Here is a 57,671-nt window from a genome sequence, read left to right on the forward strand (position 1 = left end):
CTTTTGTACACTGATTTCTTTCGCTATTTTGACCATCATTGGTATGGCCATTTACGGATCGTTAGTAACCTTTTGGCCCTGGAATCTCACGTTAAGCTTCAACAACTACAATTTCACCGAGTTCAGTACTTACGGCTGGCAACCCTACTTTAACTCATTAAAACAGGGGAGCTTGGTGGCAATAATAGGCACTGTCGTTATTTTCCTAGGGGCATACTGTATTGAGAAAGGACGTAGTTTTGGGGCGTTACGTGGCCTGCTACAAATGTTTGCCATTATTCCAATGGCGGTTCCAGGTTTGGTGTTGGGATTAGGCTATATCTTCTTCTTTAATCATCAAGCTAATCCGTTATCTATGCTATATGGCACCATGGCGATTTTGGTCATCAATACCATTATTCACTACTACACTGTCGGACACATGACAGCGCTAACAGCCCTTAAACAGCTCCCTGCCGAGGTAGAAGCGATTTCCGCCTCTATCAAAATGCCTCAATACAAAGCGTTTTTTAAGGTCACTGTACCTGTTTGTGCACCTGCTATTTTGGAAATTGCAGTGTATTTATTCGTTAATGCCATGACAACAACGTCCGCCATTGTGTTCTTGTACGCCACTGACACCATGCCAGCATCCGTTTCTGTACTAAACATGGATGATGCAGGTCAAACTGGCCCTGCGGCCGCAATGTCTGTCATGATCCTGTTAACCGCAGCCACAATAAAACTGGCGCATGTTGGCTTAAATAAAGCACTCGATCATTACACCCAAGCATGGCGTAAACGTTAACCGCTTAACCGTAACCTCCTCGCTAATAGCAAGCACTGCGAAGAAATATTCACAGTGCTTCTTTGCCCATTTTATTGACTCCTCGTTAAGCCTCTAGCTCGGGATATCGCTATATTTAACATTCCATTACGCTTCACTCTTTGGCATCATAAAGCTTATCCGATTGATGATTAAACAAGGCTCTTCTCTGAGGTTTGTTACCACATTTTGCTATCGCAGAATGCGTAATCGAATTGGCATTTAACCAGAAGGCAAACTGTGCAATACATTAAAATCATGGAAGCGATCAATGAACAAATTGACGCAGGCCTATTAACGGCAGGCAACAAACTTCCCGCTGAAAGGAAACTCGCAGAATCATTCAATACCACACGAGTCACTCTGCGTGAGTCTTTGGCTTTACTTGAATCAGAAGGAAAGCTATACCGTGAAGATCGCCGTGGCTGGTTTGTATCACCAGAGCCATTACGTTATGACCCAACATTAACAACAAACTTTTCATCGATGGCGACAGATCAAGGCCGTATTGCACGCTCTGAACTCATTGATGCTAAGCGTGTTCCTGCAAGCCGAAGAGCGGCATCTTTACTGAATATATCGCCCTTCACCGAAGTCTATCGCATTGATCGTTTACGCTTTCTTGATGAGCGTCCTGTCATGGTAGTGACCAATTTCATCTTACCTGAGTATTTTCCGAACTTACTGACACATGACGTGACAACGTCACTTACCGATACTTACAGTAAACACTACAACACCCTGTATGCCAAAACACGTTATCGGGTCAGTACCACATCTTTACTGGGTGAAACCGCACAAGCCTTACGCGCAACAGCGGGTAGCCCTGCGATGTTCATTGAGCGTTTAAATTATGATCAGCATGGCAATATGATTGATTGCGATTTGGAGTATTGGCGACACGATGCGTTAAGTATTGAATCTGTCGCAACGCTGTCGCAAGGCTAAATAAGAAATTACATCAGCCAAGGTGTAACAAAAGCAAGAACGGGAACAATTTACCGTTCTTGCTATTAATCGTAAGTCGATCTCAATGTCAACTATACAAGGGATAACCGTGAAGCTACCGCTAATAAATAGCGTAAATTAGATGCTTTTTAATATGGCAAGCACAAAAAGAGATATAGTTACTTCATATTAAGTCATTTTATATAGTCGAACTGCATTTATAGAGTTACATTCATTTTTTTATTGCACGGTTCAGAAAGCAACTGCTGGTCAACTATCTTAACAATCGCATTAAATTCATCGGTTGTTTGTAGTGCATGCATAAACGCGACAGCTCTGGACTGACAAGCACTAAAAAACGCTTCTTCCAATTCAAGATCGTTAAGCTTGTCGTTCATTGAGATAGCAACAATGCTCGCTTTAACTTTCTCATCATTAGCATCTAATCCCATTTCATCACACAGTCTTATCAGCCACTTAACTCGATTTCTAATCATCGAGAGCTCCCCTCTATCACTATAATTATTTTAGGTTTCATAACAGATAGATAACATGACCAAGATAAACGTAATCTTGACGGTTATACCCGTTCGTCTTTGTTAAGAATAAAACCATGGCCCAACTAAGTATTCAATTTAACAATTAACGTCAGGGGGATCTAGTCAATCATTTAAATAGTAAGACATAATTAAATGTAACATCGCATGATTAGAAATAATAAAAGCATACCCATTACTGGATATGCTTTTATTAGGAAGCTTAATTTGACATGGCACGTTTTTAGATAGACTTCATATTATTCCATCACAATGAAGAATAATGTCATAAATCAGATAATAATAACTCAAATGGAAGCCATTACATTAATTTAATAATACCCACTCATCCAATAACACCCATTGGTCCAATAATACCTATTGTCTATTATTTATCGGCTTTACCTGCTGCATTCGCAAACTTGGCAAGTTGCTTATCAAACCAAAACGGCTTTTTATTTTCATCTTCTGCGGCTTCTTTTCGACGAATAGCATTTCGCACCATCATTGCACCAGTCCAGCGAATAGGTTCAGGTGGGAATTGCCCTTTCGGACCAGTAGTAAGCCCACATTGGCTCCATTTATCCTCTTGTTCTAACACCATAGAAGATAATATTTTGCCACCAATCCATGTTTGGCCAACACCGTTACCTGAATATCCCAGGCCATAATATATATTTGGATTTTGCTTCATACGGCCAAAGAAAGGTAACCCTGTCGTAGAGCGATCTGATGCGCCAGTCCAAGTAGCTTCAAAGCCTTGCTGTGATAGCGATGGAAATAGACGATTAAATGACTGGCGTAATATATTGGTGTACTGGCTAGGTAGATCAAAGACTTTGCTTATCTTATTGGCAAACGAGAAGTAGTTGCCTCCTTTGCCTAGCATCAACCGGCCATCCATTGTGGTTCGGTAATAATGCACAAATATACGCGAATCGACGACAGTTTTCCCATCAGCTAGACCTATCGTATTGAGCTTTTCAGGGATGGGGGCTGTGATCGCCATATCTGATGACACTAATACCACACTACGTTTAAATTCTGGGAATTTCTCCATCATCCAAGCATTTAACGCTAATACTACTTTGCCAGCGTAAATATCCGCTTTAGGCGTGGTAATCGTTATAGGCACATCGGTGTTAATATCTTCCATGGGGGTATTTTCATAAATCACCACCCCCATTTTCTCAGCCACACGCTTTAAGCCGCGCACTAATTTAGCAGGTTGAACACTGGCAGCTGCTGGCGAATAGTAGCCTTCACAATGCAACTGTGATCCTGCATCTTGCTGTACACGATCAACTTGCCATTGCTGCCAGCTGCTAATGTCATGCTGACTAAGTGCCCCTAATACTGGGCCCATTCCACCTTGCTGCGCCAAGTTTGTAGCTGTATATAAGGTGCCATCAACGCGTAACTCTGCATCAATATCATGCTGCTGACAAAAGCGTTCAATTTCAAAAACAGCTTGTTCTGATGCTTGAACTAAGCGGATAGCTTCTTGTTCACCGTAGAGTTTTTTCATCGACAAATATTTGGTGGACCATGTCAGCATGCAGCCACCATTTCGGCCGGAAGCCCCACTACCGCACAACTCTTTCTCAATAACAACCACATCCAACTCTGGTTGCTGCTGTTTAATATTAATGGCTGTCCATAAGCCAGTATAACCACCACCAACGATGCAGATGTCAGTTTGTATGTCTTGCGACAACACATTCGGTGTTGATGACGGTTCTTGCTGCATTGCCTGATCAAACCAATATGGCTGAAAACGACTGTCGTTCTCTTTACTTACCTTGTCAGATTCCAATGTCTGTTTTGTTTCTGTATTCGTTTTCATAAACTGAACCGTCCTTTCTATCCAGACTCATAGTGATAACCCACTGGTATAGACCAGCATCCTGATTGCTACTTTACCAAATGGAGTTTTAGGCTCAATACGTGCGGCATCATTGACACAGAAAATTCATTTTGGTCTTTTTTCTGTCATAGAAATTATCTTTATAGCCAAGATCGAAAAAAGCGCTGGCGTGAATACATTTTCAGGAATAGAATCCACTTGTTTGGGGAGTAGTCACACTCTACTGACTGTAATTAGCGATGCTTGCTAAGCACATAAGTGAATGTTCGCCTGTCGTCATCCCGGAGCCTCATGCTCCCGGCAGCCGTAAGTTAATGACCTATCATCAACTTTGACAAGACCAACGCCATTAATGATGTACACCCTAGGTGTACCTGTACGTTATGCGCGGAAGGTCAAAGTCAACCCTCTTTATGAGTGCCCTTGCCTTCCGTGTCATCTGGAAGGAGTAAACCCTATGAGCCTTTTTTCTTACGAAGGCTTCGCCGTTCTAACATTGCTAATGTTAGCGCTCGATTTGTATCAAACCCGTGGTGGTAAAATTACCATCAAAAAAGCGGCTATTTGGAGCTTATTTTGGGTTGCGCTGGCGTTAATCTTTAATGTTGTTATCTACTTTTACTGGCCTGTTATGGCGCCAGACAGTAGTTACACCAGCAATGAAGCGGCAACCGCATTTTTAACTGGTTACTTACTCGAAAAATCACTTAGCGTGGACAACCTCTTTGTTTTCGCATTGATTTTCGGTCAGTTTGCTGTACCTGAACATTTGCGCCCTCGCGTATTGATGCTGGGTGTGGTCGGTGCATTGTTATTGCGTGCTGTCATGATCAGTGTGGGCGCACAGCTATTGGCTGAGTTCCATTGGGTGCTATACATCTTTGCGGCATTCTTACTCTACACAGGCTACAAATTGTGGCGTGAAGATGACGAGGAACAAGAAGACTTCTCAAACAGCTTGCCTGTTCGATTAGTGAAGAAATGTGTTCCAGTCTCAGATGAATACCATGACAACAAAATGTTGTTCAAAGGAAAAACAGGCTGGATTGCGACACCGTTACTGATTGTAGTGGCAGTGATTGCATTAACCGATGTGATGTTTGCGCTAGATTCCATTCCTGCAATCTTTGCGGTCACCCAAGAACCCTTCTTGGTGCTAACGGCAAATGTGTTTGCACTGTTGGGCTTGCGTTCACTGTACTTTGTATTGGAAGGTATGTTGACGCGTTTCTGCTACTTGCGTGTGGCATTAGCGTTCATTCTGAGCTTCATTGGTATCAAGATGCTATTGATGGAAACGGCTTACGCAATTCCAACACCAGTTTCTTTAGCTGTTATTGCACTGACTATTACGATCGCTATTTCAGCCTCGCTATGGAAAACGCGCGACCAAGCCGTTACTGTAAAAGCGGATGTTAAAGCAAACAATGAGTTATAACGCTTTCCGATAACGGTTAACAATCAGCCGCAAAGACTGACCGAACCGAAAATAAGATAATAAAAAACCGCGACATTTCGCGGTTTTTTTATATCTAGATACTTTTACGTCTGGTGCTTATCGCGAGTACGCATGACTAACGAATACCGTGCAGAAACTCGGCGCGAGTCGCAGGGTTCTTTTTGAAGATACCACCCAGTGCTGTGGTGGTTGTTTCACTGGTTGCGTCCATCACACCGCGTGATTTCACACAGTAGTGGGTTGCATCGATAGTAACAGCAACATCATCACTCTCAAGTAACGTTTGCAGTGCCACTAGAATTTGTTGCGTTAAGCGCTCTTGTACTTGTGGGCGTTGGGCGAAGAAACGCACAATGCGGTTAATCTTGGATAAACCAATAATCTTACCACGCGGAATATAGGCCACCGTTGCTTTACCATCGATAGTAACCAAGTGGTGCTCGCAAGTACTGGTTAAAGTAATGTTTTTAACCCGCACCATTTCATCACACTTCATCTTATTTTCGATGACGGTAATTTTAGGAAAGTTGGCGTAATCTAGCCCAGAGAAAACTTCATCAACATACATTTTCGCAATGCGATGCGGAGTTTCCATCAAGCTGTCATCGCTTAAATCAAGCGAGAGTAACTCTAAGATCTCACGCATGTGGAATTCAATTTTCTCTTTTTTCTCTTCTCGACTAACCTTCTTTTCGGTCATCGGAGTTTCAAGGCCACGTGCCGCTAGGGCGTCGCGCACTAACAGTGCGGATTCACTTAATGCTGTCATTCTTTCCCTCCACTTGGCTCAGGCTTGAATGCGAAATAGCCTAATTTACAACGCCAGTGCTTAAATCTGCCCCGAAGGATACCGCCAAATGAGAAGAATTACACCTCGTAATTAGTAGGTGTTTAATTACTCGCAAACGTTTTCCCATCAACTGGCTTAATATATAAGCCTCGCAAGCAAGAGTTTCTACGTTTTAGCCATATTTGGTATAGGGCATAGCCAGATTTTTTGTCATAATTAACGCTAAAGGAATCAATAGAAAAATCATTGTTCTATCTAAGGTTATTTTCCTGATAACGAAATAAGCCAAGACTTATCATTTAGTCCCACCGATTTTGCTCTGTGGGTACATCACTAACGACGGACACGACTGATTATGGGATGTTGCGATACGCCGGGCTTAATGCCTGTTGAAACAGCACTAGAAAAAATTCTTGATCAAGTAACTGCGCTTGAAACCAAAAACACCATTGCCCTACCTGATGCAATGGGCCATGTAATTGCAGACGATATCCGCTCTCCAATTAACGTTCCTCCTTTCGCTAACTCAGCGATGGATGGCTACGCGGTGCGTACAGCTGATCTGGCGAACACAGACACCTTGACCCTTGTAGGTAAGTCGTTTGCGGGCATTCCTTTTGATGGCGAATGGCAAACAGGCCAATGTATTCGCATCATGACTGGCGCGCAAATGCCAGAAGGTGCTGATGCCGTTATCATGCAAGAAGAAACCGAAGTCGATGGCGACAATATTCGTTTCTTGATCAAACCACCAGCTAACGACAACGTTCGCCCTATTGGTGACGATGTCCGATTAAACGACGTGGTTGTGGCGAAAGGTTCACGCGTTACTGCACGCGAAATGCCACTACTTGCTTCACTTGGTATCGCAACCGTTTCTGTGCTTGTTCGTCCTAAAGTGGCTTTCTTCTCGACAGGTGATGAACTTCGCCCACTGGGTGAACCACTAGCAGCTGGTCAAATCTACGACAGTAACCGCTATGGTATTCGCGCCCTACTAGAAAAATTTGGCTGTGATGTGTTGGACCTTGGCATTATTCCTGATAGCCCAGAACAACTTCGCGCGGCTTTCCATAAAGCGTCAACTGAAGCTGACGTGGTGGTTACCTCTGGCGGAGTGAGTGTGGGTGAAGCTGACTACACCAAAGGTATTTTAGATGAACAAGGTGAAATTGGCTTTTGGAAAATCGCCATGAAACCAGGTAAACCTTTTGCATTCGGTACGATTAATAATGCATGGTTCTGTGGCTTACCAGGTAACCCTGTTTCAGCCATGCTGACCTTGTATCAATTAGTACAACCTATGCTGGCGAAACTTGCGGGTCATACCCAATACCAAGCGCCACAACGCCTTACCGCGAAAGCAACCACTATGTTTAAAAAGCGCCCTGGCCGTACTGACTTCCAACGTGGTATTTACAGCATTAATGCTAACGGCCAAGTAGAAGTGGCAACAACAGGCAATCAAGGTTCTGGCGCATTTAACTCTATGCATCATGCGAACTGTTTTGTTGTGCTTGAGCAGGAACGTGGCCGTGTTCAAGCTGGTGAAGACGTGACGATTGAGCTTTTCAATCACACTATGTACTAAGTAATTTGCACTAAGTGTACTTATACCGCTTCACTCTGAATAAGCGCATTGCATCAATGCGCTTTTTCCATGATTTAGAACATTACGTTTAAATAGGATTTACTGTGGTTGAATTAACCGATGCAGAAATGCTTCGCTATAACCGTCAAATTATTCTGCGTCAGTTTGATTTTGATGGTCAAGAAGCACTCAAAGCATCATCTATGCTTATTCTTGGTGCGGGTGGCTTAGGTTGTGCCTCTACGCAGTATCTGGCAGCAGCTGGGGTTGGCAAACTCACACTCATTGACGATGATAACGTTGAAGTATCTAACCTACAGCGTCAGGTATTGCATAACGACAGCACTGTTGGTCAGCTAAAAGTTGATTCAGCAAAACGTGCACTTGAAACGATTAATCCTAACTTGCACGTCGACACTATTGCTAAGCGTTTAGACGATACCGCTTTGTTAGCACTTATTGAGCAGCATAGCTTAGTGCTTGATTGCAGCGATAACGTTGAGACACGTAACCAGCTTAATCGTTTATGTTTCCAAACTAAAACGCCTTTGATTTCTGGTGCAGCCATTCGTATGGAAGGTCAAATCAGCGTGTACACTTATCAAGACGATCAGCCTTGTTATGAGTGCCTAAGTACTTTATTTGGCCAACAAGCATTAACCTGTGTAGAAGCGGGGATCATGTCACCCGTTGTCGGTATTGTCGGTGCCGTTCAAGCAATGGAAGCGATCAAAGTTGCGGCTAATTTAGGTACACCGCTAACAGGTAAAATCCTGATGCTTGATGCCATGACGATGAATTGGCGTGAAATGAAGTTAGGCAAGCAAGCAAACTGTCCAGTTTGTAGCTAATCCCTTTAATGTTAGTCAGCTAACGTTGACGCCATTAATGAAAACACCGCGATAAGTGATACTTCATCACGGTGTTATCTCTCTTGCACTGGTTTCTTTATCGTAATCACACACACAGCCTCAATTACGTTACTTGGTTTGTCTAATCAAACACTCTCTCTGCTGAGAAATCCTCTCCCCTATTTATCCGTGAGCTACAATGACCCCTAATGCCAATGATAAGAAAAAAGCAAAACTCACAAAGTAACTTGCCCAAGTCATTGCCGCATTTGCAGACATTTTTTATATCCCTATAAGTAAAGACTACCTAAATCATACGTTCATAAGTTAAACGCGCATAAATTCAACCGATATGTAGCAAGCTTTCTTAGTTACTCATAACGCGCTTTAGTGAATGTAGCGGCTACATGTTATAGCCGCATGACACCACACCATTAATTAGAACTCATCTAAATTTGGGGTAATGCGAATATCAATACGACGATTTTTCTGGCGACCCGCTGCTGTATCGTTATCAGCAATTGGGCTGACTTCGCCAAAGCCATAGGTATTCACTTGCTCTTTATCAACGCCGCGTAACGTTAGGTAATTTGAAACTGATTTCGCTCGTTTATCTGATAATGAACGGTTGTATTCATCACGACCTAAACTATCGGTATGACCGCCAATGAAAACTTTGGATTTTTCATTTTTTGCAATCAGCGCAGACAAAGCACTCAGTACTTTATGACTATCACTGCGAATGTACGCACTGTTATAGTCAAAACTTCTATCGCCATCTAACAAGATGGTAATTTGATCGCCATTGCGGCTGATCACACCATCTTCGCGTTTAATAATACGTTCTGCTTTTGTATAGAGTTGCGTCATATAGCGATCAGCAGCTGACTCATTGTACGTTTCTTGAGCCTGAGATTGACCATCACCATTTGATTGGCACCCCACCATAACTAAAGATGCAATAGCCAGAGCACCAAGCTTCATCCATTTCATTGTTGTTTTCCTGCTGTGAAATAAGAACAAACAGTATCAAATCAAGCGTTAAACAGCAGTGAGGATGAAAAGTTATATGGATTCACCTCGCAAGATTATTTATTAATTTCATAAACAAAAACCTTTTTAGAGTATGAGTGCACAAATAAAAAAACCGACCATTTCTGATCGGTTTAAAACATTTACCAGATTGTCCACTCAGATAACCAAACCACTGAGCCAAGGCAATTACTGTGTAATGTACATATCACGTGTAAAACGAGCTTCTGCAGCATTCTCTGTTGAATAGCCTCCCACTTTTGTTTGCTTCAACACGGAACGCGTGTAGAAATATAAGGGAATGGCAGGCATTTCTTCTGCAAAAACTTGCTCTGCTTTTTGGTAAAACTGGTTACGCTTACCATCATCTTTTGCTTTAATTGCACTCGACATCGCTGTATCGTAATCAATATTGCTCCAGCCAGAATAGTTCATACCCTGGCTTTCAAAATACGACAAGAACGTTGATGCTTCGTTGTAGTCACCTACCCATGCATAACGCGCCAACTCAAAGTTCTTCGCACTAAGCTTCTCTAGGAAGGTTTTCCACTCTTGGTTGGCTAGCTCAACATTCACACCAAGGTTTTTCTTCCACATTGAAGAAACAACCAAAGCGAGTTTTTTATGGGATTCACTGGTGTTATAAACCAGTTCAAATTCCAGCGGATTATTGGGTCCGTACCCAGCTTCAGTTAGCAGTTCTTTCGCTTTCTTATTACGCTCTTTCTGGCTAATTTCACCCCATGCGAGTTTCGGCGCTTCAAAGCCCGATACGGATGGTGGCGTTACGCCATAAGCGGGAAGCTGGCCTTGACCCAGAATGATGTTGGTCACAACATTACGATCAATAGAGTACGCCAATGCTTTACGCACACGCGCATCATCAAACGGCGCTTTATCCATATTGAATAAATAGTAATAAGTCCCCAACGAAGGCATGGTTAACAATTCATTCGGGCGCTCTTGTTTGATCGCTTTGTATTGCTCAAGTGGGAATGATGAGGTGATATCAATTTCACCTGTGCGGAAGCGGTTATACTCCGCGGTTAGATCTTGAATTGGCAAATAAGTGACTTGGTTGATAACCGTTTTATCGTTGTTCCAGTAGCGCTCATTTCGCTCTAAAATAATACGCTCGTTCAATACCCATTTAGACAGCTTATACGCACTGCTTGTTACTATGTGCTCAGGCTTAGTCCAACTATCGCCATATTTTTCAACGGCCTCTTTGTAAACTGGGTATGTCGATGGGTGGACCATCATTTTTGTAAAGTAAGGAACAGGCTGATCTAAGGTAATTTTCAGTGTGCGAGCATCAACGGCTTCAACACCCAATTCATCAATAGGTTTCTCACCTTTATTAATCGCTTCTGCATTTTTAAATCGCGCCATGGTTAAGTACCATGCATACGGCGCTGCCGTTGCTGGGTTAATGGCACGCTTTAAGCTGTACTCAAAATCTTCTGCGGTGATTGGTTGACCGTTCGACCACAGCGCATCTTTACGAAGGTGGTAAGTGTACACTGTACCTGTGTCATCCACTTCCCAACTTTCAGCTAAAGCAGGAATAACATCGCCATTCATGCCTTCAGAAACTAGCCCTTCAAACATGTCTTGAATGACGCGAGAACTTGCGGTGTCAGACGAGAACGTAGGATCCAGTGTCGGTACTTCGTCACCGTTACCACGTACAATTTCTTGTACTTTCGCCAACGTAACGCCAGCAGGAACATCTGCAGCTTGGACATTTGCAGTACAAGCCATTGCAACTGCTAGTGCAACCACAGAGCTTTTTAACGCATTCATATAAAATCCTTTTATGTTTACGTAGTTGTTTAATTTGTTGTCATAACCACTTGTTTCTATTAATCATGTTGAACAAGCCTAAATACTCGTACATGTATAACTAGAAAAAGCAGACTTGACTAGTTTTTTCCTCAAAAACCCGACTTACATTGGCGTTTTTTTGCACTAAAGCAGCTTAGCCCGCTAACATAACGCTCAACCAGTGAGTTCTACCGTGTAAAGCTGACTACACTCCTAAACAAGATGCTATTTAGCGGTTGAATCTGATAAAACTCAGGCATAAAAAAACGCCATCACAATAAAGTGACAGCGTTTAGAATCTTTACTTTATGCGACTTAATCGTTGTCGTTTAGGCGAATACCTTCGCGCTCAATAACAATCAGACCTTTCTTGTACAAGCCACCAATTGTCTTTTTAAACAATGCTTTACTTGTACGGAACTCTTTAAAGATCTCATCAGGTGATGACTTGTCGCTGAGTGGAATAAAGCCACCTTTCTTACCTAGCGTAGTCAGTACTTTATCTGCTAGATCGTCGACACCTGCTTTGCCCGCTTTTTGTAATGACAGGTTAATTTTGCCATCTTCGCGGATTTCTTTAATGTAAACTTTCAAGCTCTTACCAATGAAAAGCTTACCAAATGCTTCGGTCTTAAATAATAGACCCCAGTGTTGACCTTCAATCACAGCTTTAAAACCAAGATCTGTTACTTCTGCAATCGTTACACGTACTTCCTGACCCACTTTGTAGTTTGCCGGCGTTTTATCAAGGAAGCGGTTGAACTTAGTCGAGCCAACGATACGACCAGATGCTTTATCAGTATAAATGCGAATCATCACATCTTGGCCAACTTCTAAACGACGACGCTGCTCGCTGAACGGTACTAACAAATCTTTCATTAGGCCCCAATCAACAAACGCACCAATTTCGCATGTACCTACAACACGAAGTAACGCGAAATCACCTACTTTTGCTTTAGGTTGTGTGGTTGTTGCAATAATTTCATCGTTCGAGTCAAAGTAGATGAATACTTCGATCTTATCACCAAGTTGAGCGCCCGTGGCAGGGACAGAGGATTTCGGCAGTAAGATATTGCCAAAGTCATCACCACCATCAAGAAAAACGCCAAAATCTACTAATTTGACGACTTCTAATGTGTTGTATTGTCCAATTCTAATCATTCTATGACACTCTCAGGGTAAATAATTTCAATAGTATTGCTGAGCGCATTATACGTGATGTTCAACAACGCTGCCTGACCAATCTAGAATATTTTTGATGAATTTTCATGCTATTGGCATTTAGCACTATAAAATCAACTGCTAAACGCAAGTTAAATCAACTAGAATAAGAAAAACTATCAAGAGGTATATTGTCAGCGTGATCACTGTTGAAAAAAAAGATGGGCATAAACTTAAGATTTCCCATGTTATCCAAGAAACAACCAATCGACAGTTAGATTTCTATATCTTCGTGCCTGGTGAACTAGGGCTCACCGATAAAATCGTGAGTGAAGATGAATTTTATCACAACGCTATTCACGGCAAACGTACCTACTTCAGCGACGTTAATCACCTCCCTCTAGTCCATAGCCGCTTGGCAAGCCGAGGCAAATTATCTACTGAACAATACCGTTTAAGTTTGAGCTTGTACGCCTATCAATATGCTTTGGCGCTAGAAAAAACATCTGAGCAGCTATTAGATGACAAACAAGAACGTACGATTGAAGAAGTAGAAGAAGTCGCACAGCTCACGGTTCGTATCCTTAAACGTTTACGCCGTAGTATTCCGACCGATAAGAAGCTACTAAAATACTACGAAAATATCGATAATTACCTCTCCTGGTTTACCGAACAACGTTGCCTTGCTTTAGTGGCGCACTTACCTCGCGGTAACGACTACAATGAAATCCGCGATATGTTGCTCGATGTATGTAATAAAGAATCCGAGCACCGCACTAAACACAACTATAACTCCAACAAAGCCTTGCAAGACCCGACGCGTATGTCGAACAAAATGCGCTTATTACGCCGTTTGATCGAATACCCAGTCACCATGAACGAGAAAACCATTGAGTTGGGTAATAACACGCGGAAAATCGTGACAGGTTTTGCGGCTGGTTTTGTGATGATCTTCGTCACCATCATGCTAATAAAAGCCCGTGGTGTATTGGGCGATATTACCGCCTCTTTCATCGTGGTACTGTCTTTCATTTATGCCGCACGTGAAGTCTTTAAAGATGATTTAAAACAAGTGCTATGGCGATTAGTTCGTAAAAATAAACCTAAGTGGCGCAAGCAATTTTTTGATGCCAATAGTGGCCATCTAATCGGGCGTCAGTTGGAATGGCTAGAGTATACTCAGTTCAGTAAGCTCGACAGTGAAATACGTAAAGCACGTAAGCACAAAGTGTCTCAACGCGAAGAGGCCGTACTGCACTATAAAAGCACCACGCGAATGTCACCGATCAAATTCCTGAGTGGTTATGAACAGACACGTGAATCTATCATGCTTGATCTTCGTGTGGTTGCGAGCTTAATGGAAAAAGGATCTCAACGTATTTACCAACTCAAAGATGGTCAAGTTACCAAAGAGTCAGTCGAAAAACGTCACTTGATCAATTTGATCACGCAAGAAACAGATGAAGATAACACGACTCGAATTCAACGTTGGAAAATTATCATGAACCGTTCCAAAGTCGTTGATATTGAAGTAATAGACTTGTCACCAAAGAAAAAGTCTATGGTTGATAAAACAGACCCAACCAATAAAGACGAAAGCGCCACGAACAAGGAAGAACAACTGCCCATCTTCTAAGCTCCCCTTCTATTACTGTAAATGGCTACAATGAAAATATGACGCTAAATAGGGTTTTATTCGTAAACCGAAGATAACCCTACTTTTTGTCCCTTGTTAGCCCCTGAAATATTGCTACCTTATAGCTATCGCGACCTTGTTATCTGACACTTACTGGCTAAATATCCCTCGTTAAGTGTCATCGATTTCATCGCATTTTTCAGACTGTAAAAGGATTCGTTGTCATGACTCGTACGCTTGACCAACTTGTTTTTAATAATAGCTTTCGCCAACTACCTCCCTCCTTTTACACCCAGGTAATACCCCAGCCTTTGAGCGAGCCCTTTTTAGTCAGCTTTAATCCTTATGTGTGTCAGTTACTTGAACTCAGCCATAAGGAAGTCACGACAGATCACTTTGCACAGATATTTACTGGTAACGGCTCACACCCTAAATTTGAACCTATCGCAATGAAATATACCGGGCATCAATTTGGGCAATACAACCCTGATTTAGGTGATGGACGTGGCGTATTACTTGGCGAAGTGGTCACTTCTACAGGCACTAAATGGGATCTTCATTTAAAAGGATCAGGGCTGACGCCCTATTCTCGTCAAGGTGATGGGCGGGCTGTCTTACGCTCAAGTATTAGAGAATACCTTGCCAGCGCAGCAATGGCTGGGCTCGGTATAAAAACAACCCACGCTTTGGCTATTTTCAGCAGTACTACGCCTGTATATCGTGAAAAAGTAGAGCAAGGCGCGACATTAATCCGAGTAGCCGAAAGCCATGTGCGGTTTGGCCATTTCGAGTACCTTTTTTACACCCAACAGCATGGCGATTTAAAACAGCTTGCCGATTACATCATTGAACACCACTTCTCTGATTTAAGTGCGCATTCCACTCCCTATGCGGCTATGTACCAACGCATTGTTGAGCTAACCGCTACGTTAATTGCGGATTGGCAAAGTGTCGGTTTTGCCCATGGCGTAATGAATACCGATAATATGTCGGTACTGGGGCTGACTTTTGATTATGGTCCGTATGGCTTCTTAGACGACTACAACCCCAACTATATTTGTAATCATTCCGACTATTCAGGCCGGTATGCGTTTAATCAACAGCCAAGCATCGCGTTATGGAACTTAGCCGCGTTGGGTTACGCGCTTTCGCCGCTCATCGAATCAGACACAGCCAACGCGGTGTTAGATACTTTTGAGCCTTTACTACAGACAGCTTACAGCAAGAAGATGCGGGCTAAATTAGGGTTGGTAACGCACAACGACCAAGATGGGTATTTATTTAAAAACTTATTTAACTGCTTAACGGTACTACAACTAGATTACACCTTGTTTTTCAGAACACTGTCATCGATCCCTGTTACTGACATTGCCTCAAGTGCAGACAGACTATTCGCGGTGGCTTCTGGCAATACATCGCTAAACACTGAAGATACCAGCACCGAGAGTATCCGTAACAAAAATAAAAAAGAAAACCAAAACAGTGAGCACAGAGCACAATTAGCAACATGGCTGAATGAATACCAGCAACGTGTGATTTTGGAACTGATTGATTCTCAAGCTAAGGGTGATAACAAGCATAGCGATCAAGATCGCCAAGACCTAATGCTGGCAAGCAACCCCAAGTATACTTTGCGTAACTACTTAGCCCAACTCGCGATCCAAGAAGCAGAACAAGGCGACTATTCGCGTATAGAATCGTTGATGGAGGTGCTGGCATCCCCGTTTGACGAGCACCCCAAATATCAAGCAATGGCTCAGCTTCCACCAGAATGGGGAAAGACCTTAACGATCAGCTGTAGTTCTTAATCAACGAACCAACTGAACCACCATATACAGCAGCATAATATGACCTTGCTAACATTATGCTGCTGTGCAAAAAAACAGACATACTTCACAACTCAAAAAATCACTTATCAATCATCCCTGACGATGGTCATTTTTACGGTATTTGAGGCTAGCTAAAGCCTCCATTTTGCGGATACTAACGCCATTATTCATACTTATTTCGCTATACCAATTCAAATGATTCATGCGTTATTCTGATGAAAAGTCACACGCAACTATCTCAGCTTTTTAACTCAGAACAATGATGAAACTATTATTGAATAGGTTCGCAACCAAGAAACCATGACAAAAACCATTTTTCCGTCAGAAAGTGATTTAAACAGCCAAACAAACAGTAATCACCACATCCCAAGTTTAGACTGGGCGCGCGTTATTGCATTACTTGCCATTATTACTATTCATGCAAAGCCTTTTTCTGATTATCCACTGATCGCAGGCGAGCCCTGGATCGCACTATTGCTCAACCAATGTAGCCGATTTGCAGTCCCCCTCTTCTTTCTCATCGCAGGTTATTTTATTGCGCCAAAGCTTATCGCCACCCCGCGTGCGACTTTTATTCGTTACAGTTTACCGCTTATGAAGGTGTGGCTGGCATGGAGCCTTATTTATCTATTCATGCCGTTCAATCTAGAAACTGTATTTAGCCAAGGCTATTTGGCTGATCGCCAACCGTATTGGCAGTACTTACTTTCTATACCATTAAATAGTCTATTTGAAGGTGGCCTTGTTCACCTTTGGTATATTCCTGCTTTAGTCTGCGCTATGGGACTGTTAGCACTGCTGCATAACTTCAAATTACAGCATGCACTATTAGCGACCGCTGTTGGCTTGTATATCTATGGTTTAGCGGCTGGTAGCTATCAACCTATCTTTGAGCTTTCGGCGCCTATTTTTACCCGTAACGGGCCTTTTTTAAGTACATTAATGGTAACGATAGGTTTCATCATCCGTCAGCAACAAAGCAACGAAAGATCATGGTTTATTAGCAATACCAAAGCTGTGACAATCGCGGTTATCGGCATGTTGTTACATCTCAGCGAAGCCTATTTCTTACGTCGCTACGACATTCCTTTCAATACCCATGATTTTTTAATTGGCACGCCTTTTTGGGCTTACGGTCTATTTATATTACTTCTTAATAAACCACAGCTAGGGAAAGGCTCTGCACTATTGGCCACAAGCAAAGATGTACTCGGCATTTATCTTGTCCATTTATTAGTTGTTATTTACTTGTTCAACTTAAAGGGGCTGTTAGCTTGGAACGCTGAGGGGATGGGATTATTGTTCGATACGCTTATAGTACCTGTCGCTTTTTTGATTTCATTGCTCGTGGTTCGTCTTATTGAGAAAACACCGATGAAGCGTTTATTACTGAGGTAGTGCTTAGTGTAAAGCCGCTAAATGAAATGATCCCGTAACGTTGGACATTTCTTTTTCAGCGGCTTTCACTAAATCATACCAAAATTAAACCATCACCTTGCTTAACTAAGCTTTAATCACCCCACTAATGCCTTGCTCGTGCAACCAGCGTACTAACTTTGGTGAATCATCTAAATGACGGCTAATTAGCGCACATGGCTTCCCTGCTTTCTCGGTCGCTTTTAGTGCATGGCGCAATAATGTGAGTACCGCTTCGTTTTGCTCATCGTATAAATACGTCAGGGCTTCATGTTCGGGATCGAGTGCCAGCGTAAACTGTGCGAGCACATCAATATCTAGCACCATGCCATCAAAATACTGCAAGAAAGTTTCTGCTAATAGCGCATTTGCAGGCAACTCTGCCAACATATTCACTTTTAATCCTTGTGCACCACGACATAGGCCTTGCTCTGCCAGCAGATCTATGATGGTTGCCGCTTCACTAAAGGTACGTACAAATGGGATCACTAACTCTATGTTCTGACAACTTTCTTCCATTCGCGCCCGTTTTATCGCTTCACAATCTAAGGCGAAGCTTTTTCGGTGCGCACTGTTCGCATAGCGCGACACGCCACGCAGTCCCATTGCAGGGTTAATTTCAGCAGGCTCTAACTCACTGCCCACGCGACCTACGCGTGATGATGATTCGACACCTGAAAGCGCAACACGTAACGGTTGACCATGTTGATGCTTAGCAGCTTGGATCAAAAGATCAGTTAACTTAGTGACATAAAATTCTGCGGGTGGAAGCTCACCACAATCTTGGATAATTGACGCTTGTTCGTCTGCGATTAATGCAGAGGCTTGTGCATAAGCATACGGATGATAAGGAAATTGATGCTTTACTATATCGTCTAACGAAAACAGCCCAATGCTGTCGGATTGAGATAGCTGTTCAGGTTGTGTAAACACAACAGAGGTAGTGATTACGGGTTGGTTGGGGTTGGTCATAAGGCTCTAATTTCACTCCTATCTTCCATGACGAAAACAAAATACATACGTTTGCAACATGACGTATAAGGCTTCTTTTATCAAGAAAAATTGAAAGGTTTTATTTACCTTATCTATTCTTTAGTGAATTAGCTAAATAACGTTTGATTAGCAATGCGTTATAGATTCGTAACAACTCAATGGATATTTTAGGAAAAACTTATGTCATATCACATGTTTGGTTTATTCCTGTTGGCTTTTGGGCTATCTTAACGCGTCGTTAATTTTAGAGATACCAAGGTAGGCGCACGTATTATGCCAATGAAAACCGATGAACTCCGCACAGTTAGCTTGGGGGCTATGCCAGCTCCTGCTGAAGTTGAAGCGGCCTACCCAATTACAGATGATATTGCAGATCACGTTGCGCAATGTCGTCACCAAGTTGAAAACATTCTGACAGGCAAAGATTCACGTCTTTTGGTGATTGTTGGTCCATGTTCTGTCCATGATACTGACGCTGCAATGGATTACGCTCAGCGCCTTGCTGATATTCAAGACCAATACAAAGACGAACTTTGCATTGTCATGCGTACGTATTTTGAAAAACCCCGTACCGTTGTAGGCTGGAAAGGCTTAGTTTCTGACCCTCATTTAGATGGCAGTCTAGATTTAGTTACTGGTCTATATAAAGCACGTAAGCTGCTTGTCGATATCAATAAACTAGGCTTGGCAACTGCTACTGAATTTCTAGATATGATCACAGGCCAATACTTGGCTGATCTTATCTCGTGGGGTGCAATTGGTGCACGTACCACAGAGTCTCAAATTCACCGTGAAATGGCATCTGCCCTTTCATGCCCAGTTGGTTTCAAAAATGGTACCGATGGCAATATTAAAATTGCTGTTGATGCAATCCGCGCCACGCGTGAATCGCACATTTTCTGTTCACCGGCAAAAGATGGTCAAATGACTATCTACCGCACATCAGGTAACCCACACGGCCATATTATTCTTCGTGGTGGTAACGAGCCAAACTATAAAGCATCAGATATTGCAACTGCTTGTCAAACGCTAGAAAGCTTTGAACTACCACCACGTTTAGTGGTTGATTTCAGCCATGGTAATTGCCAGAAGCAACACCGCCTGCAACTCAATGTCGCTGAAGACATTTGTACGCAAATTCGTAATGGCAGTACATCCATCGCTGGTATTATGGCAGAAAGCTTTATTGCTGAAGGCAACCAAGCCGTGAACACCTGTAAACTTGATGAACTCACATACGGTCAGTCAATTACTGATCCATGCATCAACTGGGAAGACACGGTAACTATGCTTGATATGCTTGCAGATGCAATCAAACATAAACAATAAGCATTAAAATTAAGGGTACGCCCTTATTTGTTAACTTAATAAGATTAGGATTATACACATGCCATCTTTTGATATTATTTCTGAAGTTGATCTAGTAGAAGTGAGAAATGCTGTCGACAACTCGGCTCGCGAACTTGAAACTCGTTTCGATTTCCGTGGTGTTGATGCAAGCATCAAACTAGAAAAAGAGGCGGTTAAAATCACAACTGAATCTGACTTTCAACTAAGCCAACTTGTTAGCATCCTTCGCAGTAACCTTGCAAAGCGTTACGTTGACGCACAATCAATGGAACAGCAAGCCACTACGCGTACAGGCAAGTCATTCTCATGTGTGGTTGAATTCAAACAAGGTGTTGATCAGACTATCGCTAAGAAAGTTGTTAAGCTAATTAAAGAAGCCAAACTAAAAGTCCAAGCATCTATCCAAGGCGACAAGGTGCGTGTAACGGGTAAAAAGCGTGACGATCTGCAAGCAACGATGGCTGCTATTCGTGAAGCTGAATTGGGCCAACCACTGCAGTTTGATAACTTCCGCGACTAATAGCAGAAGTAAATTCATTCTTAAAAACGCGTAGGTTTCATGCCTGCGCGTTTTTTTATATCGCAAAGCAAGCTATTAACCTTACCCAGATAATTCCCCATTAGCATGCTCTCAGCAACTCAATACTTCCCACATACACACCATCTACATTGCACTTTTATGTTCTTATTTACCCTTTTCCCACTTTCTTTTATTTGCAGGTAGTACATTTATTATTCAATTACATGATAAAAAGTGAGGTTACATTAAGGTAAAAATTAGGTAACTGAGCGCTAAAATGACATTTTCAGCAATAAATAATTAAAAAGCACATTTCATAATTTTTTATTCACTGTCATTAATTTAATCAAACAAGTCTAAATGACAGACTTATCGCGCAAATATACAGCAAAGGCAAAAATAAAATTTGTTATACAAATGATATTTTTTACCCAAACGATACATAACTTGTCAGAAATCAATAGTTGTACCACAGTTAATCCCCTATACTCCCCACGTCATCAGGGTTTCATTAGTATTTATAAGGTTTTAATTAGAGATACACGCACACATTGGCATTAGCAGTTTTTTTGGCCGTATGGATACGCTCGTTAGACCTAGGAACCGTCGCTTGTTTAGCTTTGTGAATTATCTTAATTCACGCTCGTTACACAATATCACCCATCTGCTTCTCTCTTGCCGGTACAGTATGTACTGCACGGCAATGTTCACTGCTTGTTATCGTTCGTCGTCGACGAAACATGGATGCATTACTTTTTCCTGCCCAACTCATCAACTGGGCTGTAACGAGTATCACTAGCGTAAACCCTTTGAAGGCTATATCAATATACCTATAAAGGAGATGTCCATAATGGACACTGTGAAAAACAATACTGTTGACTCTTCATCTGTAAATAGCGCAGCCAAGCTTGGCTGGAGCAAAAGCGATACTATTTGGGTTCTTGGCCTATTTGGTACAGCTGTAGGTGCAGGTACGCTTTTCTTGCCGATTAACGCTGGTGTGGGTGGTTTGATCCCGCTAATCGTTATGACTTTGCTTGCGTTGCCTATGACCTACTTCGCACACCGTGGCATGACACGTTTTGTACTTTCAAGCTCTAACCCAGGTGCTGATATTACTGAAGTAGTAGAAGAGCACTTTGGTGCTGGTATGGGTAAAGTAATTACTTTGCTTTACTTCTTCGCTATCTACCCAATTCTATTGGTTTACAGCGTTGCACTGACTAATACTGTTGAAAGCTTCATGGTTAACCAGCTTGGTATGGTTCCACCAGCTCGTGCGATTCTTGCACTAGCACTTATCATCGGTCTAATGGCTGTTGTACGTCTTGGCGAGCAACTGATCATCAAAGCGATGAGCGTATTGGTGTTCCCATTCGTAGCTGTTCTACTAATGCTTGCGCTATACCTAGTTCCTTACTGGAATGGTGCTATTTTTGACCAAGTAATGCCAGCTGAAGGCGGCTTCACGACTATCCTTATGGCTGTGTGGTTAATCCTTCCTGTAATGGTATTCTCGTTCAACCACTCTCCTGTGATCTCTTCTTTCGCTGTTGCGAAACAAAAAGAGTACGGTGAGCAAGCCGAGAAACAATGTTCTCGCATCCTTGCTCGCGCTCACATCATGATGGTTGTGGTTGTTATGTTCTTCGTATTCAGTTGTGTACTTAGCCTTTCTCCTGCCAACCTTGCAGAAGCTAAAGCACAGAACGTATCGATCCTAACGTACCTGTCGAACCACTTTGAAGCGCCAACAATTGCTTACGTGGCACCTGTTGTTGCTATCATTGCGATTACGAAGTCTTTCCTAGGTCACTACCTAGGTGCAAGTGAAGGTCTAAATGGTCTAGTGGTTAAACTAGCGCGTGACCGTAACAAAGAAATTGGCCCTAAAAAGCTAAACACTTTCACTGCACTATTTATGCTACTAACGACATGGGCAGTTGCGACTATCAACCCAAGTATTCTTGGTATGATTGAAAGCCTTGGCGGTCCAATCATCGCGATGATCCTATTCATCATGCCGATGTACGCGATCAACAAAGTACCATCTATGCGTAAATACTCTGGCGCACTGAGCAACATCTTTGTGACAGTAATTGGTCTAATCTCTATCTCTGCAATTTTCTACTCTCTTGCACAGTAAGATTTAAGACAAGCGATACTAAGGCCATCATTTGATGGCCTTTTTTATACCTAAATTTCAGTAATCATTATCAGAGGAAAGCACAACTCTGCTAGAGTAATACCTAAGTGACAATGTAGATTGCGATACCGTTTGTAAGCGAATCGATACTAGTCAGAGAGACACAAGAATAAATAAGAAGAACATTTATGCAGATTGATCAGTACTCAGAATATGACAACCCGCTAATTTGGCCGATGATCTCTATCCTTCAGCACCAGCCCAACGGTTGGATGATCCATACGCTGTCAGAGGAATTAAAACAGCAAGGCATTTGGTCTAAGCTAGATGATGACCCTGATAAAGACCTATTCAAGCGCAACTTCCTTCTAATGAATGCGCTCTATCAACTGCAAGAGATGCTGTTACCTAAACAGTGGCTACAAGCTCATGCGATGGACATCTGTTTAATGCCCAACATGCACTCAGCGGATAACACCATTGATATTGATGATCCGCTACGCAGCTACTATTTAGATTGGGCAAATTACAATGCCGACAGTGATACGATAAAATCTCTGCTTTCCTCTTTCTGGCGACGCTACCAAGATCATATCGGCCATCAAGAAGCTGAAATCAGCATCGCAAATGCTCGTCCAGAAGATCTCGCTTTGTTTGAGTTACCTATCGACGCCACGCCACAGCAAATCCGTAAACAATGGCGAAAGCTTGCTCTACGCTGGCACCCAGATAGACCGACTGGCGATGCTATTAAATTTAGAGCGATTTGTGAAGCATGGCAGCGGCTGCAGTAAAGGTCCCCTTTGGCTATCATTCGAATTTTTAGAACAAGCTGTTCGCATCTACCCTCTTTTCGTTGCTAGCTACGACACCTACACTCTCTATAAACTAAATAAAGAGTCAGGGGGAGCAGTTATGGCCTACCGAACAGTTAACCAAATTATTAAATCGCATCCGTCATCGGATGGTGACAAGGTTCGTATTCAGCGCATTCATGGCTTTGATAATCCACATTTCAGCCCTTTTCTTATGATTGATGAACTCAAGTCGTTCTCACCCGATGACTATATAGGTGGTTTTCCTCCTCACCCTCATCGCGGGCTAGAAACCTTAACTTATATGCTCAATGGCCATTTTCAGCATAAAGATCATTTAGGCAATATCGGCGAACTTCGCAGTGGTGGCGCGCAATGGATGTCGGCTGGTAAAGGTATTGTTCATAGCGAAATGCCAATCATGGCAAATGAGCAGCTACATGGCTTTCAGATATGGATTAACTTACCCGCATCGAAGAAAATGCAAGAGCCTCAGTATCACGATTTTCAGGCTGATGTGATTACCGAAAAGCAACTTAGTAACAACGGCCTGATTCGTGTCATTGCCGGTGATCTCACTATTGGGGGGGATACGCTCACAGGGCCATTACAGCAAACAGGTGTGCCTCTCACCGTTGCAGACTGGCAAGCTGGCCATAATGCGCAATTGCAAGCATGTTTAAATCCTGATTTTCAAGCCATGTTGTATGTGTATCAAGGAGAAATCCGTATTGATGATGTTTCCATAGCACAAGGGCAATTAGCCTTGCTATCAACAGGCGAAAGTTTAGCAATAACAGCCAATGAACAAAGTGGTGTTTTAATACTGGCAGGCACCATAATCGATGAACCTGTCGTACATTATGGTCCCTTTGTAATGAACAGCATGGACGAGATTAACCAAGCTGTTGAAGATTATCAAAATGGTGCTTTCATTAAGTAGAAATACCGAATCATCAGCACTCGCGCTCTATTTCACCATCATAAAAAGCCCTCACGTTACTTCATTCAACATGAGGGCTTAGTAATACCAATCTCACTAACTAAGCGTTCTTTCTGGGTAAAGTCACTTCAAGAGAGAAAAGTTAGCAAAAATTAGAACGAGTAGGCGAAATTAAAACCGCCGCCATTGTCTGTTTTTCTAGAGTCGGCATTGAACTCATTCAATTTATTTTGCTTCGCTTCGAACGTTAGGATCGTTTCTGGCGTAAACGAGTAAGCTAAACCTAATGCATACACTTGGCGCTCACCATTAATACCGCGAGCATCTTCTGTGAAGTTTACATTAGATGCATAAGCAAATGGTCGAAAGCCCGATTCAAACACGTAATGTGCATACACATCAGACGCATCAGCATCTGCCCACTCAGCATCACGACCTGAACTAGACCCTAGTAGACCCGCTTTATGAATTTTTTCACCCTTGGTATAAGCTGTCGCCACCTTCAAGCCACCACGCACATATTGGCCGCCAAAAGTTGTCGCGGTTTGCTTATCGCCCGTTTCAAGACCGTTCACAGCGCCACTCTCGACACTGACTTTGTTTTCTAGGTAAGCAACACCTAAGCTCAATCCGAAGTCAAAATCATAACTGCTTGATACCGCCATGTTATGATCTCGCTTAACCTGCTGAGATTTAGGCTCGTTCTGAGCATCTTTATAATCACCAGTCTCACCTGTGCTAGTAAAGCCGTAGTGTGCAGAAACATTCAGGCCATCTTTGCTATAGCGGTATGCCGCTAAGTTATCACCACGACCTGTCGCCGCAAATCCACCATCTGTACCTTCAGAATAAATCGGTGTCGCATCCGGGTCGATGATGACCATATTATCCATGTAACGGGCAACGTCGTGGTACGCCGACCATTGTTTACCAAAGCGTAAGCTACCAAGCGCATCATTTTTGACTGTCACATAACCTAAGCGATTTCGGAAGTTTGAATTTCCTGATGTTGGCGAGTTAAGAAACTGATCCCACTCAAGCTTTGCATCAATGCTAGTGGTCGTGGTTAACTGACGTTCAAAACCAAAATTTAAGATACTACGGGCTGCTGAAAAAATTTCGTCATCCCCCCACTTTGGTTGAAAGGCATCTAAAACAAATACGCCACCAACATCGAATGTCGTCTGATCGTCTTCATAAACGGTGAAAGCAGATGCTTGGCCTGCTAATAAAACGGTTGGAATCAATACTGCTGATAGTTTTAATTTCATTCTATTACAACTTCTTCTGAATGATGGTTCTAATTAAGTTCAAGTAACTTTCTGCTAATTGCATTTATTCGCTAACTGCAACCCGTAACCTAGAAGTAATTAATTGCGACAACTAATTTGGTTATGAACAATATAAGCCACTTAAATAAATAGCTTTAATCTCTAAGGAGAAAACAAGTTAACAGATCTAAATACAGAATGTAATAGCAAACTAGTACAAAATTACCATTCTTCTACAAAACCATAAAAAGAAAAATAAAATCAGAACCTTAAAGCCACCAACTCTTATCCTCTATACATGATAGTGAGTATCTATAAAGCGGTGTGAAATATGACAAATCACATCAAGGGAAGTTAATACGTTCGTAATTATTTATTACGCTCTAATCTCAAATCGATAGAAAAACCGGCATAAGCACATAACAAACGCCAAGCAGCATATGGGATTGTGCTCTTTTCGGAACCTGAATTAATCCAACGATTGAGCGTTGTATTGCCTTTAGGGCTAACACCTAGTACACGTGCGATCTCAGCCTTAGACATACTTAAACTATCGACTACCTTTTTAACGTCACTCCCGGTTGGTGATTCGCGTTCCGGATCTAAAATAGACTTATATATTGGGTTTTGGTTACGGTCATAAATAAAACACATAATCCCAACATGTTTTTCAACCTTAGGCTTAAGATCTAAAAAGCGTTTTTCTGCTTTATTTATACTTTCAGCAGCTTTCTCTAAATCACCTACCGGTTCAACACCAAGAATTTTACTAACATCATAAATCATATATACACAGGGCTGTTACCCATCCTTCGTTAAAATTTATTTGCAAACATCTTAAACATCATCACAAATAATAAATTAAAGTTATTTAACCCTACAATCAACATAGCCATTTCACGTGGTAATAAATCAAGACCTAATTATTATTTCGATATTTATAGTACGACACAGATAGTAATTATTTTTTTAATTATACCCAAACAAACTTTCAAATTAATAGTTAATTTAACATAAAACCTAAGCATTTTGTTTAACCATAACGCAAAACAGCTCAATTAATGCACAATTTCACCATTCCAGATTTTTTGCTTTATGATTAACAAAAGTAGAAAGCGTCACATATCGACACTTGAGAGCGTTGAAAACTACTGGAGCAGTGGTTTTAACCCGTAGACTGATCAGATGCTTATTTCGGTTGGTATCTTTGGTATTTTGCGTTAAAAACAAAAAAACGCCCGATAATAGTTACCAAGCGCCTTATAGTAATAAAAATGTCCCTATAATAGGGTTGATGATAGTTTTTTAACAAGCTGTCGTTTCTGTTGCACCGTGCTCGTATTCAACAATCAATTGATTACCACTGTAACGTACATTGCGTATTTCACCATCTAAAATAAAGCGATTAGTAAGCAATACACTGCTATTGTTAGTGCTTCCGATGTTTTTACGCAACGAAGGAAGTGTTAATAAAGGGTCAACGCCAATAAAATCACAAAATTGATTCACGAACTTATGCTCTAAAGGCAGCTTTCCTCGTAAGATATCGGAAAAAACCAACTGACTCATACCGAGTTTTTTTGCCATTTCAATCTGCGTCACACGCATTTTTGCTTTATAGCTCATCCATGTGTCATGTAATATTTGTTGATCTTCTTCTGTGTATTGCATCCCAAATTCCTGCCGCGCTTAAGCCATTGGCTTCATCTATAGTGACTAATTATTATTAACTCTGTACTTAGTTCATCTTGAACAAATACCGCTGTGTCGGTTAACGCACTTAGGTATTAAAACCGATAGATCACCCGCGAATGTCAGCGTAACGTGAGGCTTGAGGGCTCCTTGCTATTTAACGTGAAATAAATCATGACAAAATGTATCAATGATTACTTTGCAACTCTCCTGCCTCATTTTCGACCAGAAAAACCAATAAGAAAGCAGCTTTAAACTCAGTTTAAAGCTGCTTTGTTTTTCTACTCAATCCTGTGGAAATTATCAGACCGGGTAAGCCTTATTTGCACCCTTCTTCAAGCCAAAACCAATTCGAAGCTGTTGGGGTTTCCCAAACGCCAGGATTGTTTTTAGCAATGAAACATTTACCAGCATTTGCGACTTTTTCGCCATTGGCTACCTGAGTAACGCCAGCTTGCCACTGTACGTACTTGCCCGGTGTGGGATCGGGCGTTGGTTCAGGTTTAGGGTCTGGTGTCGGTTCAGGCTTTGGGTCTGGTGTAGGCTCAGGCGTCGAACCACATGGAATGCTATCCCAGAACCAATTTGGCTGTGTTGGTGTATCCCAAACACCAGGGTTGTTTTTGGCGACAAAACACTTATTTTGATAAATGACTTGATCGCCATTACTCACCTTGGTTGCACCTGGTACCCATGGTGTAAACTCTCCAGGAGTTGGATCTGGACCTGGTTTAGGCGGCTGAGGGTCTAGCTTATCGACAACTCGTACTTCAGGCCAACTTGCATGTGATTCATATAAGTTAGTTACACACTTCTCGTAATCACCTGCGACTAACGCAGAATATGCCGTTTGGAAGCCCACTAATGAACACTCAAACGAGAACCCTTCAGGACGATCCGCATAGTATTTCCAGTTACCGTCCCAGTTGGTGTATAGCACATCTGTTGCACCATTAAGGTTTAAGCTACCATAAGGTGTTTGCTGCCAGCACGTATTAGCTTCATCTGCTTCAATCGGAATTTGGTAATACGACGATAAACCTTCCCAGTAACGAATACGATTAACAGGCTGACCTTTATCTTTGTTTTGTGCACCACATTCGATACCACCATTAATGACATTAATTGTGGTACCAAAACCGTAACCTATACCCGCATCAATTTCACGTTGTGAAGGTGTCCAAGTACGGTCAATGACATGCAACATGGCGGGTTTAGGCGCTTGAGGTGTTAAAAAGAACCAAATGGCTGATGCTAAGTTCAACCAAGAGTCAGCGACTAGTCCAGGATTGTTCAATAGTACACTTGCGTCACCATCGTACATGACTTCAGAAAATGCACCGTAGTTAAAATGATAAGAGAGCTGTTTAGCACCGCGTCCAAAATAACCTTGCCCCGCGGCACATGGCCATTTCTTATTTTGCCAATCATTCTGACCACAGCCCGTGGTATAACCCACTTGACCTTCTGACCACCCCATCTCACGCACGTGTACTAGGGCTTGCTGCCACTCTTCCAGCCCCAATGGGTTATCCCAATGGTTATCTTTCGCTATGTGCCCACCTGTTTCTTGAGCAAAGTGCGCGAAGGCCGTTACGATAGACTTCTTACAAATAGCATCTGCGTTTCGACCATCAGTATAATCACCACAAAATGCGGGAAATTTACCGATTGCTCGTAAGAAACGAGTATAGGTATATTCAGGGGCTGCCATCTTAGTTAGGAAATCCCACTCCGCGTAAGGGAAAACACGTTCTGCGCGCTTCACATTCACAGGGTTGGTTGCTAAGCCAGGCTCAATCGCTTCAACTTGAACATTGGGTAAGGTACGTAATGCTTGTGCCCATACCCCATACATAGGGTTAGACGTTTTTGTCTTTTCGACCGCTTCAACATCGGCGCGCGAAATAATATAGCCAGTTGGGTTAAGGGGATCGGGTTGGATATTCATTGCATGAGCACTTGCGATAAAGCTACTTGCAACGAGGCTACAACCCACTAACAGGGTAAGGTGTTTCAGTTTAGTCATTAGAGTAAATCCTTTTTATATAGACGCTGTATTTAAGTGATACTTAGAATCTATGTCGTTTCTTGCTAAAAAAACAAAGATGTATTGCTAGCTAAGCAGCTATATAAACACTTATATTTTTCTAACATTCACTAAGGATAAATCGCTAACTCGCCACTTGATTATAAACACGAAAAAAGAAATTCATTCTGAGAACGATATCTGATCAATTCGGTCATTGTCTTGCACGTTACAGCAGAGAATGGAAGCTCGGTCTGAGTTAGTCATCGTATCATTTCACTAAAACAGACGAGTAAACTAACGAATAGATAAACTCAATAGTTTTGGCAATTATCAATTCTCATCATAATTACCTTTCTAAACACAAAAACACACGTATAATTCACTGTATCCAATCACCATAACTAACAGGAGCGAAATATGAAACAATTCAACCGTTTCATATCTCAGTGGGTTATCGCAGCCCTGCTGATGACCTTCTTGCCACTATCGGCAAGCGCTTCTGTCATCGTCAATAACACAGCTCAAGTGCATACAATCGATAATTGTTGTAGCGCAGAAATGATGCAGCAATCGCACTGTATGTCGATGAACAGTGATGGTGATTCAAAAACAACTTGCCAAAACAGTGATTGTCATTCGACAACAGCTTCTGCCATTTTGTTCGCACACCAATTAACGGTGTCGACAATGACAGATAGCCACAACTATGGCGATCCTGTCAGTCAACTGTTCAATTATTCAGAGCGTATTTTACGGCCTCCCGTTCTCGTATAAATCAATCTATACCAATACTACTGTGTACTTTTTCCACAATAGACTTTCGCAGCATGCGTAAAACCAGCTGCACTATTACTGATTTATATACCTTCTATTTCACGAAAACGAATAGAAAAATTGAACAATACCAATTCCATTATTTCGCTAAATTAGCATTGTGCAGAAAAAGCAAAGATGGGATCGGGACGATTAGGAGTTACCATGAAATTATCACGTTTAGTTGCCCTATCACTGCTGACTTTCAGCTCTTTCTCTATGGCTAAAGCTATCCAAGGCACGAACTATCAGTCTCCGTACTGTGGTTGTTGTGGCGCATGGGTTGAACACATGGAAGAAAATGGCTTTGACTTAGATGTAGTGAAAACAGCAGAAATGACACCCATTAAAATTAAACTGGGCTTACAGCCTGAACTTGCGTCATGTCATACAGCCCAAATCGACGGTTATACCTTTGAAGGTCATGTCCCAGCTGAAGACATTAAGCGATTTTTAGCAGAAAAACCGCAGCGCATGATTGGTCTAACTGTACCAGGCATGCCAATTGGCTCACCAGGTATGGAGCAAGGCGATACCAAACAAGCATTTGAAGTTTTAGCTTTCGATAAGAATGGTAAAACCATGGTTTGGGCTCGCCACAACCAATAAATAATACACGCAGACCATAAGTAACACTGCGCACAGACAAAAACTAAGACGACAACGCCCAGCAATGCTGGGCGTTTTACTATTCTTCGACTATCCATTAAAACGACATGCTACAAACGCGCAAATAGCTCACGATTTGGATCTTCCTGCTCCGCCCATAACGGATCAGTTTCCCGCTTTTCTAAGTAGATCTGTAAACCATTAAAATACGTGAAAGCGACCATTTCTGAGTCTTTTGCAAAGTGTTCGAAGAATGCATCTTCTTGAATGGCAAGTTTGTGCAAGGTGTCAATCCCTCGCTCCAGTGCCCATTGAATCGCATAAGCTGAAATTTGTGTCCGATACAAAATCAAATCATGAATTTCACTTATCGAAAATTCGCGTGATCGCGTCGGCGCAACAGCAGGCTTATCCACCATTGACTCATTAACGGCTTCTTCTGCTAAAAGCGCTTTTAAGCTATCTAAACTGGCTGCAATTTGTGCATCAGAATACCCATAAGAGGTTTTACAAAATCGCAAGGCATACGCCATTTTACTGCGGCCAACCAGCTCAACAACTTTTTCTAAATAAGGTTGCGGAATGCCATGTTTCAATGCCAACTGCTGCACAGCATGGTTTAGCCCTGTGTAACAAATGCCGTCAAATTCAAACTGAAAAACATTGGTCATGCCTGCAACCGGAATACCATCTATGCTCACAGGCCAACCTTGATAATTAACGCGCTCTTTAGCGATCTCAAACATCGACCACGCACTTTCACGAAAACCTTCTAACGCTTTGCCTTCAAATTCGCAATCTTCGAGTTCTTCTTTTGTCCAATTCACACCGATTTGTAAGTGTTTGGCATAGCGCTTATGAAGCTGCTCTTTCACTTTATCGCGGAATAAATCTAAGCTACTGACCTTGATTGATTTACAACTAGTAAAACACTCCTGACAACATGGCAACATCAGCGGGTGTTCTTGGTGCTCATAGTTAGGCGATGGCATAAACCCAAACGATTCAAAATAAGGTTCACCGCAAAACCAGCAGGTATGGCGATAATTGAAAGGTACATCGATTGACTGATAATGGTCTGTCATAAAAATATCTGCACTTGCGCCATTGGTTATATCTAACGTTATAGACGCATTATGCTCAGCCTTCACGGTTTCCTCAAGCCAATGAACATCACACCTTCCTATTTGACGAAAATTTTCTCTGAAATTTCACGCAAAAACAGTTAAAATACGTCCCCCGTTTTATAGTGAGTGTGATTGAATGTCTGAAAATAAGCGAAAAGCACTGAAAAAAATTGCTAAATGCTTAGAGCTTGGTAACTCTGCCAACGTCAACGAGGCCGCACAGGCCATTCGCATGGCTCACCGCCTGATGTTGAAGTACGGCTTAGACAAAGACGATGTTGAATTCATCAAAATGGGTAAAACCAAAAGTAAAACCCTATTACCTAGTGATGTTAGCCCACAGATTCTTAAAATCATCCGTGGTATTAACCGCCGTTTCGGCGTGGAATGTGTGTTAACAAACTACAAAGGGCTCAAAGAAGCTGAATTTATCGGTGTGGCTGAGCGTGCTATTTTTGCTGCGTTCGCCTTTGATATTGTTTACCGTGAAATGAACCAACAAACGGGGCAATTCCGTAATAGTTTTGCAGGTACTGGCGCAAGTTCGAGTGAAGTCACACGCCGCGTGTCATCTTTCCTTGCAGGTTGGCTAGAGGGGGCATTAGAGAAGCTGCCTGTTTTAAGCTCTAATGATGATCATGAACAACGCCTTACCAACTATATTGATAAAGAATTTGAAAATATCGACCGCGAAACTTTCAAACAGCAGCTTCAAGAAGCGATGAAAGGAATCACGGACGATTACGAAAAAGGCATGAAGAAAGGCCGTAGCATCTCAGTTAACCGTCCTGTCGATGGTAGCCGCCCAACAGAGAAGCTGTTACTCGACTAATCTAACTTCGATAATCACCTGAACTCACTATTTTTCAGGTGATTTTCTCTCATTGACTCTCCTTTTCTCTCTTTTTCTGGGCTATTTTCCTATTCTAGAACGGACAAACTACATCCGTTAAGCTCACACTGTTCCACCGATGAGAAAGAACAAAATTCAATATCATCAGCGCAGTTTGCTCACCTTGAAGCACCATCCTTCGTTCACAAGCTCAATAAATGTGACCCATGTCGATTAAAAAAGAGTCGTAAGGCACCTTTTTGTCATTAGTTTGTGATGAAAACGGTTGTTTATTTTATTTCTGTGATAGAATCGAATCAAAATCCCCCAAACAAATAGCCTTTACTACAGCATGAAATTTCCTGGTCAGCGTAAGTCAAAGCATTACTTCCCAGTCAATGCCCGCGATCCATTAATGGCTCAAATTCAACAAGAAAATCCACTTGCTCGCGCACACATTGTAGGCGTTGGTCAAACCATTGTTGATATTGAAGCACGTGTTGATGACGAGTTTCTGGCTCGCCATTCCTTGAGTAAAGGACACTCGCTTGTTCTTGACCAAGATAAAGCTGAATTGCTTTACGAAGAACTGAAAGCGCGTAACCTTATCAGCCACGAGTACCCAGGTGATACCATAGGTAACACCCTACATAACTACTCTGTTTTAGCTGATGATAAATCAATTTTGTTAGGTGTAATGAGCAAAGACCTAAAAATCGGTTCTTATGCTTACCGCTACCTATGTAATACATCTAGCCGTATGGACTTAGATTACTTACAACCTGTTGATGGCCCAATTGGTCGCTGCTACACCCTTATCACTGAAGATGGCGAACGTACGTTTGCAATCAACGAAGGTGATATGAACCAACTTCGTCCAGATAGCATCCCTGAGTGCGCATTTGAAAATGCGGCAGCTTTAGTGCTTTCATCTTACCTTGTGCGCGGTAAACCAACCGACCCAATGAAAGATGCCGCATTACGTGCTATCGAATTTGCTAAAAAACACAACGTGCCTGTTGTTCTAACACTTGGCACGAAATACGTGATCGAAGATAAAAAAGAATGGTGGATTGAGTTCTTAAAAGAGCACGTTACTTGTGTAGCAATGAACGAAGAAGAAGGTGAAGCCCTAACAGGTGAGAAAGATCCACTATTAGCTGCTGACAAAGCACTTGAGTGGGTTGATATGGTGCTATGTACTGCTGGCCCGGTAGGCTTGTACATGGCAGGCTACACGGAAGATGAATTAAAGCGTGAGTCTACTCACCCGCTTCTTCCTGGCCAAATTGCCGAATTCAACAAATACGAATTTAGCCGTCCTATGCGTAAATCAGATTGTGTGAAACCACTGCGTGTTTACTCACACATTGCACCTTACCTAGGTGGCCCTGTTGAAATCAAAAATACCAATGGTGCTGGTGATGCTGCGCTATCTGCATTACTGCACGATATGTCTGCTAATGGCTTCCACAAAGCGAACGTGCCAAATTCATCTAAGCACCAAGCTGAGTTCTTGTCTTACTCATCATTCTCACAAATCTGTCGCTACTCTAACCGTGTAAGCTACGAAGTGCTAACACAGCACGCTCCTCGCCTATCACGTGGTCTACCAGAGCGTGAAGACTGTCTGAAAGAAGATTACTGGGAACGTTAATTCCCACTTCTTAGCAAGATCATCAATAGACTTAAAACGGAGCTCATGCTCCGTTTTTTGTATAGATAATACGCTATACATCGCACATCACTGTTGAACGGTTTATAACCACTCAGTTCTAAAGATTATTGCTTACTCAACACGAACTTTCGTAAATCTCTTTCTACGCGCATAACAAACAGAATAAATACTTTTTCACCGTCTTGCTTATAGAAAATACGGCATGGATTAACGACAACTTCACGGTAATCTAGATATTCTAGTTCAGGTGGAATACGCCCAGACTCAGGAAAAGCCTCTAGACGTTCAACTTTAGAGAAGATGGTTTGAACCAACTGTTTTGCAGCGACGACATTTTCAAGTGCGATGTATTCAGCTATATCATTGAGATCGGATAACGCCGGCTCAGTCCAGATTAACTCAGCCATTTTGACATTTTGCCCTTGGCTTCTGCGTGAGTAACAACTTTACCGTCAGCTAACGCACGTTCCCCTCGCGCAATACCCTCAAGAATTGCCAAACGGTTTTGCATAAACTCGTAATCATCCACATCGACTAAATATGCTGATGGCTTACCGTGTTCGGTAATTAATACAGGCTCTTTAGTGTCGTGAAGCTCGGAGAGGATCTTAGTTGCTTGACGCTTCAGCGAGGTGACGAGTTCTATTTTCATAAGAGCTGCTCCAAAAGAATATTAAAGTGATACTATTCTATCACTTTGGCTATATCAAGCACCATGCATGCCGTAGCTATTAGCTGAAACTAGGCTTAAACTAAAATGCAATTACATCGTTTTTCATTTAACTGATGAACGCGCGTTCAATATTAAGTCATAAAAAAACCGAAGCCTTATTACTAAGACTTCGGTTCTTGTTTTTTATTGTCCGCGTTTTAGTTTCGCATTAACACTCGTTAATTGCGTTACGCACACGCTTATCAGAGACGGGGTAAGGTGTCCCTAACTGCTGAGCAAAGTAGCTTACACGTAGCTCTTCAATCATCCAGCGGATCTCTTTGACCTGATCAGGCACTGGCTGCCCTTTCGGTATCTTATTCAAGAGTTCTTTATAATCGCTGACGACCGAATCAATTTTAAGAATATGCACACGGTCTTTGTTTGGATCGATCGGCAACTTCTCCATTCGGCGTTCAATCGCACGCATGTAACGAAGAATATCAGGCAGACGTTTCCAACCACACTCAGTGGCAAAACCTTTGAAGATCAAGCCATCGATTTGTGCTTTGATATCAGATAAAGCAAACGCCATCGTCAGATCAACACGGCCTTTTAAGCGCTTATTGATAGAGAAAGCCGTGGTAAGAATTTCTTCCACTTGCTTGGCCACATCAACAACCGTATCACCAAGCTCAGCACGGATAAACTCTTTGGTCGCTTCGAATTTCTCTGGCTCCCAAACTAATCCGCCTTGTTGTTCTAGCAGCTTATCAATACCACACGCGATACAGTCATCAATTAAATCTAACACGCGCCCGTAAGGGTTAAAGTACAAACCTAACTTTGATTTATTCGGTAAGTTAGCATGTAAGTATTTAATCGGCGAAGGCACATTCAGTAACACCAAACGGCGCAAACCTTGTTGCATAACCGTTTGCTGTTCTTCCTGAGTTTCGAACAGCTTAATGCCAACCGAGTCTTTGTTATCCACCAATGCAGGGAAGGCTTTCACTTCAAAGCCACCACGTTTTTGCTGGTAACGCTCAGGTAGCGTGCCAAAACTCCAGGTTTTCAGGCCTTCTTGCTCAATATCATCATCTGCCACTTGCGACAGTGTTTCTTGTACCTTGTCTTTCAGGCTTTCTTTCAACCCGAACAAGTCTTTACTCTCTTTTAGTTTACGGTTGCGGTGATCAACACTGCGGTACGTAATCTTCAAGTGATCAGGGACTTGCTCTGGCTTCCAGTCTTCACGCAGCACTGTTACACCCGTCATGCGTTTAAGTTCTTTCTCAAGCGCATCAAGTAACGGCATGGATTGCGCTTCAACACGAGATAAAAAAGCGTCAGCATAGTTTGGCGCAGGCACAAAGCTACGGCGAATTGGCTTAGGCAGCGATTTAATTAACGCAATCACCAACTCTTGGCGTAGACCCGGAATTTGCCAATCAAAACCATCAGGCTCAACTTGGTTCAAAATCGGCAATGGAATGTGAACCGTCACACCATCGTTATCTTCACCCGGTTCAAACTGGTAACTCAGCTTAAGTTTTAACCCACCTTGGTGCCAGAAGTTCGGGTAATCCAAATCTGTGACATGGCTTGCATCACCTCGGAACAGCATTTCACGTTCGAAGTTCAATAGCTCATTGTTTTCACGTGACGCTTTCTTCCACCATGAATCGAAGTGGCGACCAGACACAACAACGTGTTCTATACGTTGATCATAAAACTCGAACAGCTGATCATCGTCGATCAAAATATCGCGACGACGTGATTTATGCTCCAGCTCTTCAACTTCGCGCAGCAACTTACGGTTTTGATGGAAGAACTTATGCTTGGTTTCCCAATCCCCTTCCACCAGCGCTGAACGAATAAAGATCTCACGCGAGACTTGCGCATCAATATTGCCGTAATTGACTTTACGTTTCCCGACCACTGGGATCCCATAAAGCATCACTTTTTCAAAGGCAAAGACTGCAGCTTGTTTCTTCTCCCAGTGCGGTTCACTGTAGCTACGCTTGATCAAATGTTGTGCGAGAGGCTCTACCCATTCAGGTTGAATTTTCGCAGCAACACGGCCCCATAAACGTGAGGTTTCAACCAACTCAGCAACCATCACCCACTTTGGCTGTTTCTTGAAAATGCCAGAGCCAGGGAAGATGTTAAAGCGCGCATTACGTGCACCTTGGTATTCGTTTTTCTCTTGGTCTTTCAAACCAATATGCGACAACATACCTGCAAGTAAAGCAGTGTGAACACCTTGGTAACTGGCTTCTTGTTCGTTGATTCTAAAATCTAGCTCTTTTACTACCTGAGATACTTGGTAGTAAATATCTTGCCATTCGCGCACACGCAGGTAGTTCAGGTAATCTTTTTTACACTGACGACGGAACTGGTTACCCGATAACTCTTTTTGCTGTTCTTGCACGTAATCCCATAGGTTTACGTAACTTAAGAAATCAGAGTCTTTGTCGTTAAAGCGGCGGTGCTTCTCATCAGAGGCTTGTTTTTTCTCTGAAGGACGCTCACGCGGATCTTGAATCGACAAGGCGCAGGCGATGATCATCACTTCTCGCAACGCACCTTGTTTCGGCGCTTCGAGCACCATACGCGCTAAACGTGGATCAATCGGCAAACGGGCAAGTTGACGGCCGAGTTGCGTTAAACGCTTACGCGGATCAGTTGCTTTATTGTTGATCGCACCCAGCTCATCTAAGAGACGGATACCATCTTGGATGTTACGGTTATCTGGCGCTTCAACAAACGGGAAGGCTTGAATATCACCCAAACCAATCGCGGTCATCTGCAAAATAACAGACGCTAAGTTGGTACGCAGAATTTCTGGATCGGTAAACTCAGGACGCGATAAGAAATCTTCTTCCGAGTAAAGGCGAATACAGATACCTTCCTGCACACGACCACAACGACCTTTACGCTGATTCGCACTCGCTTGAGAAATCGCTTCAATCGGTAGACGCTGTACTTTGGTACGGTAGCTATAGCGACTGATACGAGCTGTACCCGGATCGATAACGTACTTAATACCCGGTACAGTTAGTGAGGTTTCAGCCACGTTGGTTGATAACACAATACGGCGACCAGAATGCGACTGAAATACCCGGTTTTGTTCGCCCGCAGACAAGCGTGCATAAAGTGGCAGAATTTCAGTATCACGCAAATTACGCTTTTCTAACGCATCAGCGGTATCTCGAATTTCACGTTCACCGTTCATGAAGATCAGGATGTCCCCTAACCCTTCATCACACAGTTCATCAACCGCATCAAAAATAGCCTGAAGCTGATCGCGATCGGTATCATCACCGTCTTCAGTAATTGGGCGGTAACGCGTTTCCACTGGGTAGGTTCGACCCGACACTTCAATAATAGGTGCATTGTGGAAATGCTTAGAGAAGCGCTCGGGATCGATTGTCGCCGAGGTAATAATCACTTTTAGATCAGGACGCTTCGGCAACAATTCGCGCAAATAACCCATGATGAAATCGATGTTCAAACTACGTTCGTGCGCTTCATCGATAATAATGGTGTCGTACTGACTTAAAAAACGATCGTTTTGGATCTCTGCCAGTAAGATACCGTCTGTCATCAATTTTACTTGGCTACGATCGGATACTTGATCATTAAAGCGAACTTTATAACCGACATACGAACCCAGCTCACATTGCATTTCTTCCGCAATACGTGTCGCAACCGAACGCGCCGCAAGACGACGAGGCTGAGTATGACCAATCATGCCTGATGCACCACGGCCTAACTCTAAACAGATTTTAGGTAGCTGTGTGGTTTTACCCGAACCGGTTTCACCTGCCACAATAACCACTTGGTTATTTTTAATGGCCTCTGCAATGTCATCTTTTTTCTGGCTAACAGGCAGTAGTTCTGGATATGAAATTGTTGGACGCTGCGTTTGGCGCATCTGAACAATTTGCATTGATTTGGCAATATCTAGTGCGATCTCATCAAAAACAGCATGCTTGGCTTTTTCATTTTTAATTCTTGCCGCGCCTTGAATTCGTTTCTGTAGACGGAAACGGTCGCGCATCATGCAATCTTTGATCGCCGCTTTTAGCGTTTTTTCATTATTTAAAACGCTTGAAGAGGTGTTGTTATCCTGACTCAAGGGATTTCCTGATTCTGAACACGAAAAAAACTGGCGCGATTCTACCACATTTGAACAAAGGTCTGTTCATCTTCACGAACAATTACCTTCACTGTAAGGGATTTATCTGACTTTTTTGATGTCCTATAACCATGCAACTATTATGAAAAGTAAAACTTAAGCTTGTGACAGAACGCAAAAAAGGACATCTTACCCTGATTACATCAGCGAAGTTTGCTCACCTCACAGCATAGATTAAGAAAACAGAGAGAATGCTATGTTCAAACAGTTACGTGTTTTATTTCGTCAAGTGATGCATGAAGGTACAGATGGTGGTGCGGTAGACACCCCATCAATGCATTTAGCAATGGCATCGTTATTATGTGAAGTCGCCAATGCTGACCACGCAATTGATCCGCGTGAAGAGCAAGCCAAGACACACTTACTCACTATGTTGTTAGACATTGATCAAGATGAAGCAGCAAGTCTACTCAAAGAGGCAATGGTAAAAAGCAAAGCTTCAGTGTCCTTGTATGAATTTACCACTAAGCTTCGTGAACTTGCGCCAGAACAGCGTTACTCCTTGATTGAAGCAATGTGGGAAGTGGCATATGCCGATGGTGTTATTGAACCACTCGAAGAAGCGGTGATCAGACAGGTCGCAGAGCTTATCTATATCGACCACGCTTTGTTTATTAAAGCCAAGTTAGCGGCTCAGCCACCACAATAAACGATAGCTGTCACCTTTACCTTACTCGAAATTAAAAAGATTGGCTGCTATATGTATACTCACAGTAGCCTTTCTGTCCCTCTCGCCTAGCAAGCTCTTAAATATTATACCCTTCTCAGATGTAACATTTTGTCTAGCTCTCCTTATCTAGCTGTCTATTAAGAATTTTTTATTTCATTAGCAAAATGCAAACTCTAAATCCCATCCATATAGCCCACCCAGCACCAACACCCTAAATAACCAATAAAAAACAGCCAGATAGAAACAAGACTAATAAATGAAATTATTTGGCAACCATTTTGAATAGCCTCTACGTACATCACTTAATTCTTTAGCTGTTTGAAAATTCAGTGAATAAACAAATAACGCAGAGGCCAGAATGAAGACACCTTTACTTCCATTTGTTATTGCTAGCGGGGTTGCGGCTATATCACCTGCTTTTGCTGTTGCCCCTTTTAACGATTGTCCAACAGAAGCCATTCTATTCCAAGGCAACCCTGCGACTGTTTATGCTGTCGACCTTTCTACAGGTAATTACTCGATAAAACAGACGGATACGGGTGCAGGTGGCACAATCAACGCTGTCGGCTTTAATGAAACAGATCGTTATATCTACGGCTGGAACAAAAATAGCAGTACAGTCACACGAATTAACCAAGCATTCAAAGTGGAAAACCTCACAGTGTTGAGTGGCCTTCCAAGTAAAAATTTCTTTGTTGGGGATGTGTTTGACAACCACTACTACGTTTATCTTAAAGGCAGTGGGATGTTTAAAATTGACTTAAGTGCAGGCGATGACAGCCTTGTTGCTCAAGAAATCATGACAGGCTCTGGGGCAACACTTCAACTCACCGACTTTGCTTTTTACCCAGAAACGGGCGACCTATTTGCTGTAGAAAATACGAATAACAACCTTTACCGCTTCAGCTTTGATGGTGCAGGAAACGCATCTTTCAGCCTTGTTGGCTCAACAGGACTTAGTGGAACAACCACCTTCGGTGCACAATATTTTGATAAAACAGGCTTTATGTACATCAGTAATAACAGCGATGGTAAAATTTATCGAATTGATTTACGCGATTTAAGCGACCTAAAACCCACCGCTGAGTTTTTCGCTCAAGGCCCATCATCTAGTCAAAATGATGGTGCGCGCTGTGCTAGTGCCCCTGTAATTGCCTCAAACACTGACTTTGGTGATGCACCAGATAGCTACAAAACGTCATTAACAGAAAATGGGCCACGCCACTTTATAGGCCCCAACTTCATCTTAGGCTCTATTGTTGATACCGAGGGTGAAGCGCTTGTTTCTCCCAGTTCTGATGATAATGATGGCAGTGATGATGAAGACGGCATTACCTTCAATTCAGTACTAAAGCAGGGCTCAGATGCACTGATTCAAGTTACCGTTGGTGGTGGTGCTAACGGCTATGTCAGCGCATGGTTTGATTGGAACCAAAACGGTCAATTTGATGAAGGAAGTGAACAAGCCATTGTCGATGAATGGTTAGCCCCTGGTTCACACAGTATCAAATTCCGCGTGCCTGAAACGGCAACCGCAGGAACAACTTGGGCGCGTTTTCGTATTGGTCGAGATACTGGGCTTAAATCTTTTGGTGGTGTGACTGATGGTGAAGTAGAAGATTACAGTATCACGATTGAAGAACAGCTCCTTACTCACTCTTATTACCCAGGTGAAGGTGAATGGGCCACTTTAGCCTATGAGGATAACTGGCCAAACAAAGGTGATTTCGACTTCAATGATGTTGTTCTGTATTACCGTGTTGATACTGTGTCTAACTCAGATGGCAACATTGTTCGCTATGACATCAGCGGCAAACTGCAAGCCTACGGTGCGAGTTTCTCCAATGGCTTTGCTGTTCAGTTAGATGAAATACCACGCAGTGCGGTAGACGAAGCACTCACTAAGCTTGTGATCAGTAACAAAACCCAACATTCAGCCAATGTATTAGAAGCAGGTCAAACCGATGCTGTGGCCATCATCTCAAGCAACTTAAAAGAAGCGATTCCTGCGCCTACCTGCTCAGGTAGTTCAGGTACCTATTACCGTGTATGGCGTGGTTGTAATGACGACGCAGCCGATCAATTCACCTTTGAAGTCAGTATTCCATTTACAACGCCTTTAACCAGCGGCCCTGAAATGCCATTAAACCCTTTCATCTTTGCACCAGAAGGACGCTATCACGGCAGTACCTTTAGTGAAGAATTTCCAGGTCGCGATCTCGAAATCCACTTAAAAGGTGATTGTCTTACATCACTCGCCTCTGAACGTTTCTTTTCTACTCAAGAAGATACTTCTTCATACAGTATCGCCAATTGTCCAGGCCCTAATTGTGATAGTTACCGAACCAGTAACGGTACACCCTGGGGGCTTGTTATAGAAGATGACTGGATGCACCCAAGTGAGCGCGTCAATATTCTAACTGCCTACCCTGAACTGGAAGGTTATGCGACATCAGGTGGTAGCAGCAATCAGAACTGGTTTATTCGTAGCAAAGCGGTAGAAGCAAAGCTGTTTGAATAAACCAAATAGAACTACGCATATAGCAATCAATTAAACAAACGATTGATAACGAATACTCTATGACTCACGAGGGCATGTTCATGATACGTCAATGCTTATTGATATTACTTAGCTTACAACTCGTCGCTTGTGGCGGCGGCGGTGATGACTCTGGTTCTTCTGGTGGTTCACAACCAGCAGCTCCCGCCCCTGCCAATGAGAGTAAATTTGAAGATTTGGTTATCCCTGAAGGGTTTAAATTTAAGAGTGCCTACCCAATCACTGTCAATATTGACCTTGATACCCGTGAAACCCTATTTCTCAATATTTATGGCCGATATAGCGAGGCAACAGACGGTACGCCTATTCCCGATTCAAGCAGCCGCTTAATTTCAGGGCCCATGCAAGAGGGGAAATTCAAGGGAAAGCTCACCATCACCAGTCAACGAACCAGCTTACTCGTAGAAGCTTGGTTTCAAGATGGTGCTCGACAGCCATTTCGCCAGATTATTTCGCTACCAACTAATGAAATAGTCATTACCGATTAAAAGTCGCCATAACTAAACTCGCTGGTATTACTTATTTCTAGCCCGATGCGTAGTGTATTCCCTCACTATTGCCTCTTTGATGCAGCTCTGCTGCATCTTTTTTTGCCTTCGATTTATACACAACCGCCAGATGAAACGGGAAAGCGCTGGTATAGAGTCACCTGAGTGCTTTATGATCGTGCCAGCTTCTCATCACCTTCGGATAACATTGTGCAATTACCTATCGACCCGCTTAAACCTCTTTTTATTGAAAAACTGTCTCAACACCACCTTGTCGTTGAAGCAGAAACTGGGTCTGGTAAGTCCACGCGTTTGCCTTTATGGGCCGCTGAATCAGGTAAAGTCTTGGTGATTGAGCCTCGTCGTATTGCGTGTTCATCTCTAGCTGAATTCTTAGCCGCAGAGAAAGGTGAACCAATAGGTAAAAGTATTGGCTACGCGATTCGTTTTGAAGCGCACTATGACGAAAACACAGACATTATATTTGCTACTCCTGGCGTGGCCTTACGCTGGTTAAGTGAAGGGCAACTCACTAAATTTAAAACCATTATCATTGATGAATTTCATGAGCGTCGCTGGGACACAGATTTACTGCTCGCTTTACTCAAAGATAGCTCCAGCAACACGTTAAATTCAGCTCAAGAACAACGCTTAGTCATTACTTCTGCCACCATAGATAGCCAACGCTTAACCCAATATTTAAGTGCAGAACACCTAAAAGCCGAGGGTCGTAATTTCCCTGTTATTGTCGAACATATAGCTGCAGACAACAGACATAGTCCCGATATTCGCGCCATAGAGAACAAGGTATTTGATACCATTCAACAGCGTTTGGTCTTCGTGGATAAAAATAAGCAAGAACGAGACAAAAACTCAGGTGATATTTTAGTTTTTCTACCGGGTCGAAAAGAAATAGCCCAGTGCCAAAGTAAGCTAAAACCGCTTAGTCTTAATTTTGGTATTGATGTGATTCCACTGCACGCTTCTGTGTCTGATACCGATAGGCAACGTGCCCTGACAGCCAGCCAACATCAGCGCATTATTCTCGCAACCAATGTTGCTGAGACCTCACTGACCATTCCTGGTGTCACATTAATTATTGATACAGGATTGGAGCGTCGCACCCACCAGCGTAATGGTCGAACGGTCCTTGGTTTACACGCAATTTCACGGGCCAGTTCAGAGCAAAGAAAAGGCCGTGCCGGTCGTATTGCTGCTGGTCACTGTATACGGCTATATGGCAGTGCTGCTCCGCTGGAATTAATCACGCCACCAGAATTACACCGCGAAGAACTGACCGAGCCCATGCTTGCGGCAGCCTGTTGTGGGTATCGTCTAGCCGATTTAACCTTTGTCGATGCACTACCAGAAAAAGCACTGCTGCAAGCCCATGACCGCTTACTCGCCATGAAAGCGATTAATGAACAAGGGGACGCCACAGAGCACGGTAAACGCCTCTACCCTTTACCTATCGATGCTTTATTCGCCCATTTAATCACAGCCATGCCAAATAAAGCTGCAACCGAAGCTATGGTTGATCTTGCTGCAGCCCTATCGGTTTCAAATAAGCTATGGCAAAAAACAAACAGTGAAGAAGTATTAGAGCAACTCGCACAATGGGAAAAACACCATTGTGATGCAATGCTATTGATTAAACTTTTGCGTGAGCCGACACCTGAATTTTTGACTGTCGATACAGAGCGATTACAAGAAGCCCGCCAGATTTCAGCACAAATCCGTGAAGCCTTATCGTTGCCTCAGCTTGATGCCGCCACATCGGTCAAACGCGAAGCTTGGCTAACCGCAGTCATTAACGCAGCACCAGAATTAGCATTTGTTCGAAGAGAAAAACGCCGCCAAGCACTGGGGAACGGCCACAGTGAAGCAACATTAGGGCGTGATAGCCGCTTATCTGACACTGCTGAAGCGGCTGTAATATTTGATCAATTTAGCCTGCCAGGCAAAGGGGTCAAACAAACCCTTAACTTAGCCACTTGTACTGCGCCCATTCCTTTATCCTTGCTCATTGAACAAGATCTTGGTGAAGTCCTAGTGTGCGACAGCCAGCTTATTGATGGCCAGTGTGCCACCAGAACACAACGTATTTATGCTGGACGCGTGATTGATGAGCAGAGCCAAAACAGCAATGATGCAGTAACAACAGCACTGATTGTTGAAATGATAGAAAAGGGCCAACTGCTCGAGGGCTTAGCTGAACAACGTCGTCACCAAATTGAACAATGGAACCTCTTTCTCAAACTCGGATTAGCTAATGAAACCAGCTGTACCCGAACTCAACCCACAACGTTAACCCCTTGGCTAACAGAACAAATTGATGCGTTGGGCATAGAATCTCTCGACGATATGCAGTTATTCAGTAATGACGATTTTATCTTCGATGGCATTCCCGAGTGGGAACAAGCTGAGTTTGATGAACGCTTTCCACGCAAAATATACATTGCAGATTTACATCTTACGGTCGAATATGCTGCAGCAGGAAAATTAGTCACAGTGTTTTACCAAAGTGGCAGCCGCAAGCAAGACCCACAACGCTGGGAACTTCCTCGATGGCAAGGTTGGCGCATAAAGTACCGCAAAGCGAGCCGTGTTATTGACATTCGATGATCATATTTGCACGTATTCGTTTACCAAATACGTGCAAAATAAACGCAATTTTTAACACGCTTTTCGCTGAATAATAGAGAACTCAATTAAATCCACATACCAATCTGTAGAAACATGATCTCTTTCTCGAAAATAATGCGTTCTCCCTTTGAATTCACCGTGTTGAAGGACTAGGATTACGGCCTTAGAGTGAAGTGTTTCGCTCTCTCATTCTCCAAACAAGAACAGAGTCTATTGCATGAACAACGATAAAAGACCTTTATACATCCCCTACGCAGGCCCTGCGCTTCTAGAAACACCTCTGCTAAACAAAGGTAGTGCATTCTCTGTCGAAGAACGTATGTTCTTTAACTTGGAAGGTCTTCTTCCAGAAGCGATTGAAAGTATCGAAGAACAAGCTGAACGTGCTTATCAGCAATACCAAAAATTCGAAAACGATATTGATAAGCATATTTACCTACGTAACATCCAAGACACCAACGAGACTCTATTCTACCGTTTGGTTGAAAATCACATCACCGAAATGATGCCGATCATTTACACTCCGACTGTTGGTGCGGCGTGTGAAAACTTCTCGAATATCTACCGTCGTGGCCGTGGTCTTTTCATCTCTTACCCAAACCGTGATCGTATTGAAGAGATGATCAACAATGCATCTCGTCAAAACGTGAAAGTTATCGTTGTTACCGATGGTGAGCGTATTCTTGGTCTGGGTGACCAAGGTATCGGTGGTATGGGTATTCCAATCGGTAAACTATCACTTTACACCGCGTGTGGTGGTATCAGCCCTGCTTATACTTTACCTGTTGTACTTGATGTAGGTACAAACAACCCACAACGTCTATCCGACCCTATGTACATGGGCTGGCGTCATCCACGTATTACTGGTCAAGAATACGATAAATTTGTTGATGAGTTCATTACAGCGATCAAACACCGTTGGCCTGAAGCACTGATTCAATTTGAAGATTTCGCACAGAAAAATGCGATGCCATTGCTTGAGCGCTATAAAAACAAAGTATGTTGCTTCAACGATGATATCCAAGGCACAGCAGCCGTGACAGTCGGCTCACTTCTTGCTGCATGTAAAGCCGCGGGCAGTAAACTGTCTGAGCAGCGCGTTACCTTCCTAGGTGCAGGTTCTGCTGGTTGTGGTATTGCAGAAGCGATTATTGCTCAAATGGTATCTGAAGGTATTTCAGATGCACAAGCACGTAGCCAAGTTTACATGGTCGATCGCTGGGGCTTGTTAATTGATGACATGCCAAACCTACTTAACTTCCAAAGCAAGTTAGTGCAAAAGCGTACAACCATTAACAAGTGGGACATTGAAAACAACAATGTATCACTGCTTGATGTTATGCGTAACGCAAAACCAACGATCCTGATTGGTGTTTCTGGTGTACCAGGCCTATTTAGCGAAGATGTTATTCGTGAAATGCACCAGCACTGTGAACGCCCTATCATCTTCCCACTATCAAACCCAACCAGCCGTGTTGAAGCAACACCTGCTGATTTGATCGAGTGGACAGATGGCAATGCACTTGTTGCAACAGGCTCACCGTTTGAACCTGTTATTCACAATGGCAAAACCTACCCAATTGCACAATGTAACAACAGCTACATCTTCCCAGGTATTGGTTTAGGTGTACTTGCCGTTAATGCTCGCCGCGTGACTGACGAAATGCTAATGGAATCAAGCCGTGCGCTTGCTGAATGTTCACCACTGGCAATTAATGGCCAAGGTGCACTACTTCCTCCATTGGAAGATATTCAAAAGGTATCACGCCACATTGCATTCGCCGTTGCGAAAAAAGCGATTGAACAACGTAAAGCACCGAAGAACACGGATGAACGTATCAAAGAGAAAATTGATGCGAACTTCTGGCAGTCTGAATATCGTCGCTACAAGCGTACTGCATTCTAATTACGACTACACTCTTTAAGTACAAGCCCGCTTTTATGCGGGCTTTCTTATATCTAGGATATACTTTTAAAAAATTTGACATGAACGGCTGAAAAAACGCCACATTTGACGTGCTTTTTACCTAACATTATCAATGTATTAAGGTAATATGTTTTCAGTCTTTATTATTTGGATTGGTATGAAGCTGTTTTCCATTGTGCGTATTTCTGCAGTGATCGGGATTGTTGCTATTGGCAGCAGTTTACTTGTCGATCGCTGGGTATCAGAACATACGGCTGATCGTATTTTTACCGATTCTAATCATATACCTGAGCGTTCTATCGGTTTAGTGTTAGGGACCAGTAAGTACATAGCAAAAACACTGAATCCTTATTATCAATATCGGATTCAAGCCGCGATTGATTTGTACCAGCAACAAAAAGTGAATGTGCTATTACTGAGTGGCGACAACGCCCACCGTTCATATAACGAACCATGGACAATGAAACGAGATCTGCTCAAAGCTGGCGTTCCTGATCAAGATATCGTGCTTGATTACGCTGGATTTCGTACCCTTGACTCTATCGTACGCGCACGTGAAGTTTTCGATGCCGATCATTTTGTCGTGATCACTCAACGTTTTCACTGTGAACGCGCATTATTCATTGCCGAAAAAAATGACATTGATGCAATTTGCTTAGCGGTCCCATCACCGAAAGGTTTGGCTGGGTTAAAAGTTCGCATGCGTGAGGTATTAGCGCGTGGAAAAGCCTTCATTGATTTATACCTTCTCAACATCCAGCCTCGCTTTCTTGGCCCTAAAGAGCCGATTTCGAACGCTAATGAATATGAATTCGTTGGCCCTCCAGATGAACGTACATCTCAGGCTTCAAAAACAAACCACGACTAAAGCCAACCTGGGTAAATAAGTATTCTGGCTATTTCTTAACCAATGACGTGATATAAAAAAAGCACCAACTATGTAACATAGTAGTGGTGCTCTATAGGGCAAAGATTTTATTTACTAAATAAAAGATCGCCAACTTGAGAATACACTTACCTTAAGTGATAGCAAAACATTCACTAAATCTATGCGGCTTCTTGATAGTTTCGTAAAAATTTTGCTCTTACTTTTTTCAAATGTATCTTTGCATCTCGTTGAATTCTTTTACGAATAATTTTTTTATCTTGTGCCATTTCCCTAGCCTTTCATATTTTATATTTTTTACGCAATCTAGCGTATTTAATTGATGATTCGAATGATACAAGATGCACAACACACGAACTACTAGGAAAAAATGACGAAATAAAATAAGTCGAGCTAGTTCACACTTTTAAAATTCCACCAAGATAAAAACACCATAAGATTTAACATTAACACCTCAACTTTGACTCATTTCTCATATCAACTCGCTGTAACACACTAAAACGTGTGTAGATTTCCACACATTCCCAATCAATAGCCTCACATTTCTGTTCTTCCAAACGCCGAATGAGCAACATGTAAGCATCAAGCTCTTAACATTATTTTTTGAAGGTGTATTATCCCTCATACTAAAAACGTATCACGTTGCATGAAGCAATTAATAATAAAAGGAAGAAAGCATGACAGCCTTAACTCTCACTCTTAAAAAGTGGCTGTTTGACCGAAATAGTATGATATTACTTGCCGATATCGCCTTATTCGCTATTTTGTTCAACACCCTACCCTTTGAAAAAGATGTTGTCGTCGGCCTTAGTATTCTCGTTTTTGTCGCAGTACTTTGGCTAACCGAAGCAGTACATGTCAGTATTACTGCTATTTTGGTGCCTATTCTGGCGGTGGGATTTGGCATTTTCCAAACGCCTCAAGCACTAAGCAATTTTTCAAACCCAATTATATTTCTGTTCCTTGGGGGCTTTGCACTTGCAGCAGCACTTCACAAACAAGAATTAGATAAAGCCATTGCCGACAAGGTACTTCTTATCGCGAAGGGTCGCATGTCTGTGGCTGTCTTCATGCTATTTGGTGTAACCGCTTTCTTGTCTATGTGGATCAGTAACACGGCGACAACAGCCATGATGCTGCCACTTGTGCTAGGCGTACTAAATAAGGTAAACGCAAAAAGTGAACGCAGTACTTACGTGTTTGTTCTGCTGGGCCTTGCTTACTGTGCAAGTATCGGTGGTATCGCGACCGTTGTTGGTAGCCCACCGAATGCCATCGCTGCAGCTGAAGTTGGCTTGAGCTTCACTGAATGGATGTCATTTGGTTTACCGATTGCACTCATTTTACTGCCAATTACCGTTGCCCTACTTTATGTGATGCTTAAACCTAATCTTAATCACACCTTCGAGCTAGACCATAAACCCGTAGAGTGGAGCAACGGTAAACTGATTACGCTGGCTATTTTCGCTCTGACCGTTTCATGCTGGATTTTCAGTAAACCAATCAATGCCTTCTTAGGCGGGTTTAGTAAGTTCGATACGCTAGTCGCTCTAGGTGCAATCGTTTTGCTTGGCGCATCACGCGTTGTTGCTTGGAAAGACATTGAGAAATCAACAGACTGGGGTGTATTGTTGCTGTTTGGGGGCGGTATTTGTTTAAGCAACGTGCTTAAAGCGACAGGCACCAGTGTCTTCCTTGCACACAGCCTAAGTGGCTTTCTTGAGCAAGCGGGCTTATTCTTCACAATCCTTGTCGTTGCCGCCTTTGTGGTGTTCCTAACTGAGTTTGCAAGTAACACAGCCAGTGCTGCACTATTGGTTCCTGTATTTGCGACCGTTGCAGAAGCATTGGGCGTATCGCCTGTGGTTCTATCAGCGCTTATTGCTGTCGCGGCTTCATGTGCCTTCATGCTACCAGTCGCAACGCCACCAAATGCCATTGTATTTGGCTCTGGCCACATCAAACAAAGCGAGATGATGAAAGCCGGTATCTACCTCAACATCGCGTGTATTGGCGCCCTATCTACTTTTGCTTACTTATTCTGGTAAGACGCCGTCGCTCAATATGAGCAAAAAATAGAAAGTACATAAAAAGAAGCGGCCAGATGGTCGCTTCGTTTGTTTGTCTACGTCTGTGTCGCTCACACTATTTAGATGTCATCAGCTGGGTAGCGGACACCAATCACACCACGCGCATGCGTGATAATATTGCTGACGATACGCGTACGATTAAGGCCATCATGCATAATGGTTTTATTTGCCACTAACTCAGCAAACACTTCTGCTTCGTATTGCATTGTATTGGGTACTTGATCGACCGATAACGCGAGTACTGGCTCATCTTTACGGTGCAGATCGACGGCCAAGCACTCAGAGATACCTTTCACCGTGATCGTCCCCTGTTCACCTTGCAGCTCACTTGGGATCACACCGTCACTGACTTTTGAGTGCGCAATCGTCACATCAAAATCTTGATAATGTAAAACCAAGGTACCATGCGCATCAACGCCAGAATCCAATAGTGCCCCTTGTGCGGTAAAGCTATTTGGCTCGCCAAACAGAGCAACCGCGGCACTTAATGGATAAATACCAATATCCATTAGCGAACCATTCGAAAAAACAGGATTAAAGGTATTTGGGTTCTCACCGTTTAAGTATTTTTGATAACGCGATGAGTATTGGCAGTAGGTTAAATAAACTTTCCGTAGTTTCCCTATTTTAGGTAGCGCTTTTTGCAATGCTACAAAGTTAGGAGTGTATGGTGTTTTCATTGCTTCGAATAACACAACGTTATGCTGCTGAGCTAATTCAACAAGTTGTTCAACTTGCGCGATATTGGACGCTAAAGGCTTCTCACCAATAACATGCTTACCTTCTTTGATAAACAATGTAGCTTGCTCGGCATGTAACGAGTTCGGGCTCGCAATATAGACAGCATCAATAGCATCACTGCTTGCTAACGCTTGCATGTCCTCAAAACAGGTTACTCCGTCGTATTTACTGGCAAACTCCTCGGCTTTTTCCATTGTCCGTGAATACACAGCTGTAAGTTTCATTTTTCCACGAGCATGGGCCCCTTGGATAAAGGTATCAGTAATCCAATTGGTGCCAATGACTGCAAATTTTACCATTACGTCCATATTTCCTTTTATGCCAATATCGAAAGCTTTTGACCATTATACACGTATGCTTTATTGGCTTACAAAAGCCGTTCCAGCACACGCCCGTTTTAAACAAACACACCATGACCTTTCATGGAAGTGTGCCATTGTTAGCAATTAGCGGCTTTGACGTTGCACATCTGTCTACTAGGGGTACTATGAATGCATAGATAACAATAATGATAGGTACCACGCTAGATGTATTACGCTGAAATTACAGGCTGGGGTAAATGCTTGCCACCCGCCGAACTTAATAACGAACTATTAAGCACATTTGTTGATACCAGTGACGAATGGATTCAAACACGTACCGGCATTCAGTCTCGTCGCATCAGCCACGTTGATACGTCAAAACTTGCCGAAATTGCAGGGGCGCGAGCGCTTCAAACCGCAGGGCTTGATGCAAAAGACCTTGATTTGATCATTGTTGCTACTTGCTCACCTGACACGCTTATTCCGAATATTGCCTCCAAGGTTCAATTAGACTTAGGCGCAACCAGAGCCGCCGCTTTTGATATGAATGCGGCCTGTACTGGCTTCCTATACGGTTTAGAAACCGCAACACGGATGATTCAAGCTGGTAACTACCAACATGTGCTGGTGATCGGTGCAGAGCGATTAAGCTGGTACCTGGACTGGAGCCAACGTGATACTGCAGTTTTATTTGGTGATGGCGCTGGCGCTGTCGTGCTAAGTAAAACAGATAAGCCGACGGGTTTATTACAAGCACAACTTGGTTGTGATGCGGAAGGACGTGATGTATTGGCTATTCCTAATTTTGGTACATCGATGGATCGCTTTAATCCTGATGCTGGTCACTTTACGTTTGATTTCATTGGGCGAGATATCTTCCGCCGCGCAGTACGCGGCATGGGTGCTGCTGCTAATATGGTGCTAGAGCGTGCAGCATTAAGTAGCGAAGAAATAGATGTCGTTATCCCCCACCAAGCCAATAAACGTATTATCGAAGCTTTATGTGAACATGCCAAAATTCCGTTAGATAAAGCCTTCATCAACATCCACAAGTATGGCAATACATCAGCAGCGACCGTACCTATTGCCTTATGTGAAGCGGTAGAAGAAGGCCGCATTACGCCAAATAGTAAAATCTTATCTGCTGCATTTGGGGCTGGCTTAACATGGGGGGCCAGTGTGATTCAGTGGGGCCAACGTGTTACTCCAATTAATCAACCAACCGCTGAGCTACCACCTTGTACGCAGTCAGCAAAAGACTTACTTGAAAAATCGATTAAACACTGCACACAAAAGTAAGAACGGTTACGAGAGACATCATTTGGTTCAAAAACGCCCATAGCCAATCGTTAGCTATGGGCGTTTTCTAAATTATTGCTTCATTTCACTATTGGCTAAGTGTCGCGTTTTCGCATACCACACAATTGCGACCACTTTGCTTTGCCACATACAAAGCCTTATCTGCTAATTTTATAACACTATCAATATCTTCATTTCCCAACTCTGCCACGCCAAAACTGGCTGTTACCGTCATTGCGCTAGGCCAGGGGTAATTTGCCACAATATCACGCAGTAATTCGGCTAAGCCTGCCGCCCCCTCCCGCGTAGTTGCAGGACAGAATAAAACAAATTCCTCCCCGCCCCAACGAACTAAGACATCGGATTGTCGGATCCGCTGCTTGATCAAAGCCACAAAACACCGAAGTACTTCGTCACCAGCTTCATGGCCAAAGTTATCATTAATCGCTTTAAAATGATCGATGTCCATATAGATCACCGAAAACGGCTGAACGTTCGTTTTAGCATGCTCAACCAGTTCCGCTAAATAGCGTTCAATTACATTACGGTTATTCGCCCCAGTCAAAGCATCGGTGTAAGCTAGTGCCTCTACTTCTTGTGCCTGCTGATATAAATGCTGATTTGCACGGCGTAAACGTAACGATTTAGTTCTGATCTCATTCAAGACGCTACGTAACTGAAAGTGCTCTGATACTAGATACACAATGGCAAAAACAACCCACAATAATAGCAACAGCTTCATCAGGTTCGCTTCTGAAATCCACTTGCCATAAAAAACGAGTTCGTTAAGTTGAATCGTATAAGTGCCCTCTTGAACATAGCTGCCAGTGGCAATTTCAATAGAGGTAACATGGTTAAACTGTGGGCCTGATTTTTCTATCGGCACGCTATAATCAGCAATCCACCAAGACAAGACTTGAAAAGATCGTAACGGAATAACTTGCAGCCCATCTTTCACCCTTGGGGTAAATTCAACCGCGTTAAACTTATGAGAGACTGGATCATCGGGTGACGAGTAACTCGGATCATAATTACGCAGATAAATACGTAACCGCTCATTTTCTACAGGGGTAAGATAATCGACATCAATCCCAATTGAATGGAAGCGGCTGAGATCGATCCCTACTCCATCAGCAACAAGATCTATCGCTATTTCACAAAATGGCCACTTGGCTTGATTCACAATCCGGCAGGTTAAGGTTGTTTGCTGAGGGGAGATAGAAATGTCAGTCACCGAGGCACCGCCTTGGCTTTTATCGTCAATAGCAGAATATTCAGCAGTTGCAGGTGAAATCACCAACTTGCGATCGGCGCCTCCCAAATAGTGCCAGGCCATCGCTGATATAGAAATGACAATTAAAAGTAAAATTGATAACCGATGCATCCTTGCTGCAACCATACTTTTAGCTACTTGTTAAATACTGATTCTAAATTAACAAACCACATAATAGGCAACAAGAACTAATTTTCCTTCAATAAATAATCTGTAACCAAGTCGATAAAATTCGAAAAAAGCCAGATTTAATCTGGCTTTTTGAGTCAAAAGATGAGCAATCGGTTTATTATCTTCTTGAAGTATTACGTCCGCGGTTCTTGTGGATTTTAGACTTGGCTTTGGCACGACGCTTCTCTGACGAGCGGCCTCGGCGTAAATGATCAGGCGCTTGAATAGTCGGATCGGGTTCATAACCTTCTAGCCACTCTTGCGGTAAGCGTTTATCAAGCAAATCTTCAATCGCACGCAGTAGTGGCTCTTCATCAACACTCATCAGTGACACCGCACGACCTGTCAGCCCAGCACGACCAGTACGACCAATGCGGTGAACGTAATCTTCCGCTTTAAATGGCATATCGAAATTCACGACATAGCCAAGCTGCTCGATATCCAAACCACGGGCGGCAACATCGGTCGCAATCAATGCACGTACTTTACCTGTTTTGAATTCTTCCAGCGCTCGCTGTCGTGCACCTTGGCTTTTGTCACCATTAATTGATGCCGCTTTAATACCATCAAGTCCCAGCTCTTTCGCTAGCTCATCAGACCCTTGCTTGGTGCGTGTAAACACCAATACTTGCTGCCAATTACGTGAGCCAATAAGGTAAGACAATAATTCACGCTTACGGTGCTTATCCACTGGGTGAACAATTTGCTCAACCGTATCAGCGGCACTGTTTGACGGTGTCACTTCAATTAATGTCGGCTCTTCAAGAATAGAATAAGCGAGGTCTTTCACTTGCTTACCGAATGTCGCAGAGAAAAAGAGTGTCTGACGTTCATTTTTAATACGCTTCATAATGCGTTTAATATCAACAATGAAGCCCATATCCAGCATACGATCCGCTTCATCAAGCACAAAGTATTCAATCTTAGATAAATCAACAGTGCCCACGTGCGCGTGATCAATCAAGCGACCTGGCGTCGCAACCAGAATATCAACGCCCGCTTGTAAAGCTTTTACCTGAACATTCATGCTGGTGCCGCCATAAGCAACCGCCACTTTTAATTCAGTGTGCTTGCTATAGGTGATTAAGCTATCAAAAACTTGCTGCGCTAATTCGCGGGTTGGCGTTAATACCAGAGCGCGTACCGTCGGGCGACCTGCCGCAGAAACTGGCGCTGGTTTTTCTAACATTTGATGTAACAAAGGCAGACCAAACGCAGCGGTTTTACCTGTGCCTGTTTGTGCCCCAGCCATAATGTCTTTTCCTGCAAGTACATGAGGAATGGCTTGTTGCTGTACTGGCGTTGGTGTTTGAAAGCCAAGCTCATCGATTGCTTTCAATAACTGAGGATGAAGCGCCAAAGCGTGGAATGACATTATGTTTACCTGTGACTATGTTGAAGAGCGCGCATAGTAACAGCGTGAGATAAGAGAAGAAATAGTAGAAATGAAATATCCGAAGCCTATTGACCAAGGCTTCGGTTCTTTAGCACTTTCACAAGCAGATTAAGCGATATTTAAGAATGCAGCACCGCGTACACCACCTGAATCACCGTGCTTTGCTTTAATGATTTTAGGCACACGCGCAACTGACAATAAGTGCTTAGCAATACGCTTAGGTAATTCTTGGTACAGAAGCTCAAAGTTTGATAAACCGCCACCTAATACAACCACGTGAGGATCTAGCCCTGTAAATAGATTCGCTAAACAAATTGCAAGTAGCTCAAGAAAACGATCTACGTGCTCAACTGCTTTTTCATCACCAGCTTCGTAGTGCTTAATAATCTCAATCGCTTTTAGTTTCTCACCGTAGTAATGCGCGTAAAGCAATTCGAAACCACGACCTGATAGATAATTATCAATGCAACCTTTGTTATCACAACCACAGGTCAGTAAAGGTGCTTTTTCGCCAAGGTGGAACCACGCATCGATAGGCATACGGGTATGACCAAGCTCACCCGCAACATGGTTCATGCCGGAAAAGACATGGCCGTCATACACTAAACCACCACCAAAACCAGTACCTAAAATAAGACCTAAGACAGATTTTTCACCTTGTAGTGATTCATCCCACGCTTCTGATAACGCAAAACAGTTCGCATCATTATCGATGTTTACGCTACGACCTAGCTTAGACTCTAAATCTTTACGTAAGAAACGACCTTTCGCAGCAGGAATATTAGAGGTAAGTACAGAGCCATCACGCGCATCTTCCATACCCGGAAGACCAAGCCCAACCAGTCCTTCACAGCCAAACTCTTGGTCTGCTTTTTTGATCAGTTCAACAATGGTATCAACTAACTTGTCGTAGTCATCCCCTGGGGTTGGTACGCGCTCAGTCGCGACGCGTTCTAGTTTTTCATTAAATGCGCCAAACTCAATTTTCGTCCCACCTACATCAAACCCGTAGTACATCCTGTTCTCCCAAGAAAAAATAATCAAAAAATCAAACTAAAAAAATTATCCACACTTCTACACCTACAGACTGTGATGTAAACCAAATTTAAGTGGCAATTCACTAGTAACGGCTCGCGTTTGTTGAAAGAAACAGCAAGTTATTACATTTTTTGATTGATAAGCCCTAAAATCTCACATTATCACGCTACTTTAGCTGAATAAATGCACAATAATCATGCGCTAACATATTGAAATATATGTTATACCCTTCGGGATTGGTATGTTTTTAAATCATTCAGTGCTTTTGCATCTGGTAACTGCCGATTCATCTTGCCTGTGATGTAGTGTTCACGGAATACATCAAACCATAGATCTAAGGTTTCAGCATTATTTTGCTCACCAAATACATCAATAATACGCGCAGCAACTTCAGCGGTTCCAAGCTGATTTTCTTTCGATGCAACACGAACGGTATAACGCGACGGTTTCTCTGGGTTAATCGACATCACAGGGTACTTATTCAAGTACGGGCTCTTACGGAACATCTTCTTCGCTTCCGCCCAACTACCGTCAAGCATAATGAATAGCGGGCGTTTCCCAGTTTCAAGTTGAACATCACTAACCACACGATCAGGAGTCGCGTATTCTTCAGGAAAAATCACGTACGGTTGCCATTGTGGATCATCCAGTAATGCCAGCATCTCAGGGTTAGGTTCAGTGCGAGACCAAATATAGGCGAATGTGTCTTGGAATAGATCCGCAATTAAGCGGCCAGTGTTGCTAGGCTTAAGTACTTCA

Annotated in this window: 45 protein-coding genes (2 of these 45 only partly in view); 25 read left to right on the top strand and 20 right to left on the bottom strand. The window is 42.8% G+C overall.

What is annotated here, in order from left to right; all coding sequences use genetic code 11:
- Both L4C35_RS01885 and phnR read left to right on the top strand, forming a co-directional pair.
- Nucleotides 1-787, top strand: partial view of a putative 2-aminoethylphosphonate ABC transporter permease subunit gene (locus tag L4C35_RS01885; RefSeq protein WP_428461285.1) — the final stretch only. The gene continues 935 nt to the left of window position 1, outside the view; 787 of the gene's 1,722 nt are visible here — the last part of the coding sequence; its start codon lies off the left edge, out of view; it ends in the stop codon at nt 785-787.
- Between the two features lie 258 nt (nt 788-1,045).
- Nucleotides 1,046-1,753 (top strand): phosphonate utilization transcriptional regulator PhnR, encoded by a 708-nt coding sequence (phnR, locus tag L4C35_RS01890; RefSeq protein ID WP_428461286.1) that lies wholly within the window; start codon nt 1,046-1,048, stop codon nt 1,751-1,753.
- Nucleotides 1,754-1,971: 218 nt separating this feature from the next.
- On the opposite strand, the gene L4C35_RS01895 is transcribed toward phnR, so the two are convergent.
- Together L4C35_RS01895 and L4C35_RS01900 are read right to left on the bottom strand one after the other, a co-directional pair.
- Complete coding sequence (locus L4C35_RS01895; protein WP_428461287.1) at nt 1,972-2,250, bottom strand: hypothetical protein; 279 nt, start codon at nt 2,248-2,250, stop codon at nt 1,972-1,974.
- A gap of 427 nt (nt 2,251-2,677) precedes the next feature.
- Entirely contained in the window at nt 2,678-4,135 is a 1,458-nt protein-coding gene (locus L4C35_RS01900) for an FAD-dependent oxidoreductase (protein ID WP_428461288.1), read from the bottom strand.
- A gap of 478 nt (nt 4,136-4,613) precedes the next feature.
- Here L4C35_RS01900 and L4C35_RS01905 point away from each other — a divergent pair, with 478 nt between their 5' ends.
- Complete coding sequence (locus L4C35_RS01905; RefSeq protein ID WP_428461289.1) at nt 4,614-5,594, top strand: TerC family protein; 981 nt, start codon at nt 4,614-4,616, stop codon at nt 5,592-5,594.
- Between the two features lie 136 nt (nt 5,595-5,730).
- Here L4C35_RS01905 and folE read toward each other — a convergent pair whose 3' ends face one another.
- A complete protein-coding gene (gene folE, locus L4C35_RS01910) occupies nt 5,731-6,384 on the bottom strand; it encodes a GTP cyclohydrolase I FolE (protein WP_371700635.1) in 654 nt (217 codons plus the stop codon).
- 376 nt (nt 6,385-6,760) lie between these two features.
- Between folE and moeA the strand changes: the two genes are divergently transcribed.
- Nucleotides 6,761-7,996, top strand: a complete 1,236-nt coding sequence (gene moeA, locus L4C35_RS01915) for a molybdopterin molybdotransferase MoeA (RefSeq protein WP_428461290.1) — start codon at nt 6,761-6,763, stop codon at nt 7,994-7,996.
- A 104-nt stretch (nt 7,997-8,100) separates the two neighbouring features.
- On the top strand, nt 8,101-8,847 hold the full coding sequence (gene moeB / locus L4C35_RS01920; protein ID WP_428461291.1) for a molybdopterin-synthase adenylyltransferase MoeB: 747 nt from the start codon (nt 8,101-8,103) through the stop codon (nt 8,845-8,847).
- Between the two features lie 438 nt (nt 8,848-9,285).
- On the opposite strand, the gene L4C35_RS01925 is transcribed toward moeB, so the two are convergent.
- The 3 genes from L4C35_RS01925 to L4C35_RS01935 all read right to left on the bottom strand — a co-directional run bounded on the left by L4C35_RS01925 (nt 9,286) and on the right by L4C35_RS01935 (nt 12,867).
- Nucleotides 9,286-9,840, bottom strand: a complete 555-nt coding sequence (locus L4C35_RS01925; protein ID WP_428461292.1) for an OmpA family protein — start codon at nt 9,838-9,840, stop codon at nt 9,286-9,288.
- A 228-nt stretch (nt 9,841-10,068) separates the two neighbouring features.
- Nucleotides 10,069-11,685 carry a peptide ABC transporter substrate-binding protein gene (locus L4C35_RS01930; protein WP_428461293.1) on the bottom strand — a complete coding sequence of 539 codons (1,617 nt, stop codon included), beginning with the start codon at nt 11,683-11,685 and terminating at the stop codon, nt 10,069-10,071.
- 336 nt (nt 11,686-12,021) lie between these two features.
- On the bottom strand, nt 12,022-12,867 hold the full coding sequence (locus L4C35_RS01935) for a CvfB family protein (protein WP_428461294.1): 846 nt from the start codon (nt 12,865-12,867) through the stop codon (nt 12,022-12,024).
- A gap of 199 nt (nt 12,868-13,066) precedes the next feature.
- Here L4C35_RS01935 and L4C35_RS01940 point away from each other — a divergent pair, with 199 nt between their 5' ends.
- The 3 genes from L4C35_RS01940 (at nt 13,067) to L4C35_RS01950 (ending at nt 17,730) form a co-directional block, all read left to right on the top strand.
- On the top strand, nt 13,067-14,503 hold the full coding sequence (locus L4C35_RS01940) for a hypothetical protein (RefSeq protein WP_428461295.1): 1,437 nt from the start codon (nt 13,067-13,069) through the stop codon (nt 14,501-14,503).
- Nucleotides 14,504-14,727: 224 nt separating this feature from the next.
- Nucleotides 14,728-16,311: a protein adenylyltransferase SelO gene (locus L4C35_RS01945; protein ID WP_428461296.1), complete on the top strand. Its 1,584-nt coding sequence runs from the start codon at nt 14,728-14,730 to the stop codon at nt 16,309-16,311.
- A gap of 321 nt (nt 16,312-16,632) precedes the next feature.
- A complete protein-coding gene (locus L4C35_RS01950) occupies nt 16,633-17,730 on the top strand; it encodes an acyltransferase (RefSeq protein ID WP_428461297.1) in 1,098 nt (365 codons plus the stop codon).
- Nucleotides 17,731-17,835: 105 nt separating this feature from the next.
- Here L4C35_RS01950 and L4C35_RS01955 read toward each other — a convergent pair whose 3' ends face one another.
- Entirely contained in the window at nt 17,836-18,720 is an 885-nt protein-coding gene (locus tag L4C35_RS01955) for a putative PEP-binding protein (RefSeq protein ID WP_428461298.1), read from the bottom strand.
- A gap of 294 nt (nt 18,721-19,014) precedes the next feature.
- Between L4C35_RS01955 and L4C35_RS01960 the strand changes: the two genes are divergently transcribed.
- From L4C35_RS01960 to L4C35_RS01980, 5 genes are all read left to right on the top strand, one after another.
- On the top strand, nt 19,015-20,070 hold the full coding sequence (locus L4C35_RS01960; RefSeq protein WP_428461299.1) for a 3-deoxy-7-phosphoheptulonate synthase: 1,056 nt from the start codon (nt 19,015-19,017) through the stop codon (nt 20,068-20,070).
- A 58-nt stretch (nt 20,071-20,128) separates the two neighbouring features.
- Nucleotides 20,129-20,611, top strand: coding sequence for a YajQ family cyclic di-GMP-binding protein (locus tag L4C35_RS01965; RefSeq protein ID WP_428461300.1), 483 nt, complete (start codon nt 20,129-20,131; stop codon nt 20,609-20,611).
- Between the two features lie 850 nt (nt 20,612-21,461).
- On the top strand, nt 21,462-22,757 hold the full coding sequence (locus tag L4C35_RS01970) for an HAAAP family serine/threonine permease (RefSeq protein WP_428461301.1): 1,296 nt from the start codon (nt 21,462-21,464) through the stop codon (nt 22,755-22,757).
- A gap of 188 nt (nt 22,758-22,945) precedes the next feature.
- The gene (locus L4C35_RS01975; protein WP_428461302.1) at nt 22,946-23,551 is read left to right on the top strand and encodes a DNA-J related domain-containing protein; all 606 of its coding nucleotides are present in this window, start codon (nt 22,946-22,948) and stop codon (nt 23,549-23,551) included.
- 121 nt (nt 23,552-23,672) lie between these two features.
- Nucleotides 23,673-24,515, top strand: coding sequence for a pirin family protein (locus L4C35_RS01980; protein WP_428461303.1), 843 nt, complete (start codon nt 23,673-23,675; stop codon nt 24,513-24,515).
- Nucleotides 24,516-24,667: 152 nt separating this feature from the next.
- Here L4C35_RS01980 and L4C35_RS01985 read toward each other — a convergent pair whose 3' ends face one another.
- From L4C35_RS01985 to L4C35_RS02000, 4 genes are all read right to left on the bottom strand, one after another.
- The gene (locus tag L4C35_RS01985) at nt 24,668-25,786 is read right to left on the bottom strand and encodes a porin (RefSeq protein WP_428461304.1); all 1,119 of its coding nucleotides are present in this window, start codon (nt 25,784-25,786) and stop codon (nt 24,668-24,670) included.
- Nucleotides 25,787-26,155: 369 nt separating this feature from the next.
- The gene (locus L4C35_RS01990; protein ID WP_428461305.1) at nt 26,156-26,572 is read right to left on the bottom strand and encodes a hypothetical protein; all 417 of its coding nucleotides are present in this window, start codon (nt 26,570-26,572) and stop codon (nt 26,156-26,158) included.
- A gap of 519 nt (nt 26,573-27,091) precedes the next feature.
- Nucleotides 27,092-27,457, bottom strand: coding sequence for an XRE family transcriptional regulator (locus L4C35_RS01995; RefSeq protein WP_428461306.1), 366 nt, complete (start codon nt 27,455-27,457; stop codon nt 27,092-27,094).
- 340 nt (nt 27,458-27,797) lie between these two features.
- The gene (locus L4C35_RS02000; RefSeq protein ID WP_428461307.1) at nt 27,798-29,507 is read right to left on the bottom strand and encodes a chitinase; all 1,710 of its coding nucleotides are present in this window, start codon (nt 29,505-29,507) and stop codon (nt 27,798-27,800) included.
- Between the two features lie 420 nt (nt 29,508-29,927).
- Here L4C35_RS02000 and L4C35_RS02005 point away from each other — a divergent pair, with 420 nt between their 5' ends.
- Both L4C35_RS02005 and L4C35_RS02010 read left to right on the top strand, forming a co-directional pair.
- Entirely contained in the window at nt 29,928-30,284 is a 357-nt protein-coding gene (locus L4C35_RS02005) for a hypothetical protein (RefSeq protein WP_428461308.1), read from the top strand.
- Nucleotides 30,285-30,488: 204 nt separating this feature from the next.
- Nucleotides 30,489-30,932, top strand: coding sequence for a DUF411 domain-containing protein (locus L4C35_RS02010; protein WP_428461309.1), 444 nt, complete (start codon nt 30,489-30,491; stop codon nt 30,930-30,932).
- Between the two features lie 110 nt (nt 30,933-31,042).
- On the opposite strand, the gene L4C35_RS02015 is transcribed toward L4C35_RS02010, so the two are convergent.
- Nucleotides 31,043-32,017, bottom strand: coding sequence for a hypothetical protein (locus L4C35_RS02015; protein ID WP_428461549.1), 975 nt, complete (start codon nt 32,015-32,017; stop codon nt 31,043-31,045).
- Between the two features lie 178 nt (nt 32,018-32,195).
- On the opposite strand from L4C35_RS02015, the gene L4C35_RS02020 reads away from it, so the two are divergent.
- The gene (locus tag L4C35_RS02020) at nt 32,196-32,891 is read left to right on the top strand and encodes a DUF2786 domain-containing protein (RefSeq protein ID WP_428461310.1); all 696 of its coding nucleotides are present in this window, start codon (nt 32,196-32,198) and stop codon (nt 32,889-32,891) included.
- Nucleotides 32,892-33,243: 352 nt separating this feature from the next.
- Complete coding sequence (locus L4C35_RS02025) at nt 33,244-34,548, top strand: inosine/guanosine kinase (RefSeq protein ID WP_428461311.1); 1,305 nt, start codon at nt 33,244-33,246, stop codon at nt 34,546-34,548.
- Nucleotides 34,549-34,673: 125 nt separating this feature from the next.
- Here L4C35_RS02025 and L4C35_RS02030 read toward each other — a convergent pair whose 3' ends face one another.
- The 3 genes from L4C35_RS02030 to hrpA form a co-directional block, all read right to left on the bottom strand.
- Nucleotides 34,674-34,976, bottom strand: a complete 303-nt coding sequence (locus L4C35_RS02030; protein ID WP_428461312.1) for a type II toxin-antitoxin system RelE/ParE family toxin — start codon at nt 34,974-34,976, stop codon at nt 34,674-34,676.
- Nucleotides 34,964-35,221 (bottom strand): type II toxin-antitoxin system Phd/YefM family antitoxin, encoded by a 258-nt coding sequence (locus L4C35_RS02035; protein ID WP_428461313.1) that lies wholly within the window; start codon nt 35,219-35,221, stop codon nt 34,964-34,966. Before L4C35_RS02035 ends, L4C35_RS02030 begins: the two co-directional genes overlap by 13 nt.
- Before the next feature lie 229 nt (nt 35,222-35,450).
- Complete coding sequence (hrpA, locus tag L4C35_RS02040; protein WP_489685841.1) at nt 35,451-39,365, bottom strand: ATP-dependent RNA helicase HrpA; 3,915 nt, start codon at nt 39,363-39,365, stop codon at nt 35,451-35,453.
- A gap of 256 nt (nt 39,366-39,621) precedes the next feature.
- Between hrpA and L4C35_RS02045 the strand changes: the two genes are divergently transcribed.
- The 7 genes from L4C35_RS02045 (at nt 39,622) to L4C35_RS02075 (ending at nt 50,650) form a co-directional block, all read left to right on the top strand.
- A complete protein-coding gene (locus L4C35_RS02045) occupies nt 39,622-40,074 on the top strand; it encodes a tellurite resistance TerB family protein (protein WP_428461314.1) in 453 nt (150 codons plus the stop codon).
- Nucleotides 40,075-40,453: 379 nt separating this feature from the next.
- Nucleotides 40,454-42,616, top strand: coding sequence for an LruC domain-containing protein (locus L4C35_RS02050; protein WP_428461315.1), 2,163 nt, complete (start codon nt 40,454-40,456; stop codon nt 42,614-42,616).
- Between the two features lie 80 nt (nt 42,617-42,696).
- Nucleotides 42,697-43,143, top strand: a complete 447-nt coding sequence (locus tag L4C35_RS02055) for a hypothetical protein (protein WP_428461316.1) — start codon at nt 42,697-42,699, stop codon at nt 43,141-43,143.
- Between the two features lie 165 nt (nt 43,144-43,308).
- Complete coding sequence (locus L4C35_RS02060) at nt 43,309-45,768, top strand: helicase-related protein (protein ID WP_428461317.1); 2,460 nt, start codon at nt 43,309-43,311, stop codon at nt 45,766-45,768.
- 238 nt (nt 45,769-46,006) lie between these two features.
- On the top strand, nt 46,007-47,695 hold the full coding sequence (locus L4C35_RS02065) for an NAD-dependent malic enzyme (RefSeq protein WP_428461318.1): 1,689 nt from the start codon (nt 46,007-46,009) through the stop codon (nt 47,693-47,695).
- 178 nt (nt 47,696-47,873) lie between these two features.
- Entirely contained in the window at nt 47,874-48,584 is a 711-nt protein-coding gene (locus L4C35_RS02070) for a SanA/YdcF family protein (RefSeq protein WP_428461319.1), read from the top strand.
- Between the two features lie 695 nt (nt 48,585-49,279).
- A complete protein-coding gene (locus L4C35_RS02075) occupies nt 49,280-50,650 on the top strand; it encodes an SLC13 family permease (RefSeq protein WP_428461320.1) in 1,371 nt (456 codons plus the stop codon).
- Nucleotides 50,651-50,751: 101 nt separating this feature from the next.
- Here L4C35_RS02075 and L4C35_RS02080 read toward each other — a convergent pair whose 3' ends face one another.
- On the bottom strand, nt 50,752-51,732 hold the full coding sequence (locus L4C35_RS02080; RefSeq protein WP_428461321.1) for a Gfo/Idh/MocA family protein: 981 nt from the start codon (nt 51,730-51,732) through the stop codon (nt 50,752-50,754).
- Between the two features lie 228 nt (nt 51,733-51,960).
- On the opposite strand from L4C35_RS02080, the gene L4C35_RS02085 reads away from it, so the two are divergent.
- Nucleotides 51,961-53,034, top strand: a complete 1,074-nt coding sequence (locus L4C35_RS02085) for a ketoacyl-ACP synthase III (RefSeq protein WP_428461322.1) — start codon at nt 51,961-51,963, stop codon at nt 53,032-53,034.
- Nucleotides 53,035-53,122: 88 nt separating this feature from the next.
- Here the strand turns inward: L4C35_RS02085 and L4C35_RS02090 are convergent, their stop codons facing one another.
- The 4 genes from L4C35_RS02090 to L4C35_RS02105 all read right to left on the bottom strand — a co-directional run.
- Nucleotides 53,123-54,418 carry a GGDEF domain-containing protein gene (locus tag L4C35_RS02090; RefSeq protein WP_428461323.1) on the bottom strand — a complete coding sequence of 432 codons (1,296 nt, stop codon included), beginning with the start codon at nt 54,416-54,418 and terminating at the stop codon, nt 53,123-53,125.
- Between the two features lie 178 nt (nt 54,419-54,596).
- On the bottom strand, nt 54,597-55,853 hold the full coding sequence (locus L4C35_RS02095) for a DEAD/DEAH box helicase (RefSeq protein ID WP_428461324.1): 1,257 nt from the start codon (nt 55,851-55,853) through the stop codon (nt 54,597-54,599).
- Nucleotides 55,854-55,982: 129 nt separating this feature from the next.
- On the bottom strand, nt 55,983-56,891 hold the full coding sequence (gene nagK, locus L4C35_RS02100; protein ID WP_428461325.1) for an N-acetylglucosamine kinase: 909 nt from the start codon (nt 56,889-56,891) through the stop codon (nt 55,983-55,985).
- 242 nt (nt 56,892-57,133) lie between these two features.
- Nucleotides 57,134-57,671: the 3' portion of a tRNA-uridine aminocarboxypropyltransferase gene (locus L4C35_RS02105; RefSeq protein ID WP_428461326.1), read on the bottom strand. It continues 185 nt past the right edge of the window; 538 of the gene's 723 nt are visible here — the last part of the coding sequence; the start codon falls outside the window, past its right edge — the gene reads right to left on this strand; the stop codon is at nt 57,134-57,136.

Origin of the sequence: Photobacterium kagoshimensis (genome assembly GCF_050337045.1) — a bacterium.
Classification (GTDB): domain Bacteria; phylum Pseudomonadota; class Gammaproteobacteria; order Enterobacterales; family Vibrionaceae; genus Photobacterium; species Photobacterium kagoshimensis.

Bases quoted from the DNA above. Each gene is read 5' to 3' on its own strand.
- L4C35_RS01895 (WP_428461287.1), bottom strand. From the start codon at position 2,250: ATGATTAGAAATCGAGTTAAGTGGCTGATAAGACTGTGTGATGAAATG.
- L4C35_RS01900 (WP_428461288.1), bottom strand. From the start codon at position 4,135: ATGAAAACGAATACAGAAACAAAACAGACATTGGAATCTGACAAGGTA.
- L4C35_RS01905 (WP_428461289.1), top strand. From the start codon at position 4,614: ATGAGCCTTTTTTCTTACGAAGGCTTCGCCGTTCTAACATTGCTAATG.
- folE (WP_371700635.1), bottom strand. From the start codon at position 6,384: ATGACAGCATTAAGTGAATCCGCACTGTTAGTGCGCGACGCCCTAGCG.
- moeA (WP_428461290.1), top strand. From the start codon at position 6,761: ATGGGATGTTGCGATACGCCGGGCTTAATGCCTGTTGAAACAGCACTA.
- L4C35_RS01925 (WP_428461292.1), bottom strand. From the start codon at position 9,840: ATGAAATGGATGAAGCTTGGTGCTCTGGCTATTGCATCTTTAGTTATG.
- L4C35_RS01930 (WP_428461293.1), bottom strand. From the start codon at position 11,685: ATGAATGCGTTAAAAAGCTCTGTGGTTGCACTAGCAGTTGCAATGGCT.
- L4C35_RS01935 (WP_428461294.1), bottom strand. From the start codon at position 12,867: ATGATTAGAATTGGACAATACAACACATTAGAAGTCGTCAAATTAGTA.
- L4C35_RS01945 (WP_428461296.1), top strand. From the start codon at position 14,728: ATGACTCGTACGCTTGACCAACTTGTTTTTAATAATAGCTTTCGCCAA.
- L4C35_RS01950 (WP_428461297.1), top strand. From the start codon at position 16,633: ATGACAAAAACCATTTTTCCGTCAGAAAGTGATTTAAACAGCCAAACA.
- L4C35_RS01955 (WP_428461298.1), bottom strand. From the start codon at position 18,720: ATGACCAACCCCAACCAACCCGTAATCACTACCTCTGTTGTGTTTACA.
- L4C35_RS01960 (WP_428461299.1), top strand. From the start codon at position 19,015: ATGCCAATGAAAACCGATGAACTCCGCACAGTTAGCTTGGGGGCTATG.
- L4C35_RS01965 (WP_428461300.1), top strand. From the start codon at position 20,129: ATGCCATCTTTTGATATTATTTCTGAAGTTGATCTAGTAGAAGTGAGA.
- L4C35_RS01970 (WP_428461301.1), top strand. From the start codon at position 21,462: ATGGACACTGTGAAAAACAATACTGTTGACTCTTCATCTGTAAATAGC.
- L4C35_RS01975 (WP_428461302.1), top strand. From the start codon at position 22,946: ATGCAGATTGATCAGTACTCAGAATATGACAACCCGCTAATTTGGCCG.
- L4C35_RS01980 (WP_428461303.1), top strand. From the start codon at position 23,673: ATGGCCTACCGAACAGTTAACCAAATTATTAAATCGCATCCGTCATCG.
- L4C35_RS01985 (WP_428461304.1), bottom strand. From the start codon at position 25,786: ATGAAATTAAAACTATCAGCAGTATTGATTCCAACCGTTTTATTAGCA.
- L4C35_RS01990 (WP_428461305.1), bottom strand. From the start codon at position 26,572: ATGATTTATGATGTTAGTAAAATTCTTGGTGTTGAACCGGTAGGTGAT.
- L4C35_RS01995 (WP_428461306.1), bottom strand. From the start codon at position 27,457: ATGCAATACACAGAAGAAGATCAACAAATATTACATGACACATGGATG.
- L4C35_RS02000 (WP_428461307.1), bottom strand. From the start codon at position 29,507: ATGACTAAACTGAAACACCTTACCCTGTTAGTGGGTTGTAGCCTCGTT.
- L4C35_RS02005 (WP_428461308.1), top strand. From the start codon at position 29,928: ATGAAACAATTCAACCGTTTCATATCTCAGTGGGTTATCGCAGCCCTG.
- L4C35_RS02010 (WP_428461309.1), top strand. From the start codon at position 30,489: ATGAAATTATCACGTTTAGTTGCCCTATCACTGCTGACTTTCAGCTCT.
- L4C35_RS02015 (WP_428461549.1), bottom strand. From the start codon at position 32,017: ATGACAGACCATTATCAGTCAATCGATGTACCTTTCAATTATCGCCAT.
- L4C35_RS02020 (WP_428461310.1), top strand. From the start codon at position 32,196: ATGTCTGAAAATAAGCGAAAAGCACTGAAAAAAATTGCTAAATGCTTA.
- L4C35_RS02025 (WP_428461311.1), top strand. From the start codon at position 33,244: ATGAAATTTCCTGGTCAGCGTAAGTCAAAGCATTACTTCCCAGTCAAT.
- L4C35_RS02030 (WP_428461312.1), bottom strand. From the start codon at position 34,976: ATGGCTGAGTTAATCTGGACTGAGCCGGCGTTATCCGATCTCAATGAT.
- L4C35_RS02035 (WP_428461313.1), bottom strand. From the start codon at position 35,221: ATGAAAATAGAACTCGTCACCTCGCTGAAGCGTCAAGCAACTAAGATC.
- L4C35_RS02045 (WP_428461314.1), top strand. From the start codon at position 39,622: ATGTTCAAACAGTTACGTGTTTTATTTCGTCAAGTGATGCATGAAGGT.
- L4C35_RS02050 (WP_428461315.1), top strand. From the start codon at position 40,454: ATGAAGACACCTTTACTTCCATTTGTTATTGCTAGCGGGGTTGCGGCT.
- L4C35_RS02055 (WP_428461316.1), top strand. From the start codon at position 42,697: ATGATACGTCAATGCTTATTGATATTACTTAGCTTACAACTCGTCGCT.
- L4C35_RS02065 (WP_428461318.1), top strand. From the start codon at position 46,007: ATGAACAACGATAAAAGACCTTTATACATCCCCTACGCAGGCCCTGCG.
- L4C35_RS02070 (WP_428461319.1), top strand. From the start codon at position 47,874: ATGAAGCTGTTTTCCATTGTGCGTATTTCTGCAGTGATCGGGATTGTT.
- L4C35_RS02075 (WP_428461320.1), top strand. From the start codon at position 49,280: ATGACAGCCTTAACTCTCACTCTTAAAAAGTGGCTGTTTGACCGAAAT.
- L4C35_RS02080 (WP_428461321.1), bottom strand. From the start codon at position 51,732: ATGGTAAAATTTGCAGTCATTGGCACCAATTGGATTACTGATACCTTT.
- L4C35_RS02085 (WP_428461322.1), top strand. From the start codon at position 51,961: ATGTATTACGCTGAAATTACAGGCTGGGGTAAATGCTTGCCACCCGCC.
- L4C35_RS02090 (WP_428461323.1), bottom strand. From the start codon at position 54,418: ATGCATCGGTTATCAATTTTACTTTTAATTGTCATTTCTATATCAGCG.
- L4C35_RS02095 (WP_428461324.1), bottom strand. From the start codon at position 55,853: ATGTCATTCCACGCTTTGGCGCTTCATCCTCAGTTATTGAAAGCAATC.
- nagK (WP_428461325.1), bottom strand. From the start codon at position 56,891: ATGTACTACGGGTTTGATGTAGGTGGGACGAAAATTGAGTTTGGCGCA.